The sequence below is a fragment of the Baaleninema simplex PCC 7105 genome (genome assembly GCF_000332355.1).
In the GTDB taxonomy this organism is placed as follows: domain Bacteria; phylum Cyanobacteriota; class Cyanobacteriia; order Cyanobacteriales; family Geitlerinemataceae; genus Baaleninema; species Baaleninema simplex.
In genome coordinates this window covers 289,260-346,930 of sequence record NZ_KB235959.1, presented here as the reverse complement: position 1 = coordinate 346,930, position 57,671 = coordinate 289,260, and the positions used below count along the sequence as shown (strand labels likewise).

General features: G+C 52.5%; 48 protein-coding genes, 1 tRNA gene and 1 other RNA gene (1 of these 50 only partly in view). 30 read left to right on the top strand and 20 right to left on the bottom strand.

The features are described 5' to 3' along the window. The 4 genes from gcvT to GEI7105_RS0121395 all read left to right on the top strand — a co-directional run. A protein-coding gene (gene gcvT / locus GEI7105_RS0121415; protein ID WP_017662462.1) for a glycine cleavage system aminomethyltransferase GcvT crosses the window boundary here: on the top strand, positions 1–711 show its 3' portion. It extends 429 nt beyond the left edge of the window; only the last 711 of its 1,140 coding nucleotides appear in the window; its start codon lies beyond the left edge, outside the window; the stop codon is at positions 709–711. A 159-nt stretch (positions 712–870) separates the two neighbouring features. Then, positions 871–2,490: an FAD-dependent oxidoreductase gene (locus tag GEI7105_RS0121410; RefSeq protein WP_144053975.1), complete on the top strand. Its 1,620-nt coding sequence runs from the start codon at positions 871–873 to the stop codon at positions 2,488–2,490. A gap of 252 nt (positions 2,491–2,742) precedes the next feature. Continuing rightward, positions 2,743–3,768 (top strand): ABC transporter ATP-binding protein, encoded by a 1,026-nt coding sequence (locus tag GEI7105_RS0121400; RefSeq protein WP_017662459.1) that lies wholly within the window; start codon positions 2,743–2,745, stop codon positions 3,766–3,768. Between the two features lie 547 nt (positions 3,769–4,315). After that, a complete protein-coding gene (locus GEI7105_RS0121395; protein WP_017662458.1) occupies positions 4,316–4,753 on the top strand; it encodes a hypothetical protein in 438 nt (145 codons plus the stop codon). Positions 4,754–4,821: 68 nt separating this feature from the next. On the opposite strand, the gene GEI7105_RS0121390 is transcribed toward GEI7105_RS0121395, so the two are convergent. Further along, positions 4,822–5,979: a slr1591 family oxidoreductase gene (locus tag GEI7105_RS0121390; RefSeq protein ID WP_017662457.1), complete on the bottom strand. Its 1,158-nt coding sequence runs from the start codon at positions 5,977–5,979 to the stop codon at positions 4,822–4,824. 121 nt (positions 5,980–6,100) lie between these two features. On the opposite strand from GEI7105_RS0121390, the gene GEI7105_RS33785 reads away from it, so the two are divergent. Continuing rightward, positions 6,101–7,606, top strand: coding sequence for a sensor histidine kinase (locus GEI7105_RS33785; protein WP_017662456.1), 1,506 nt, complete (start codon positions 6,101–6,103; stop codon positions 7,604–7,606). Positions 7,607–7,708: 102 nt separating this feature from the next. Here GEI7105_RS33785 and GEI7105_RS0121380 read toward each other — a convergent pair whose 3' ends face one another. The 6 genes from GEI7105_RS0121380 to GEI7105_RS0121355 all read right to left on the bottom strand — a co-directional run bounded on the left by GEI7105_RS0121380 (position 7,709) and on the right by GEI7105_RS0121355 (position 15,412). After that, positions 7,709–9,751, bottom strand: coding sequence for a prolyl oligopeptidase family serine peptidase (locus GEI7105_RS0121380; RefSeq protein ID WP_017662455.1), 2,043 nt, complete (start codon positions 9,749–9,751; stop codon positions 7,709–7,711). A gap of 378 nt (positions 9,752–10,129) precedes the next feature. Continuing rightward, positions 10,130–10,990, bottom strand: a complete 861-nt coding sequence (locus tag GEI7105_RS0121375) for an ABC transporter permease (protein ID WP_017662454.1) — start codon at positions 10,988–10,990, stop codon at positions 10,130–10,132. A gap of 84 nt (positions 10,991–11,074) precedes the next feature. Next, on the bottom strand, positions 11,075–11,476 hold the full coding sequence (gene minE / locus GEI7105_RS0121370; protein WP_245555473.1) for a cell division topological specificity factor MinE: 402 nt from the start codon (positions 11,474–11,476) through the stop codon (positions 11,075–11,077). 28 nt (positions 11,477–11,504) lie between these two features. Further along, positions 11,505–12,311 carry a septum site-determining protein MinD gene (gene minD / locus GEI7105_RS0121365; protein WP_017662452.1) on the bottom strand — a complete coding sequence of 269 codons (807 nt, stop codon included), beginning with the start codon at positions 12,309–12,311 and terminating at the stop codon, positions 11,505–11,507. A gap of 153 nt (positions 12,312–12,464) precedes the next feature. Beyond that, positions 12,465–13,292 (bottom strand): septum site-determining protein MinC, encoded by an 828-nt coding sequence (minC, locus tag GEI7105_RS0121360; protein ID WP_017662451.1) that lies wholly within the window; start codon positions 13,290–13,292, stop codon positions 12,465–12,467. Positions 13,293–13,363: 71 nt separating this feature from the next. After that, positions 13,364–15,412: a tetratricopeptide repeat protein gene (locus tag GEI7105_RS0121355; RefSeq protein ID WP_017662450.1), complete on the bottom strand. Its 2,049-nt coding sequence runs from the start codon at positions 15,410–15,412 to the stop codon at positions 13,364–13,366. Between the two features lie 170 nt (positions 15,413–15,582). On the opposite strand from GEI7105_RS0121355, the gene GEI7105_RS31770 reads away from it, so the two are divergent. Beyond that, a complete protein-coding gene (locus tag GEI7105_RS31770) occupies positions 15,583–17,403 on the top strand; it encodes a tetratricopeptide repeat protein (protein ID WP_017662449.1) in 1,821 nt (606 codons plus the stop codon). 84 nt (positions 17,404–17,487) lie between these two features. Continuing rightward, on the top strand, positions 17,488–18,135 hold the full coding sequence (locus tag GEI7105_RS0121345) for a GNAT family N-acetyltransferase (protein WP_158413243.1): 648 nt from the start codon (positions 17,488–17,490) through the stop codon (positions 18,133–18,135). A 34-nt stretch (positions 18,136–18,169) separates the two neighbouring features. Here the strand turns inward: GEI7105_RS0121345 and GEI7105_RS40820 are convergent, their stop codons facing one another. Together GEI7105_RS40820 and GEI7105_RS40815 are read right to left on the bottom strand one after the other, a co-directional pair. Beyond that, positions 18,170–18,622, bottom strand: coding sequence for an RNA-guided endonuclease InsQ/TnpB family protein (locus tag GEI7105_RS40820; protein WP_342662859.1), 453 nt, complete (start codon positions 18,620–18,622; stop codon positions 18,170–18,172). Continuing rightward, positions 18,622–19,443, bottom strand: coding sequence for an RNA-guided endonuclease TnpB family protein (locus GEI7105_RS40815; RefSeq protein WP_017662446.1), 822 nt, complete (start codon positions 19,441–19,443; stop codon positions 18,622–18,624). The genes GEI7105_RS40820 and GEI7105_RS40815 overlap by 1 nt, the downstream gene beginning before the upstream one ends. 129 nt (positions 19,444–19,572) lie before the next feature. Here GEI7105_RS40815 and GEI7105_RS33780 point away from each other — a divergent pair, with 129 nt between their 5' ends. Then, complete coding sequence (locus tag GEI7105_RS33780; protein WP_017662445.1) at positions 19,573–20,169, top strand: 2'-5' RNA ligase family protein; 597 nt, start codon at positions 19,573–19,575, stop codon at positions 20,167–20,169. Positions 20,170–20,264: 95 nt separating this feature from the next. Further along, complete coding sequence (locus GEI7105_RS0121330; RefSeq protein ID WP_017662444.1) at positions 20,265–20,900, top strand: hypothetical protein; 636 nt, start codon at positions 20,265–20,267, stop codon at positions 20,898–20,900. Positions 20,901–20,914: 14 nt separating this feature from the next. Here GEI7105_RS0121330 and GEI7105_RS0121325 read toward each other — a convergent pair whose 3' ends face one another. Together GEI7105_RS0121325 and ssrA are read right to left on the bottom strand one after the other, a co-directional pair. After that, positions 20,915–21,838, bottom strand: a complete 924-nt coding sequence (locus GEI7105_RS0121325) for a tRNA (5-methylaminomethyl-2-thiouridine)(34)-methyltransferase MnmD (protein WP_017662443.1) — start codon at positions 21,836–21,838, stop codon at positions 20,915–20,917. Between the two features lie 457 nt (positions 21,839–22,295). Further along, positions 22,296–22,682, bottom strand: a transfer-messenger RNA (tmRNA) gene (gene ssrA, locus GEI7105_RS35275). A 332-nt stretch (positions 22,683–23,014) separates the two neighbouring features. Here ssrA and ldpA point away from each other — a divergent pair. The 3 genes from ldpA to GEI7105_RS37715 are packed head-to-tail and all read left to right on the top strand — an operon-like array spanning position 23,015 to position 26,220. Next, positions 23,015–24,091 (top strand): circadian clock protein LdpA, encoded by a 1,077-nt coding sequence (gene ldpA, locus GEI7105_RS0121315; RefSeq protein ID WP_017662441.1) that lies wholly within the window; start codon positions 23,015–23,017, stop codon positions 24,089–24,091. 55 nt (positions 24,092–24,146) lie between these two features. Then, positions 24,147–26,000 (top strand): R3H domain-containing nucleic acid-binding protein, encoded by a 1,854-nt coding sequence (locus tag GEI7105_RS0121310; RefSeq protein ID WP_017662440.1) that lies wholly within the window; start codon positions 24,147–24,149, stop codon positions 25,998–26,000. Between the two features lie 31 nt (positions 26,001–26,031). Next, entirely contained in the window at positions 26,032–26,220 is a 189-nt protein-coding gene (locus GEI7105_RS37715; protein WP_144053974.1) for a hypothetical protein, read from the top strand. Here the strand turns inward: GEI7105_RS37715 and GEI7105_RS0121300 are convergent. After that, positions 26,205–27,623, bottom strand: a complete 1,419-nt coding sequence (locus GEI7105_RS0121300; RefSeq protein ID WP_017662438.1) for an S-layer homology domain-containing protein — start codon at positions 27,621–27,623, stop codon at positions 26,205–26,207. The two genes, GEI7105_RS37715 and GEI7105_RS0121300, sit on opposite strands and share 16 nt — an antisense overlap. Before the next feature lie 274 nt (positions 27,624–27,897). Here GEI7105_RS0121300 and GEI7105_RS0121290 point away from each other — a divergent pair, with 274 nt between their 5' ends. Together GEI7105_RS0121290 and GEI7105_RS0121285 are read left to right on the top strand one after the other, a co-directional pair. Continuing rightward, positions 27,898–28,398, top strand: a complete 501-nt coding sequence (locus tag GEI7105_RS0121290) for a DUF3172 domain-containing protein (protein WP_017662436.1) — start codon at positions 27,898–27,900, stop codon at positions 28,396–28,398. 152 nt (positions 28,399–28,550) lie between these two features. Further along, positions 28,551–28,642, top strand: a tRNA-Ser gene (locus GEI7105_RS0121285). A 445-nt stretch (positions 28,643–29,087) separates the two neighbouring features. Here the strand turns inward: GEI7105_RS0121285 and GEI7105_RS0121280 are convergent. Then, complete coding sequence (locus tag GEI7105_RS0121280) at positions 29,088–30,035, bottom strand: serine hydrolase (protein ID WP_017662435.1); 948 nt, start codon at positions 30,033–30,035, stop codon at positions 29,088–29,090. Positions 30,036–30,073: 38 nt separating this feature from the next. Between GEI7105_RS0121280 and GEI7105_RS0121275 the strand changes: the two genes are divergently transcribed. Beyond that, the gene (locus GEI7105_RS0121275; protein WP_017662434.1) at positions 30,074–30,799 is read left to right on the top strand and encodes a C40 family peptidase; all 726 of its coding nucleotides are present in this window, start codon (positions 30,074–30,076) and stop codon (positions 30,797–30,799) included. 299 nt (positions 30,800–31,098) lie between these two features. Here the strand turns inward: GEI7105_RS0121275 and GEI7105_RS31755 are convergent, their stop codons facing one another. Together GEI7105_RS31755 and GEI7105_RS40580 are read right to left on the bottom strand one after the other, a co-directional pair. After that, entirely contained in the window at positions 31,099–31,347 is a 249-nt protein-coding gene (locus GEI7105_RS31755; RefSeq protein WP_017662433.1) for an Hfq-related RNA-binding protein, read from the bottom strand. 47 nt (positions 31,348–31,394) lie between these two features. Beyond that, the gene (locus tag GEI7105_RS40580) at positions 31,395–31,517 is read right to left on the bottom strand and encodes a hypothetical protein (protein ID WP_281167021.1); all 123 of its coding nucleotides are present in this window, start codon (positions 31,515–31,517) and stop codon (positions 31,395–31,397) included. Positions 31,518–31,543: 26 nt separating this feature from the next. Here GEI7105_RS40580 and dapF point away from each other — a divergent pair, with 26 nt between their 5' ends. Next, complete coding sequence (dapF, locus tag GEI7105_RS0121265) at positions 31,544–32,383, top strand: diaminopimelate epimerase (protein WP_017662432.1); 840 nt, start codon at positions 31,544–31,546, stop codon at positions 32,381–32,383. 60 nt (positions 32,384–32,443) lie between these two features. Beyond that, on the top strand, positions 32,444–33,607 hold the full coding sequence (locus GEI7105_RS0121260) for a hypothetical protein (RefSeq protein ID WP_017662431.1): 1,164 nt from the start codon (positions 32,444–32,446) through the stop codon (positions 33,605–33,607). 160 nt (positions 33,608–33,767) lie between these two features. Here the strand turns inward: GEI7105_RS0121260 and GEI7105_RS0121255 are convergent, their stop codons facing one another. Beyond that, positions 33,768–34,970 (bottom strand): DUF1565 domain-containing protein, encoded by a 1,203-nt coding sequence (locus GEI7105_RS0121255; protein ID WP_218959084.1) that lies wholly within the window; start codon positions 34,968–34,970, stop codon positions 33,768–33,770. An 89-nt stretch (positions 34,971–35,059) separates the two neighbouring features. On the opposite strand from GEI7105_RS0121255, the gene GEI7105_RS0121250 reads away from it, so the two are divergent. The 3 genes from GEI7105_RS0121250 to psb34 all read left to right on the top strand — a co-directional run bounded on the left by GEI7105_RS0121250 (position 35,060) and on the right by psb34 (position 36,967). Next, complete coding sequence (locus GEI7105_RS0121250) at positions 35,060–36,181, top strand: thiamine phosphate synthase (protein ID WP_017662429.1); 1,122 nt, start codon at positions 35,060–35,062, stop codon at positions 36,179–36,181. Positions 36,182–36,363: 182 nt separating this feature from the next. Beyond that, complete coding sequence (thiS, locus tag GEI7105_RS0121245; RefSeq protein WP_017662428.1) at positions 36,364–36,576, top strand: sulfur carrier protein ThiS; 213 nt, start codon at positions 36,364–36,366, stop codon at positions 36,574–36,576. Positions 36,577–36,787: 211 nt separating this feature from the next. After that, on the top strand, positions 36,788–36,967 hold the full coding sequence (gene psb34 / locus GEI7105_RS31750; RefSeq protein WP_035493658.1) for a photosystem II assembly protein Psb34: 180 nt from the start codon (positions 36,788–36,790) through the stop codon (positions 36,965–36,967). A 455-nt stretch (positions 36,968–37,422) separates the two neighbouring features. On the opposite strand, the gene GEI7105_RS0121235 is transcribed toward psb34, so the two are convergent. Then, entirely contained in the window at positions 37,423–39,483 is a 2,061-nt protein-coding gene (locus GEI7105_RS0121235) for an amylo-alpha-1,6-glucosidase (RefSeq protein ID WP_017662426.1), read from the bottom strand. 348 nt (positions 39,484–39,831) lie between these two features. Further along, the gene (locus tag GEI7105_RS0121230) at positions 39,832–40,236 is read right to left on the bottom strand and encodes a VOC family protein (protein WP_017662425.1); all 405 of its coding nucleotides are present in this window, start codon (positions 40,234–40,236) and stop codon (positions 39,832–39,834) included. Between the two features lie 214 nt (positions 40,237–40,450). On the opposite strand from GEI7105_RS0121230, the gene GEI7105_RS31745 reads away from it, so the two are divergent. Both GEI7105_RS31745 and GEI7105_RS0121220 read left to right on the top strand, forming a co-directional pair. After that, positions 40,451–43,870, top strand: coding sequence for a sister chromatid cohesion protein PDS5 (locus GEI7105_RS31745; RefSeq protein ID WP_017662424.1), 3,420 nt, complete (start codon positions 40,451–40,453; stop codon positions 43,868–43,870). Between the two features lie 44 nt (positions 43,871–43,914). Next, positions 43,915–44,619, top strand: a complete 705-nt coding sequence (locus GEI7105_RS0121220; protein ID WP_017662423.1) for a Uma2 family endonuclease — start codon at positions 43,915–43,917, stop codon at positions 44,617–44,619. A 574-nt stretch (positions 44,620–45,193) separates the two neighbouring features. Here the strand turns inward: GEI7105_RS0121220 and GEI7105_RS0121215 are convergent. Beyond that, the gene (locus tag GEI7105_RS0121215; protein ID WP_017662422.1) at positions 45,194–46,177 is read right to left on the bottom strand and encodes a succinate dehydrogenase/fumarate reductase iron-sulfur subunit; all 984 of its coding nucleotides are present in this window, start codon (positions 46,175–46,177) and stop codon (positions 45,194–45,196) included. Positions 46,178–46,254: 77 nt separating this feature from the next. Between GEI7105_RS0121215 and GEI7105_RS0121210 the strand changes: the two genes are divergently transcribed. Together GEI7105_RS0121210 and GEI7105_RS0121205 are read left to right on the top strand one after the other, a co-directional pair. Beyond that, a complete protein-coding gene (locus tag GEI7105_RS0121210) occupies positions 46,255–47,142 on the top strand; it encodes a right-handed parallel beta-helix repeat-containing protein (protein ID WP_017662421.1) in 888 nt (295 codons plus the stop codon). 12 nt (positions 47,143–47,154) lie between these two features. Continuing rightward, complete coding sequence (locus GEI7105_RS0121205; RefSeq protein ID WP_017662420.1) at positions 47,155–47,862, top strand: hypothetical protein; 708 nt, start codon at positions 47,155–47,157, stop codon at positions 47,860–47,862. Positions 47,863–47,963: 101 nt separating this feature from the next. Here GEI7105_RS0121205 and GEI7105_RS31740 read toward each other — a convergent pair whose 3' ends face one another. Further along, entirely contained in the window at positions 47,964–50,249 is a 2,286-nt protein-coding gene (locus GEI7105_RS31740; RefSeq protein WP_017662419.1) for a cation:proton antiporter domain-containing protein, read from the bottom strand. Between the two features lie 80 nt (positions 50,250–50,329). Between GEI7105_RS31740 and GEI7105_RS0121195 the strand changes: the two genes are divergently transcribed. The 6 genes from GEI7105_RS0121195 to GEI7105_RS0121170 all read left to right on the top strand — a co-directional run bounded on the left by GEI7105_RS0121195 (position 50,330) and on the right by GEI7105_RS0121170 (position 57,409). Beyond that, positions 50,330–51,223, top strand: coding sequence for a M23 family metallopeptidase (locus GEI7105_RS0121195; protein WP_017662418.1), 894 nt, complete (start codon positions 50,330–50,332; stop codon positions 51,221–51,223). Between the two features lie 212 nt (positions 51,224–51,435). After that, on the top strand, positions 51,436–51,993 hold the full coding sequence (locus GEI7105_RS0121190) for a late competence development ComFB family protein (RefSeq protein ID WP_017662417.1): 558 nt from the start codon (positions 51,436–51,438) through the stop codon (positions 51,991–51,993). Positions 51,994–52,337: 344 nt separating this feature from the next. Beyond that, positions 52,338–53,822 (top strand): IS5 family transposase, encoded by a 1,485-nt coding sequence (locus GEI7105_RS0121185; protein ID WP_017661905.1) that lies wholly within the window; start codon positions 52,338–52,340, stop codon positions 53,820–53,822. 190 nt (positions 53,823–54,012) lie between these two features. Then, entirely contained in the window at positions 54,013–54,840 is an 828-nt protein-coding gene (gene dapB, locus GEI7105_RS0121180) for a 4-hydroxy-tetrahydrodipicolinate reductase (RefSeq protein WP_017662416.1), read from the top strand. A 250-nt stretch (positions 54,841–55,090) separates the two neighbouring features. Further along, a complete protein-coding gene (locus GEI7105_RS31735; protein WP_035493750.1) occupies positions 55,091–55,690 on the top strand; it encodes a DUF4126 domain-containing protein in 600 nt (199 codons plus the stop codon). A 132-nt stretch (positions 55,691–55,822) separates the two neighbouring features. After that, positions 55,823–57,409, top strand: coding sequence for a CapA family protein (locus GEI7105_RS0121170; RefSeq protein WP_017662414.1), 1,587 nt, complete (start codon positions 55,823–55,825; stop codon positions 57,407–57,409). Positions 57,410–57,671 lie beyond the last annotated feature (262 nt).

Sequence of the window (57,671 nt, the reverse complement as noted above, 5' to 3'; positions counted from 1 at the left end):
CTCTTACAACAGCTTGGTAACGATAAGGTCGATCTACAGGATCTGACTCAATCGAACGTTCTCGTCGCCGTTCAAGGGCCTCGAGCTGAGGGAGTTCTTCAAACGTTCGTCGATACTGATTTATCGCAAATCCCGTTTTTCGGTCACAGCGAACCGACGCTCTTCGGAACCTCCGCTTTCGTCGCTCGTACTGGCTACACCGGAGAAGACGGATTTGAGGTGATGGTAGACCCCGAAGCCGGACGGCGGTTGTGGCGAGAACTCCTCAAAGCCGGAGCGACACCCTGCGGTTTGGGGGCGCGAGACACCCTGCGTCTCGAAGCCTGTCTTTCCCTTTACGGCCAGGACATCGACACCCACACCACTCCTCTCGAAGCCGGGTTGAAATGGTTGGTGCATCTCGAGAGTCAAGGAGATTTTATCGGTCGTTCCGCTCTCGAACGCCAACGGGACGAAGGACTGACACAGCGACTCGTGGCGTTGAAAATGGAAGGACGACACATCGCCCGTCACGGCTATTCCGTCCACCACAATGGCGAGGTCGTCGGACGCGTTACCAGCGGCGCACCGTCTCCCACCCTAGGTTATCCCATCGCTTTAGCCTACGTGCGAGCAGAGTTGGCGAAAGTGGGACGAACCCTCGAAGTGGAAGTTCGAGGTAAGCTATATCCGGCGCAAGTGGTGAAAAAGCCGTTTTATCGGCGACGCTGAGCGGAGGGAAAGCCGGGGAGACAAGGAGTTGGCGGTGTACATTGGCGGTGCGTGACAAAGCGATCGGTCTCAGGATTTACACCCTATTTTTCAAGTCACGCACCCTACGGCTGTCTTCACTGGTGACTGGTGACTGGTGACTGTACAAGAGGTGAGGTGATGAGAAGAGAGACTGTTTTGGGATTGGGGGCGATCGCCGCTCTGGTCGCCGCCGGGTTTGGGGCGATCGCTCCGGAATTACCTTCGCCGAGTCAGTCGCAACTGGCTTCGGTGGAAACGCCGTCAGAGGTCGAACCTGCACCCACGCCGACACCGCCGGAATACTACACGTATGATGTGGTGGTGTACGGAGACGAGCTTCCTGGGGTCTGTGCGGCAATTTGGGCGAAAAAAAGTCTCGGCGAGGGGTCGAAGGTCGTTTTAGTGCGCTCTCAGCCCAGTGAAGCCCTTCTGGGAGGAATTTTGACGCGGGGTGGACTGGCGTATTTAGACTTCGATAAAACGCCGGGTTGGTACGCTCAGCCGTACAGCCAGTGTTTTGTGGAGTTTTTAGAAAAAGCTGAGGTCGTGGCGTCCTGTTTGGATGCCGAACGAGGCGATCGCGCCATGCGAGAAATGCTAGCGGAAGCGGGGGTGAGTTTGCTCTCAAACGCACCGTTAGAGCCAGTTGTAAGTGGCGATCGCATCGACTACGCCCAGATAACGGGATACAACAAGCGACTGCGAGCCGATTCGTTTATCGATGCCACGCAACAGGCCGAGTTGGCGATCGCGGCAGGAATGCCCTACGATCGCGGTTACGAATCCCAAAGTCCCGAACTGCAACAATCGACTCTCGCCACCTCCATCGTTCCGGTGGTGGAAGGGTTGAGTATCGAAGAATTGAGAACCCTCGAAGCGGGAATTCATAGCGACGGTCCTCGACTAGACGCGATCGTCGATAGTATCTACGCCGAAGAAGATCCCCGAACGGCGGGGTTTTGGCTGGCGGGGTTCGAGCGACCGCTCTATCAAGCCTATGTAGACGGATATTACTTTAAAAGTATTGCCATTGGCGCAGCATATCATCTCGATCGCGGTCAACGGTTTTCTCTCGACGGCTTTTTCTGGGACAAAGCCAACGTCTGCGAGTTAGACGAACAGCGGTTGTCGTGGAACGGCTTTCTCTTTAAATACACCACCGACAAAGTGCGGGCGATCGAAGCCAACGGCTTTCAACCCACGCCAGAAATGCTCGCAGAAATGCAGCACGTGGAATCCTGGCTGCAAGCTTACGCCGGAGACGACAGCCTGACACTGACATTTCCCCCAGAAGTGTACGTGCGTCACAGCGTCAGCGTTCGCGATGTGGTCGATCCCCTCTCGGGGCAAGAAATCCTTAAAGGCGGGACGTTACCCGAAAAAGCGATCGGCACGTTTTCCTACGACTTCGACTTCCGAGGCGGCGTAGACGGCTTGTCGATTCCCATTCCGCCGCTCCCGCAGTACAATTTTGGCATCGAACACGGCTTAGCCCAAAACATCGAAAACCTAGCCGTCACCGGACGTTCGGCGGGATACGAAGGAATCGCCGTCTCCGTCGGACGAATCAACACCGCCAACGTCTACCACGGACAAGGAGTTGGTGTCGCCGCCGCGATCGCCAAAGAAGCCGCCGTTCCCCTCAATTCCATCACCTCCGCCCAAGTTCGCCAAGAGTTAGAACGGCTTACAGGACGAGTTACCGAACTACAAGGTATCGATATTCGCGACGGCATCGACTACAGCCAAATTCGGTAAATTAAGAAGAAGTCGTAGGGTGCGTGACCTAAAGACCCGAGATTTCTCGCGCCCAACCGGCCAACTCGTCACGCACCTTTAGAGCGCGAACAGGGAACAGGGAACGGTTAATAGTTTCTCCCCCTCTCCCTCTCTCCCCCTCTCCCTCTCTCCCCCTCTCCCTCTCTCCCCCTCTTCTCCTCTCCCCCTCTCCCCCTCTCCCTTGCTTCCCCTCTCCCTTGCTATTAAAACTAAACACCGAACGGTTAAACTATGGCTCCTGCGGTTCTCATCGAAAATCTCAAAAAATCCTACGGTGATATCGAAGCGGTGAAGGACGTTTCGTTTGACATCGAACCCGGCGAAATTTTCGGCTTACTCGGACCCAACGGTGCCGGGAAAACCACCACGATTCGCTGTTTGTGTACCCTGACGAACCCGGATTCCGGACGCATCGAAGTTTCGGGAATTTCCGTGTTGGACAAGCCGAGAGTCGCCCGTCGTTTGCTGGGATACATCGCCCAAGAAGTCGCTCTCGATAAAGTGTTGACGGGGCGGGAACTGCTGCAACTGCAAGCGGCGTTGTACCATCTGCCGAAGCAAGAGATTCCCCAACGGATCGATCGCGTTATCGATCTTCTCGGATTGGGAGAATATGCCGATCGCAAAACGGGAACTTATTCCGGGGGACTTCGCAAACGCCTAGATTTAGCCTCGGGGCTGCTTCACGATCCCGATGTCTTGGTTCTCGACGAACCGACGGTGGGGTTAGACATCGAAAGCCGGGTGACGGTGTGGAACTTCCTGCGACAACTGCGGGAACGGGGAACCACGGTGTTGATTACTAGCCATTATCTCGAAGAGGTGGACGCCCTGGCCGATCGCGTGGCGATTATCGATCGCGGTGTCGTCATCGATACGGGTACGCCGTCGCAGTTAAAAGATAAGGTGGGGGGCGATCGTATTACTCTGCGAATTCGCGAATTTGCCCCCCTCGAGGAAGCGCAAAAAGCCAAAGACATTCTCGAAAAACTGCCCTTCGTCCGCGAAGCGATTATCAACGACGCCCAAGGAAACGCCCTCAACTTGGTGGTAACGCCCCAAAGCGACGCTCTGATGGGAGTTCAGCAGGCGTTGAAAGACGTGGGACTGCCGACGTTTGGCATCGCGCAATCTCGCCCCAGTCTCGACGACGTGTATTTGGCGGCGACGGGGCGAACCTTGATGGATGCGGAACTCGAAGCCGCCGGATCGCGGGATCTTAAGAAAGAGAAAAAACAGGAAATGGCGGGGAAATAACGCCCCAGCGAGGCGATTGCCGACCTGTTCTCGATTTTTGAAACCTCGAGGGCGGGTTTTCGGCTGAAATGGGGGTGTTACGTTGGGGTAAATCGTTTTGATGGAGTCTACCAAGATTCGTCGCAGCGCTCCAACCATAGCCAATAGGCTTGGTTGGTGGTGAAGCGGCGGTGAGTTGAGGTGCGTCCCCTGAACAATGCGATAGCGAGAGAAGGGGATAGCGCCGAAACGAGCAATCAAATATAATTGATAAGGCGGTAACACGCTGAAAACATACGGATGGCTCATCCAGTAGGCAGCCCAGGAGTAACGGTTAAGACACTGGCAACCTGTATAGAGCATAAAGCCCAAAACCAAAAATCAGATCCGTCCGGCTTGGGGGCACCAAGTGGACGTAAAACAAAAAGCCTGTGGAATCGTTCTGGCGGGGACTTGAAGTTATCTGAGTTCAAGTCTAGTCAAGAGGTTGAGAAGCAGGAAATCCTTGGTGTGAACCCGGGAATCTCCCTGCATACCCGATAGGGTTGCTGGGAGAGGATGTCAAGTCATGAGTGGCGATCGATCTCGATTTCCGATTTTCCCGACGTTAGCGGGAACGGGGGCAGCTTTAGCCCTGCTGTTAAGCGGTGGTGGCGTCGCCATCGCTGGCGTTTCTCCCAATACTTCTACTAACACCCACATCGCCCAATGGAACCTCTGCAACGATTACGGTTTGCGGGCGACTCGGGGGTTTGAAACCAACAACTTTTTCGTTTTTATCTGTTCGGCTTCGGATGGTTTGTATTACTTCAGTCGGGATAAAAACGACTACGGCGGCATGAGTAGTAACGGTTTAGATTGGCTGCCAGCGGTATCGGGACGAAATGAGATCTACTCGGCGAATAATGGCGCGTATTCCTACGTTTTAAGTCCCTATGACGGCACGTTTACCATTTACGAAGGAAACCGCGTGATTCAACAGGATAGCATTGTCGATAGTTGGTAAGCGCTCTCCAGGCGTTTGGCGGTTCGGCGAACGCTTATCACATTTAAGACGTTTTGTCAATACAAATTCTAAAACTGTTTCATAAACCGTCGATCGATCCAATCTTTCCACCACCACAACAGCCGCCAAGGTCCCAATCCCCAACTTCCCCGAGAAGCGATCGCCCGTCCGTCTCCGGTTCCAATCAACGCCAAAATCTGCTTTTGCGGAACGTAAGGACGCAGCGATTCCCCATTTCCCAACCGTTGCAAGTTCTCAAACAGCGGTTTTCCCTGGCGAACTGCAAACACTCCCGCTTTCGGACGAGGATGAGACTGCATCGTGGCGATGTCTCCAGCGGCGAAAATCTGGGAATGTGATAAAGATCGCAAGGTGTCGCCAACGAGAACGAAACCCGCCTCGTCTGTGGCTAAACCGGACTCTGCTAACCAGGATGGGGCGGAGGCTTGCGTCACCCAAAACAGGCGATCGCACCTTTCCTGTAACCCCGACTCGCAAATTACCTCAACCCCCGGTTTCACCGCCACCACGCTTTCGTTGAGATGTAGGCGAACCCCGTAGCTGAGGAGAAGTTCTTGCAGTCGGCGGCGGACAACGGGGGCGTGTCCCGACATCAACTCCGAACCGCGATCGAACAAATGTAATTGCAATTGGCGATCGATCGTCTCAGAAGACTGTCCCGCCTGCTGTAACATCCGATGCAACCGCGATCGCACGTTTAACGCCAGTTCGACGCCCCCCGCCCCACCGCCGACAATTCCCAAACTCAGCGGTTGCTGGGGATTGGCTTTCACAGTGTCCAGCAGGCGATACCAATGTTGCAAAAAGTGGGAAACGGGTTTGGCGGGAATGGCGTATTCCATCGCCCCCGGAACGCGGACGGTGGCGGGGGTACTCCCGATGTCGAGAGAAAGACTATCGAAAGGGATCGATCGCCCGTCTTCGCAGTGTACTGTATTGTGTTGTAAGTCTAGAGCGCTCGCTCGCCCCCGAACGAACCTCGCCCCGGCGAATTCCGCCAACGGTTTCAAATCGATATGACAGTCTTCAAAATCGTAAAATCCCGCCACGTGACCCGGTAACATCCCCGAATAGGGGGTTTTGTCCACGTCCGAAACCAAAGTCAACCGTAGATGGGGAGAAGGATGCAAGCCAAACTGTCGCAAGACGATCGCGTGGGTGTGACCCCCACCGACGAGAACCACTTCTCGGATAGCGTCCGACATCACCGATACATTCCCCGTTGTCTGTGATTTCGATCGTATCTTAAGAATTCTTTTCAGCCTATACTCAAATCCTGAGATCGTCTCACACCCGAGACTCACGCTGCAACCTCGGCAATTAGAAATGTCAGATCGCGATGTCGCTCCTCTCGATTCCATCCGTTTAGACGACGGTTCTCTTACCTGTACAGTCTTGTCACCTTCGATTTTGACAGATTCGCTCGTCGCGACAGCATCTGTCACCGGACAAGCGTACTATAAAGAATTAACGCGATATCTGACGCGATCGCTCGAGATTGGCGGTGCCATTGTCGGTGAAGTGGTTCAGTGGGACGAAACGCAACCCAAACGAGTTCGATCGCTATGTTTTTACAAAAACAGTGAAATCTGCGAGGCGATCGAATACGACGTTCTCTGTCTTCGGGGAAATCCTCCCCAACTCAGCTATACCGTCAGTCAAGACGACGAGTCGATCTATTGCATTCCCAATGCGGCGATCGCATCATACACGCAAGGCAACGAACGCAACGCACGCACCCCCGACTGTTACTTGGGTTTAGCCCTACGCGATCCTAAAACCCACCGTTTTGTCAGTCACATCTGCATTTTCGACGATCGCCCCCTGACTCCGACCAAACGCCAACACGCCGAAACCCTGATTCGCCTGTTTGCAGCCCGTACCACCGCCGAACTCAAACGCCAGCAAGCCGAAACCCGCGAACGGGAAAAAATTCGACAACTCGAACAGACCCTCGACGCACTGCAAAGAACCCAGTCCCAACTGGTACAAACCGAAAAAATTTCTAGCTTGGGACAACTCGTCGCGGGCGTTGCCCACGAAATCAATAACCCTCTCGGTTGTCTGTCGGGAAACCTCAAACACATCGAAGAGTACATTTGCGACCTCAGCGAACACCTCGAACTGTATCGCCAACACGTCCCCCAACCCGCCCCAGACATTGAAGAACACGCGGACGATATCGACCTAGAATTTATCGTTGAAGACTTACCGCCGATGCTGGGGTCGATGAAAGTCAGCTTAGAACGCATTCAAGAAATCGTGACGTCTTTACGTCAGTTTTCGCGATTGGACGCTGACAAAACCCTCTTTGACGTTCGCGAAGGACTCGACAGTACCCTCGTGGTTCTCAAACACCGCCTCAAAGCTAACGAAACCCGCCCCGAAATTAAAGTGGTTCGCGAATACAGCGATTTACCTCCGGTTCCCTGTCGTCCCGGTCAGTTAAATCAGGTGTTTATGAATTTGTTATCGAACGCGATCGATGCCATCGAAGAATCGAACCAAGGACGCAGTTTCCGCGATATTCAAGACGATCCCAACCTGATTTGCATTCGGACCGAACACATAACGGACGAACGGGGCGATCGCGTGGCGATTTGCATTGCAGACAACGGATGTGGCATTTCCGAAGCGGTCAAACCACACCTGTTCGAGACCTTCTTCACCACAAAACCTACGGGAAAAGGAACGGGTTTGGGATTGTCTCTCAGTTATAAAGTCATTACAGAAAATCACGGCGGAACCCTATCTTTTGAATCGACGAGCGATCGTGGTACGGAATTTATCATCGAACTTCCCATTGAAGATGATGGGGTAATAATGAGATGAGGGGATGAGGAAAATTGGTAGGGTGCGTCACGCGGCCAGAAAATAGGATGGAAATCCGGTCAATGTAATGTTACCGCGTGACGCACCGCCCCCTTCATCCCATCAAGCCATTTCCAAAACGCGAGTCAAAAACGCCCACTTGTCCGCAACTTCCTCAATTCGCTTCGTCGTGGGTTTTCCAGCCCCGTGACCGGCTTTCGTTTCAATCCGAATCAAAATCGGGTTGTCCCCCGCATCCGCCGCTTGCAACGCCGCTGCAAACTTGAAACTGTGGGCGGGAACCACGCGATCGTCGTGGTCTGCGGTGATTAACAACGTCGCCGGATACGCCGTTCCCGGTTTGACATTGTGCAACGGCGAGTAAGCGTACAACGCCTTAAACTCCTCCGGGTCGTCTGGCGAACCGTAATCGGAACACCACGCCCAACCGATCGTAAACTTGTGGAAACGCAACATATCCAACACCCCGACTTCGGGAATCGCCGCCGCAAACAAATCAGGGCGTTGCGTCATACAAGCCCCCACCAGCAAGCCGCCGTTACTTCCACCGCCGATCGCAAGCTTGTCCGAAGACGTATATCGCCGATCGATCAGCCACTCCGCCGCTGCGATAAAGTCATCGAAAACATTCTGTTTGTTCAGTTTGGTTCCCGCTTGATGCCAAGTTTCACCGTATTCGCCGCCACCTCGCAGGTTGGGAATCGCCAAGACGCCGCCGAGTTCCATCCACACTAGCAACCCGACAGAAAACATCGGCGTTAGGGAAATGTTGAAGCCGCCGTAACCGTAAAGATAGGTGGGATTGTTTCCGTTGCGATCGATCGCTTTCTTGTGAACGATAAACATCGGAACGCGGGTTCCGTCTTTGCTGTGGTAGAAAACCTGCTGGGTTTCGTACTCGTCGGGGTCGAAATCTACCGTCGGTTGGCGGAAAACGGTACTTTCCCCCGTCGTCATGTCGTAGCGGTAAATCGTCGTCGGCGTGGTAAATCCGGTAAAACTGTAAAAGGTTTCCGCATCTTCGGGTTTTCCACCAAATCCCCCCACGGAACCGATATCGGGAAGTTCGACTTCTCGAACCAAAGAACCGTCGAGGTCGAAAATCTGAATTTGACTGCACGCGTCTTTGAGATATTCCACCACAAACTGACGGTTGAGAACCGACACGAATTCCAGGGTGTTTTCTCCTTCGGGAAGAATTTCCCGCTGGTGTTTCGTCACCGTGTCGATCGCGATCAGGCGGTAGCGAGAGGCGTCGCAATCGGTTCGGAACCAGAAAATATGACCGTCATTTCCGACAAAATCGTATTGTGCCTCGAATTCGGGAATCAGTTCGACGATCGCCGATTCGGGATCTTGTAAATCTCGGTAGAAAATCAGGTTTTTCGGTTCGGTTCCCCGCCAAACGGCAATAATTAAATAGCGTCCGCAGTCGGTGACGAAGCCGCTAAAGCCCCATTCTTTCTGGTCGGGGCGATCGTACACCAACAAATCTTCTGATTGCGGCGTTCCGATGCGGTGATAGTAAAGTTTTTGATAGTAGTTAACGTCTTCGTACTGGGTCTCTTCGTTTGGGGGATCGTAGGCACTATAGAAAAAACCGTGGCTGTCGTGAGTCCAAGACGCACCAGAAAATTTACTCCACTTCACCAAATCTGGTAAATCTTTACCCGTTTCCACATCGCGAACGTGCCATTCTTGCCAGTCTGAACCGGAGGAAGACAGGGCGTAAGCCAACAAGTTTCCATCTTCACTAACGGTATAGTTGTTGAGGGCAACCGTTCCGTCTTCGGAGAGAGTATTGGGATCGAGAAGGACGCGAGGTTTACCGTCGAGGTCGTCGAGAACGTAAAGAACGCTTTGGTTTTGCAATCCGTCGTTTTTGAAATAAAAATAGCGGCGATCGCGTTTAAACGGTGTTCCGTATTTTTCGTAATTCCAAAGTTGAGTAACGCGCTCTTTGAGTTTTGAACGGTCTTCGATATTTTCGAGAAAACCAAAAGTCAGTTGATTTTGTGCCTCGATCCACGCCCGCGAATCGTCGGAATCGGGGTCTTCTAGCCAGCGGTAGGGGTCGCTAATGGCTGTACCGTGATAGGTATCGACTTGTTCGATGGTTTTCGTTTGCGGATATTCAAATGGCATAAGGTTCGATAGAAATTTCGGCTTGTTTCTACTATAGCAATTCTATTTTGAAAATGTATTTTATGAGTCTATTTTAGACGAAAAACAATTTAAAGCAAATTATTTAAAAGTGCCAAAAACTCCTATCATATCGTTTATTTAAACCGCCAGAGATTCTCAAACCTGGGTAAATTTCAAAAATCTAAATTAATCGAACGAGCGGCTGTTGGGTTCCACTTCGTTCCACCCAACCTACGCGAAGGTTATATTTTTTAAGGTGAAATGCACCCCAAAACTCTCTGTGTTCTCTGTGTCTCTGTGGTGAATTATCCAAACTATCGATTCTCAACGAATTCCGTAGTAGCCGCATTGTATACAACACGGCTACCAAATTTATGACTAATCTTGTTGCGTTGAAAATTGATAGGCTCCGATAAAAGATAAGACGATCGCCACCACCAATAACACCGGAAGACTAAACCAGGTAAAATTAGAAAGCGAGTCGTAAGCTGCCGATCGCAATCCCACGCTGGTATAAGTCAAAGGTAAACAAAACACCACCACTTTTAAAGCAGCAGGGAGCGTCGCGGGGTCGAAAAACGTTGCGCCTAAAAACGACATGGGGACGATCAGAAAATTATTGAGCAAACCGACGCTTTCGATGGACTTCACGTTTAAGCCAATGATGACGCCCAAACCAGAAAAGACAGCGCAGTTTAAAACTAAAACCAGCAAAAACAGCGGGTTGAAGAAACTCCAAATCACCGAAAAACCGCCCCCTGAAAAGCCGAGAAACAGCACAGAAACCACCATCACCGAAACTGAGGTCATCAGTCCCCGGACGATTCCAGCCATCATTTTGCCCAGGTGCAACGCCAGAGGATGAACCGGGAGCAGCAGGATTTCTTCAAAGGTTTTACTATAGAGGCGTTCGCCGCAAATAGAGAAAGTCGTCCCGCCGAAGCTAATGGCCATCGACGACAGCGCCACCATTCCCGGTAAAATAAACTGTAAGTAACTGCTGTAATCGCCACCGATCGCAGTGCCGGGACGAATGGAACTCCCCAATCCCAAGCCAAAAGCGACGATGTAAATCAGCGGCGAGACGAGGCCGGAAGCCGCTACTTGAGCGACGCGAACTCGTAAATCGAGCCAGTCTCCCCACAATACCGTCAAGCTGTCTTCCCAGAGGGTACTGAGAGAGTCGTCGTTTAACCACTGATGGAGATAACTGAGTTTGAAAGACTGTTGGAGGTTCACGGGTTTGTTGGTTGAGTGCGATCGAAATTTCGTAACACTACTTAATATACGAAAAATTCGATCGCCCTTGGAACGAAACCCCTCTCAATCTTGAGATTTTTCCGTCTCCTCCTCGTCTTCCTTCGGTTGAGTGTCCTCGGCGGCGGGTGAATCGGTCTGGCTCGTCAACTCGATTTCCAAAGATAGGTTTTCCGTCTCTTGCTTCTCGGGCTGCGAGTCGTCTGAGGAGGGCTTCACGCGACGAATGGGAAGGTTCGCCGTCAGCGACGTCATGCGTTTGTCGCTTTGAAGGGCGAAATTCAACCCTTCCGTATCGAGTTCGACGTAACGAGAGACGACATCGAGAATTTCTTTCTGCATCGCCTCGATCGTGGCAGCGTTCAAATCGACGCGATCGTGCGCGATTACGAGTTTGAGCCGTTGCTTGACATCGTTACGACTGTTTTTTTTGCGCGATCGCGGCCACAATCGGGCGAGCCATTCCATGAACATCAGCCAGTAATACGAGTAAAAACTAGAGAATTCGAGTGGTCAGTATCTTTCGCAGACGCGATAAAAATCCTTCTGGCGGCGTTGTCAGTTCCAAAAAGTCCACCGTTTCTCCTTCCAAACGACGGGCGATGTTATCGAAGGCTTGTCCGGCGAGAGACGGTTCTTCCGACAAGACTAAGGGTTCCCCTCGGTTCGTCGAGACGATCACCCGTTCGTCGTCAGGTACGATTCCCAACAACTCCACTGCCAACAATTCCCGAACGTCTTCGACAGACATCATGTCGTTGGCTTCCACCATCTCCGGGCGAATGCGGTTGACGATAAGGCGAATTTTGCGAATTCCGTTGGCTTCGAGCAATCCCACCACGCGATCGGCATCGCGAACGGCGGCGATTTCCGGTGTCGTCACCACGATCGCTTCTCGAGCGGCAGAAACCGCGTTTTGAAATCCCTGTTCGATTCCCGCTGGAGAATCGACGATGACGTAATCGAACTTTTTCGCCAACGCCATCACCAACTGTTTCATTTGAGCGGGACTGACAGCATCTTTCATGCGGTTTTGGGCCGCCGGAAGTAAGGCGAGTTGGCTGTGGCGTTTGTCTTTAACTAACGCTTGATCGAGCCGACATTCTCCGGCAATGGCTTCGACCGCCGTATACACGACGCGGTTTTCTAATCCTAACAGGAGGTCGAGGTTCCGCAACCCGAAATCGGCATCGACTAAAACGACTTTACGGTTTCGTTTTGCCAGTGCCATGCCGAGGTTAGCGGTGGTTGTGGTTTTTCCCACCCCGCCTTTGCCAGAGGTGATGACAATAATGCGACTCATTACGCGGTAACGATAAAAACTAAACGGTCAGGAGGAGAGAGTTGCCTCTAGGTCGATCCCGTCCACTGGCGTACAGGTCTCAATGTACCATCTGTGAGGGCGACATCGGGCAGTGACTTCGGGGTGCGACGAGCGATCGAAGGGGCGATCGCGTCAATTGTCTGGGGAAACGGCAGCCGTCGGGCGAACGAAATCCGCCGCTCGACTAATACGAATGCCGTGGGGAGTGATGTAAGCCACTTCAGGATAGTATTGACTGGGTTTATCGGATGGCGCACGGGCTACCGAATCTGCGATGCGAATCTGCGTCGGCTCCATTTGTAACGCCATGATGAGAGATTGGGGGTTTCCGGCGGCTCCAGCGTGAGCGACACCGCGCAACCGACCCCAAATGAGGATATCGCCTTCTGCAATCACCGCTCCGCCAGGGTTGACGTCACCGACGAGAACCACGTTACCGGGATGGCGGATTTCCGTTCCCGATCGCAGGGTGGTATGGAGATATAGCGGTTCGGCGAGAGCCGTTGCGGAAAGTTCGGAGGTTTGTTGCAGTAAGTCTTGAGCTAGGGGTTGTTCGACGGAATAGCCAGCAGTGGCGGCGGCGACAGCGGTTTGACGCCGACGGGTAAAGACCCGTTCGAGTTTGAGTTGTGCTTGGCTGAGGGCGTCGTCGAGTTCTTGCAGTTGGCGACTGTCGAGGAGGCGATCGCCAGCCACGACTCGAACGCGGGTGTTGGGTTGCCAAGAGCGATCGCTGGCTTGCAGGCGGTGTTTGAGTTGTTGCCATAACTCCTGCCACGTCAACTCTCCGGCGGTGTCGCTGTCGCTTTGAGGTGGAAGGTGAACGACGAGTTGGCCGCCGTCGCTTTTGAGGCGGATTTGTTGGTGCAGGTTGAGTCCTTCCGACTGAGTCGATTCGGCCGTGTCAGTCAGCTCGGAGGAGACGTCGCGATCGGTGGGAGTTGGAGAATCGGAAACCATACAAGGTTCAGTAGCGTTGTTAGGTTGAGGTATAACAGGATACGGCAGATAGTTCAATTTCGGATTCTATCTTAGCGCGAGCGGCGAGACGCAAGCGATCGATCGACTCCCACTTGCTTTAAAATGGCGTCTAACGCTTCGAGATTCACCACAATATCTTGACAGTGAGAACCGAAATATTGCGGCGGACGTTCCCCTCGCGAAAGGTAGTAAGCAGCGGGATCGTCAGCTAGAAGATAGGCGTAATCGAGTCCGACACGATCGGCGATCGCCCAATAGTAATCGACCACATAATCGGGGGCAAAAATTTCGACAACTGGCGTACCGGGAGCGCAATAAACTAAATTCGTATTTCCGGCTCCGTGAGGTGCAACAACGGCTTCAGCAGTCGCTAAGATTTGGACTTGTTCTCGAACGGAAAGTTTCTCCAATGAAACGGGTTTAAATCCGTATTCTCGGAGAAATTGGACGACTTCTTCTTCGTTGAGAACGCGGCGATATTTGGTATTTTGACGGCGTAGGTAAATGCGTTGAGACGGTTGGGGGTGAGGGTTCGGTAAAAACATCTCTCGCAAGAACTCGCACATCCATTTTGTCGGCGTACTCGTCACGTCTCCAATTAATGTGGGAACCAGCAGTTCGTCTGCTGTAAAGTTTAAGCCGTTGGCGTCGTAAATCTGGCTGCGATCGATATTTAAGGCGTCTAGGCTTTGTCGCTGAAAGGGAAATTGAATCGGGTTGACGACGATCGCATCGAGGGAATTCCACTCGAATCCTGCTTTACGGAGCAAATCGAGCCTCGGCAAAATATCAAACGTCCAGTGATAGTAATTTTCGCTGAGTCGCAACGGGATAAATGCCACTTTTCCGTTTAAGTATCGATTTGGCTTTTGATGTTCCGGGCGCAAAATATCTCGATTTGAGGAAACATCAGATACCAGTTGTTTTTCGGAGGTCGAAACGCTGGTATCGAAGTTATATAAAGCTTGTCCATTGGGGATTTTTAAGACGAAATTTTCGGGAAGATATCGCTTTTGCGATCGAAAGGTTGGGTGAAGGGTGCGATCGAGTGTTTTGGGAGGCGACATTTGGAACACTTCCGGTTCGTAAACGGAATAACGATCGTAGAACTTTGAAGACAGCTTCGACGATTCCCAACGATTGGCGTTAAAATGCTCGATTTTCGACTCGATTTGGGGTGGAAGTTTTCCTTGAAGGCACAGTTGAGCTGCTTGTTGGTGTCCTTGTTGCTGAAAAATTCGTGCGATCGCTTGATAGATTTTGTAATTGTCTTGACAAAAACCCAAATATTTCACATAATAATTTAATGCAGGCTCTAGTCTTCCGAGTCTTAATTCTATAACGCCACATCTTTCATATATTTCAATTCGACTGGGATAAAGCCTTAATGCTTGTTTGTAGCTCTCTAAAGCTTGTTGATTTTTTCGAGCTTCAGACAGAACATTACCCAAGCTAAAATGCGTCCAACTCGAATTGGGATCGAGTTTTAAAGATTGACGATAACATTCAATCGCTTTTTCTAAATCTCCTAATTTTCGATAAGCAATTCCAAGATTTGTATAGCTATTTGCATTGAGGGCGAGTTCTAGGCTCGACTGAAAACAACGAACGGCTTTTGAAAACTCGCTGATTTCTAAATAGTGCTTTCCGAGAAGTTGGTAGATTCCAGTATTAGCGCGATCGCGATCGACCTTTTTCAGTAAATCTTGAAATTCTAGCGATTTATCGTGATTTTTCAAGACAAAATACGAAGACGAAAGGTTTGCAATGGCCATCCAAAACTTAGGCGCGAACTGCAAACATCTCAAATAAAACGGTATGGCGTCGCGATATCGTTCTTGCTTTTGATATAAAAAACCAATCCGAAAAAGTGTATTTGCGTTATTTGTTCCCAATCTCACTGCTGTTTTATAAGATTTAATGGCAGCCGATTTTTTCTGTGACTTTTCCAATAAATCGCCGAGTTTTTCGTAAAGATTGTAAGATTCAGGAGCTTCTTGAATTTCCTGTTTTAACTGAGAAATTTCAGCTTGCAAAACTTGCGATCGTTTGGAGGGATTCCCAGATCGATCGATCTGACGAGCTGCCGAAAGATTCATGGATTCAATCAGATTAAAGAAAAGGGTTAAAACTGCGATCGATCTTTTTCGATCGGTTTCGATCGTACCAAAGTTAACGCACGAGCGATCGCCCTGTTTTCAGAATTGCTGACTCCTGCACGAAGCGCCTATAATAACACCATCAAACGCGGTTTACTCCAGACGCCCATATGACGAACCCATCCGGATTCGACCTTCAGGCGAACGCTTCATCGTCGCAACCGGACACCGACTCGATCCCTGAGACGGTGACGGGTTCCACTACCGAAGCGTCTTCTCCTCCCCCACAACCGCAAGCAGCCCCGCCTCAACCGCCCCTGGGACAGCGCGTCAAACAGTGGGTCGCGGGGATGTCCTCCCGTTGGTTGGGAATCTCCCCAGAATATAAAAAAGGAAATCGCTGGTATCAATCTCGCCAGTACGAAAACGCTGTGGTTTGCTACGATCGCGCCCTCCAACTCAACCCGCGATTTCGTCCGGCGTGGTTGCGGCGGGGTCAAGCCTTAGCCAAACTCAACCGCAACCGCGAAGCCCTCGCCGCCTACGATCGCGCCCTCCAACTCAACGCCAACGACGTTTGGGTATGGTTGCTGCGGGGTCGCCTGTTAGAACGAATGCAGCGGTACGAAGAATCGATCGCCTCCCTCGATCGCGCTACCCAAATCCAGGCGAACCGCTACGAACCTTGGTATTACCAAGCCCGAGGCTTCGCGGAACTGCGGCGATACAACGACGCCATCGACGCTTATCGCCAAACCTTACGCCTCAAGCCCAACCTCCTCCCCGCTTGGAATCACCTGGGGGATTTACTCGTCGAAACTCGTCAGTTGGCCGAAGCGGCGATCGCCTATCGCCACGCCACGCAACTGTCCCCCCAAGATTGGACGCTGTGGCTGAAATTGGCGCAGTGCGAGGAATACCTTCAAGAGTACGATCGCGCCCTCGTCGCCCTCGATCGCGTCTTACAACTCCAACCCGAACGAGTCGATTTGTGGCTGACGCGGGGACGCCTCCTCGAAGCCCTCCAACGCTACACGGAAGCGATCGCCACCTACGATCGCGCCATCGGACAGCAACCCAACGCCGTCGAACCCTGGATTCTCAAAGGGATGGCCATGCGCCACCAATGGGGAGAAGCGGCGGTGGCGTGTTTCGATCGCGCCTTGGAACTCCAGCCCGATTCCGCGCAAGCTTGGTACGGTAAAGGCGTCGCCCTCTACGACAGTCAAAAATACACGGAAGCCCTCGAAGCCTTCGACAAATCCACCCATCTCAACCCCGATTTCGCCCCCAGTTGGCTGGGACGGGGAAAAGTCCTCTACCTCCTCAACCGCGATCGCGACGCCATTATCGCCTTCGACAACGCCATTCAAATTCAAGCCGATTACGCCGAAGCCTGGTACTATCGCGGCGAAGTCTTGGCCGACTTGCAACGGTACGACAACGCCATCGCCGCTTACGATAAAGTGGTACAGGTGGCGTTACCCGTGGATATGTGGGCGTATCGGGCGCTGCTGGAACGAGGCGACTGTCTCGAAAAACTCCAACGCTACGACAAAGCGATCGCCACCTACGACAAAGCCCAAGAACTCCAACCGACTCAGATTTCCGTTCGCCTCAAACGAGGAACCCTCCTCGAACGGTTAGAACGCTACGAAGACGCCCTCAACACCTACGATCTCGCCTTGACACTGTGGCCCGATCACCTTCCGCTGTGGTTGAAACGCAGTGAAGTGCTGTTAAAACTGATGCGCTACCCAGAAGCCCTCGCCACGATCGATCGCGCGATTCAGCTACAACCGGGGAATTACGACGCCTGGGTGCGACGCTGCGACATCCTCGAACAACTCCATCGTCCCCTCGAGGCGATTCGTTCTTACGGTATTGCAGAAAAACTCAGCCCCAACGTCGCCGAAATCCAACAGCGACGAGACGCGATGGTGCAGAGTCTCCAACCCGAGGGAAATGCTGAAACCCTCGATGACTCGTGACGTTTCTCGAGTTTGAGAGACCGATCGTTTCCAGCGATCGCGTTTCTGCGCTAGTATAAATTGCTACATTCGTATTTATCGCTATTGACAGCTAAGGTGCGGGTTCCCGTGACTCAATTTACTCAAACAGACGATATTCGCAGCGACGACTGCGCTAGGGCGCTCGATATCTACGAAGCGGCGTTTCCCGCCCGAGAACGGGTCGGTCGAGACAAGGTTCTCGATCGCATCGCTCGGGGCGTTTACGAACTCTGGCTCGGAAAAGACGGCGATCGCGTCGTCTTCATGACCATTCTTTATACACTCAAAGACAGCGATCTCGTTCTCCTCGGTTACATCGCCACCGACGCCGCCTATCGCAATCGCGGTATCGGATCGGCGTTCTTAAAAGACGTGTTGAAACACTTGCGATCGCGCGATCGCTACCTCCTCATCGAAGCCGAACGCCCGAACGACGAAGATACATTTTCCACTCGACGGCTGGAGTTCTACCGTCGTCTGGGAGCGAAATTCCTCGAAAACGTACGTTACATTCTGCCACCGTTGGCTGGGGATACCCCCACAGAAATGTTGTTGGCGATCGCACCGGGATATCGCACTGAAACCCTCCCTCAAGACCGAGTACGACACCTGTTAACGCAACTCTACATCGAAGCCTACGACCGCTCTGCTGACGATCCGCTGCTACAGCTTTGTTTGGCGTCGGTTCCCGACATCGTGCGTCTCGTTTGACATCCTCACCGCCCTGGAAGGACGGTGATTCCTGCTAAGCAGTTACTGGTTCATCGACACCACTTACTGAATCAGGTTTCCCTTCATCAGCAGAGGTGGGAGTCTCCTCAGTCGTTCCCTCTTTCGAGGCAGTTCTCGGATGACCTCCGATACTGTTTGACCATTCCATTCCTAATGCTTCCATGCCACGCTTGAGAATGTTTAACGCTGCGTTCGTATCACGGCAGATCTCAATTCCACAGTTGGGACATTTATGTGTTCTGGTGCTAAGAGACTTTTTAACTCGATGCCCGCAGTTATGACAATCTTGACTGGTAAAAGCAGGGTTGATAGCGACTACCGCTTTTCCCAAAACCTTACCATAGTAGTCGAGGAAGCCTGTGAATTGACTCCAGGCAGCATCAGAAATGGATTTGGCGAGATTGTGATTTTTGACTAAGTTAGCAACTCTTAAATCTTCATACACCACGACATCATTAGATGCCACTAACGCATCCCCCCGTAGCCCCCCTTGCTAAGGGGGGTTGGGGGGATTGCCCAATCTCTACGCTGGCGGTGAACTTTAAGGTGCTGTTTCCCGAGTTGCCGACGTGCCTTGTGGTAGTTTGCCGACTGTTTCTTCCCTTGGCGATATCTTCGACTCAATTGACGTTGAAGCTTCTTGAGTCTTTGTTCAGACTGTCTAAGGAACTGAGGGCATAGGGTTGGGTTATCGTTTTGGTCTTTGATGAAATATTTTATCCCAAGGTCTATACCTACAACATCCCCTGTATATGTTCCTTGTTCCCGACGTTCAATATCTAGGCAGAATTGGGCGTAGAACCCATCGGCGCGACGAACAACCCTCACACGGTTAATTTTACTTCGTAGAATGTCTTCCCTAGCTTTACCATTACAGTAGAGAGAGAAGATTCCGGCTTTGAAACCATCGGTGAAAGTGAGGGTATATCCATCGTTCGACAGCTTCCATCCGCTGGTTTTGTATTCGACCGAGCGGTTGTGCTTTTTAAACTTTGGATAACCAGCGGGTTTAACTCCTTCCCGACAGTTCTTATAGAAGCGGTTAACCGCCTGCCAAGCACGGTCGGCGTGGGCTTGTCGAGCCATACTATTGAGCTTTTTAGCAAAAGGGAACTCGCTTGCCAAACTCTTGCACAGAGCTTGCATCTTAGCTCTAGTACACTTTTTGGTATCCATCCACAACCTCAAGCATTTATTCCTGACGAACTGTCCTGTACGGATGGCTTCATCAAGTGCTTGATATTGTTCTGGGGTTCCGTCTTTAAGTTTGGCTTCTCTGACTAACACAGCTCGACTTAATCAATAGCACCCATAGCGGATACATTTATTTTACCACGAAAATATCTAGGTAAAGTCGCCCTAGAAGGGCGAGGCTTTAAACCCAAAATTCTCGGTAAACGAGAAATCGGGGTTAGAGTGGAGTTTGGGTCGATCGCTGGAATTGCCATGTTTTCCCAGAAAACCTATTCCGTCGAACTGTATTTCGACGAAACTTCATCTGAGAGAATTCGACGCCTCTGGGCGCAAGTGCGATCGCTCGCCTCGGGAACGCCATCGCGATTTCACTCCCGTCCTCACGTGAGTCTCGCAGTTCTCGAAGCCGGAAACGTTTCCGAACTATCAACCTTGGTCTCGACGGTTGCAATGCGCGAAGCGAGTTTCGAGTTGCAATTTTCCGCTGTTGGGGTGTTTCCCACCAACGCAGGAGTCGTATTCCTCGCTCCCGTCGTCACCGAACCGTTGTTAAAATTGCATCGGCGATTTCACCAACAGTTAGAAAATGTGGGTGCGACCTCGATCGAATACTACAAACCCGATCGCTGGGTGCCTCACTGTACCATCGCGCAACATCTTAAACCCCACGAAATCGTTAATGCCATCGACATCGTGCGATCGAGCGATCTGTTCGATAAAGTGACCGTGTGCGAAGTCGGACTCGTCGAAGCCTCTCCCGTGCGATTGGTGTGTTCGTTACCGTTGAACCGTCAGATGTGCGATCTCCGAGAACCTTGAGTTAAGCAAGGCTCGATTTGCCCGAACCTCTCCCGCTCCGGCTATGCTGGCAGTGTCGCCCTCCTTCGCTCGCGCGTCAACTGTCCGAACTCGCTATGTCTCCTTCCCCCCCGTTCGACAAAACCCGCGATAACATCGCCGTCGTTCTCAAGCAATTCACCTTAAAAAAAGTGTCGGAAAACTTTTTCGATTCGGGAAAAGCCGAGCCTTACATCGTCTCGGTGGCGATCGATAGTAACAGTCTCACCGTACCGACGATCCATTTCAACGCGCTTCCGTTTCCCAACGTCCGCAAAGGCGACACGGTTAGCTTTGACGGACAGGGTCATTTAATTTACGGCCCCGCCCATCCGGGGGCTTTCGTCGCCTATTCTATCCTGTTTATGGAATCCGATAGCGACCTGCGAGAACTCGGTACGGTCGTCGAAGACGCGGTGCGATCGCACGCCTCGAACGCGGGACTGAAAGCGACCTTAGCCGCCGGGTTGTCCTCTGCACTCGCCGCCACCTTGGTGGGTAATCTCATCGGTGTCGTGGCGGGTGCGTTGAAGCATAACAAAGACGACGAGCTGTTTCGACGGAGCGGAACGCTGTTGCGAGACGTGACGCCAGCCTTCGATATTCTCAGAACTTATGAGAGCGGTAACGAGTATATCGACTGTCAGACGGCGATCGTACCGTTAAGGGTCTCGAACCACCTCGGAACGTCCGTGCGCTGCGTGACACTTTAGAGTCGCGATCGCTCCTAAGACTCGTTAAAAGACTTACGAACCGCCCAGCGTTTTTTCCACTGCGTTGTCGGTTCGCGATCGCTGGTTTCCTGTTCGGCTTGGCGGCGTTGTCGGATAGTTTCAGCGCAGTCAGACAACGTCAGATCGCGATAGGGAACGGCGGCGCGAGTTTGCAAGTGTTCCCGTTCCCGTTGCGACAGCGGCTGAAGGTGGCGATCGCTCCAACTGGCCACCGTTCCCGGTGTTTTCCGCCCTACTGGAACCGTCGAACCGACCTTCAACCCCACTTCGATTAACGCCGATCGCACGGACGCCGCACAGGAATACGTCGCGAGATACCCCGTCGGCTTCAAGCAGTCAGCGACGTACTGTAAAAACTCCACCGTCCACAGTTGCGGACAAGTCGGTGGCGAAAACGGATCGAGAAAAATCGCGTCAGCGCGAAATCCCGACTCGTACACCTCTACGATCGTCTCTCGGGCGTCCCCCAGCCACAGTTTCCCGCGAAATCGAACGTCTTCAAACTCCCGGTGTCGGGCGATTTCTGCCAAACGCCACTGAACGTCGTTCGACCAGGTGTCGAGAAGGTGGTGGGTGACAGCAGCCGGGGCAACAGTTGCGTCAGACTCCAACCCCATCCAAACGACTTGACAGTAGGGATTTTCTCGCCAAATGGTTTCGAGGGCAGCGGCGGTATTGTATCCCAAACCGTAGCAAATATCCAGAAGATAGACGACGGGTTTTCTGGCTCGATCGGGCAAAAATGTCGATCGAACGAACTTGGACTCGGCTTCTTGTTTGGCGCCGTGGTGCGAGTGAAAAAATTCACCAAATTCGTCGGAATAAAAGGTTCGAGATCCGTCTGCTGTCGAGTGAGGTGAAAACGGTCGTATTAGCGAAACCCGGTCAATTCCAGGTCGATCGATCGAGTCGGGCATTGGATACAGTTCAAAAGATGGCGAGATCGTCAAACAAACCGTATCTCATTTTCTGACGAGCTGTCACTTTTCGGGTGCAAATTTCACACAATTTTGCGAAATATTTTTTGTTTTAAATATTTTTAATGTTTTGTAAATAAATCGCACGCCAATCGAGAGGAGTTGTTTAGGCGATCGAGGCATAAAACCCATTCAAACTACAATTACAAGGGGTTTCAGACATCCAGGTTGCGAAGAAGCGATCGCGTGCGATCGCTTGGCAATTTCAGCCTATTTTAAAAAATATCGAACAAATTCCAACACGATCGAATAGAACACCCCTTCTCCCCCTCTCCCCCTCTCCCCTTCTCCCCCTCTCCCCTTCTCCCCCTCTCCCCCTCTCCCCTGTTAAAAAACGACCCGTTCTCAAAGGAAACCGGGTCGTTTGCCAAATTGGGGATTCAGTTGGCGTGAAGTGGAATGGAGCCTACGGGAATCGAACCCGTGTCCGCCTTGGGTATTGACCTCACGATCGTTCACAGGCTTAGCTCTTTTTACCCTCAGAGCGGGGACCATCCATTATCCCGGATGGCGGGATGCTCTGGTAGAGTCTTTGCTAGAGCGCCGACCAGAGACGACGAACTAGCGCATCCGTTGGGGTTTACCCATAGCCCTTAACGGAGTCAGACTATGAGTGCTCGAACCTTTAGAGGTTTTTAGGCAACAGCAGCTGCCTTACGAGCGAAAGGAACGATGTTGTTCGCAGTTACTTTTTGGTTTGAGCCTTGGATTTACGAGAGGAGACTCACTCTCGGCCTGAATCACGCTTCGGATTTCTCCAACACGTCGAAACCTTTAAGGCCCCGTGTTGAGGCGCGATGTCGTTCCTTGTTTTTCTTATTATAGTACAAATATTTTCAGTTGTCAGTGTTCGGCGATGAGAGGTGGGAAAATCCAAGGACGAGAGAACGTAGAGAGTTCAAGAGTTCCGAAACGGTTCCCCGACCATTATCTGGAGATCTTCGTCAATCTCCATCCAAAACTGGTATTTGTAGTATGTTTGTATTATAGTGTAGTGGCAAGGGCGATCGCACCCCATATCTAGAGAAGAGGCAAGGGCGATCGCGCCTCGGGTCAATGGGAAAGACGCTTTCCGGCGCTCTCCCCATTTTGAACCCCACACAGTAGCATATAAGAGTGAGTAAGCTGAAATGTCCCTTACAGTCCCTACAACAAGGAACCTGGTTCAAACTCATTTGCGGAGCCAGCTTCCAACATCTGCCGGCCGTCCGTAACTTAACCCTGGCGTACACCCTGGCCGGTGCTGATTGTATCGACGTGGCCGCAGATCCGGCAGTGGTCGAAGCGGCACGGGAAGGCATCGAGGCGGCCGGGCGGATCGCACAGACGGCATCTCCCCTACTCATGGCGAGCGTCAATGATGCCGAAGATCCCCATTTCCGCAAAGCAGAATTCGATCCCAATCGCTGTCCTCCCGACTGTTCCCGTCCTTGCGAGCGGGTTTGTCCGGCCGATGCCATCGACGTCCACGGCGTCGCCGATCGCCGCTGTTACGGGTGCGGTCGCTGCATCCCCATCTGTCCTTACGGCTTCATCGAAACGCGATCTTACGTCGCCACGCCTGCCAGCGTCGCACCTCTCGTCTTGTCGAGGGGAGTCGATGCCCTCGAAATTCACACCCAGCCGGGACAGTTTGAGGATTTCCAGCGGCTGTGGCGTGCCGTTCGTCCGTGGGTCGATCGCCTCAAAGCGATCGCCGTTAGCTGTCCCGATCGCGCCGATACCCTCGACTACCTGCGATCGCTCTACCGTTTGATGTCGCCCTTGCCGTACCCCGTCATCTGGCAAACCGACGGTCGCCCCATGAGTGGCGATATCGGAAAAGGAACGACTAAGGCCGCGATCGAATTCGGAAAAAAAGTTCTCGATTCCGGGCTTCCCGGCCACGTTCAACTAGCAGGAGGAACTAACCATCATACCGCCTCCAAACTCAAATCTTTAAACTTGTTTAATAACTCGTTAAATTTTGAAGAATTGGAGAAAAAACAATTTCCAAAATGCCCGTCAGCCGCTAAATATATAGCAGGTGTTGCCTATGGAAGTTATGCGAGATCGCTGCTCTCTCCAATTTTGGAGAAATTAGAGCATCGAAATGGTGACTCCACCCTGTATTTAGAAAACCATCCAGATTTGCTATGGTCTGCCGTCGAACTCGCGCGATCGCTCGTCTCTCAACACAAACCCTCCCGTTGAAACGTCGCGATCGCTAGCATTCCTTTTCGCCAGTCCTGTTGCCTTTAACATATTCATGGTCAACTCCAATCCGATTTATCCGTCTAACTCGTCCGACATTCTCAAAACCGATCGCCGAGACGCGTCGCCAGAATTCCGTCCCGCAGCGGGCGAGAACTCTCCAAACAGCACTCCTGTCGATGCGGCGACCCAACGCACTACCGACGATCTCGATCGCCTCATCGAAATACTACCCGAGGACATCCAAGAACGGCTCGACGGCCACCCTCAGCGCGATCGGCTCATCGAAATCGTCATGGACTTAGGACGGCTTCCCGAAGCGCGATTTCCCGGTGCGGCAGAGTACCTGTCCGAAACCCCCGTCACCCAAGCCGAACTCGACCTGTGCATCGAGCGCGTGGGACGGTTTGGCGGCGACAACCGGGCGGGAATCGAACAAACCCTGCACCGCATCAGTGCCATCCGCAACCGCAACGGCGACATCATCGGCTTAACCTGTCGCGTCGGACGAGCCGTTTTCGGAACCATCGGGTTAATTCACGACCTCGTCGAACGGGGGCAGTCCATTCTAATGCTGGGACGACCCGGCGTCGGGAAAACCACCGCTCTACGGGAAATCGCCCGCGTTCTGGCCGACGACCTCGACAAGCGCGTCGTCATCATCGACACCTCCAACGAAATCGCCGGAGACGGAGACATCCCGCACCCGGCCATCGGTCGCGCCCGGCGCATGCAAGTCGCTCGTCCGGAACTGCAACATCAGGTGATGATCGAGGCGGTGGAAAACCATATGCCCGAAGTCATCGTCATCGACGAAATCGGCACGGAACTCGAAGCCCTGGCCGCCCGAACCATCGCCGAACGGGGCGTGCAACTGGTGGGAACCGCTCACGGCAACCGCATCGAGAACCTGATTAAAAACCCCACCTTGGCGGATTTGATCGGGGGCATTCAATCGGTGACGCTCGGCGACGAAGAAGCCCGACGGCGGGGAACTCAAAAAACCGTCCTCGAACGGAAAGCCCCTCCCACGTTCGACATCGCTGTAGAAATGCTGGAACGGTATCGCTGGGTAGTTCACGAAAGCGTTGCCGATACCGTCGATACGCTATTGCGGGGACGCAATCCCAACCCGCAAGTGCGGACGATGAAGGAAAACGGTCAAGTCGCGATCACCCACGAACTGCCGGACAGTCTGTCGGCGGTTCCCCCGAATCCTCCGGCTGGGGCGCGAGGTTGGCGGGCGTCGGGGCGGATGCAACCGCTGCCGAAACCGGGGTCTAAATCGCGATCGACTCCCACGTCCACTTCGCCCCAGAAGCATTTCGAGCAGTTGTTGGACGCGTCCTTAGCGGGGTCTTCGACGCAGTTCGATCGCTTCGGAAACGAAATTTCCGATGAGGAGGAACTGTTCTATTTGTATCCTTACGGTGTCAGTCGCCAGCAACTCGAACAAACGATCGATGTGTTGGAATTGCCCGTGGCGATTACGAAGGATTTGGACGGTGCCGATGCGGTGTTGGCGTTGCGATCGAATCTGAAGAACCATTCTAAGCTGCGCCACGTGGCGAAAGCCCGACAAATTCCCATCCATCTCATCAAATCGAGTACGGTTCCGCAAATTACGCGAGCATTGCGCCGTTTGTTGAAGATGGAAGATCCCGGCGTTCCCGATGTTGCCGATTTGCGCCTGTTTACTCAAAACGGCAGCGACGACGAAATCGAAGCCCTCGAAGAAGCGCGATTGGCGGTCGAACAAATCGTTCTTCCGAAGGGACAACCGGTTGAGTTGTTACCGCGATCGCCGAAAGTGCGGAAAATGCAACACGAACTCGTCGAACACTACCGGTTGAAATCCGATAGTTTCGGCGACGAACCGAACCGCCGACTTCGGATTTATCCGGCGTAGGCGCGTCGATGGCGAACCCCCCAACATCGAAGTGTTGGGGGGTTCGTTAGTGGGGGTTACGAACTGTCTGTTTCTAGAACTCTATTTCGAGCGATCGCATTTCTCGATCGTCTCGAAAACCGCAGAAAAGTCGAAAGTCTCATCGTCGGTAACGGGAACTGCGATCGCCGCCACCAAACCTTCATCGAGAGTTGGCGAAACCCCTTACCGGACGCCGTAGTAATCCAAAGTGTACTGAATCGCAGCCAAACGTCGCGCTTGGTCGTAGCGCAACCACGCCCAGTTATTGCGGAAACCGGAGGCTTCCAAACGTCCCGTTGCGGGATTGATGTAACTGTACGCCCGCGCCTCTAGAATGGCGTCCATTCCCGTAAACCCGCGAGCTTTTAGCTGTTGCAAGTTGGCTAAGTAATGTTGCGCTGCGAGGGGGGCTTGGTTGGCTAAGTCGATTCCGGCGATTAACTCGATCGCCGACAAATTCATGCCGTTATCTTGGGCGTAATTCTGTAAGGCGGCAGTGAATTGATAGAGTCGTTGCAGTTGTAGGAAATCGGCTTCTTCGGGCGTTCGCGCCCCATGTTGGAAACTGAAGGTTCCCATGTTGCGCTTGCCGTTTCCGGGGTCGGTGTGACCCCAGTAAGCGGAGGTTTTGCCGCCGTCAACCGTGCGGGTTCCCTCTGCCATCCCCAGAGCGATGGTTCCGGGGGTGTTGGAGTTGGCGAACAGTTGCGCGATTAAATCGGGGGTGGCGACGGGGGAGTTCAGCGGTTGCGCGTTGGGATCGCGATCGATCTCGGCGTTGGCGATCGAACCCTTAGAATCGATGGCGATCGGTGCCAGTCCGCCCCCTTTCACCATCGTTTTGTACAGCAACACTGCCACGTCCGCCCGAGTTGCGGCAAAGTTGGGATAGAGTGCTGGATTTTCGGGATCGGGGACGATGATTTCATGTGCGATCGCCGCTAAAACCCGCTCTCGAGCATCGTCGGGGACGCGATCGAGATCTCGCAGTTCCAACTTGCTCTTTTCTTTCTGTTCTGGCGTCAGCGACAGTCCCAAGTTATCCGCCAACGCCACCACGACTTCTAAACGCGAGGCGACAGCTTCGGGTTTGTCTGCCTCCTCGTTCACTTTCCCCAACAAAGTTTTGCCGAACTGCGCCAAACGAACTGATGGCTTTTCCTCTTTGGCTTCGTCCGTCTCCTCTACCGCGTTCCCGTTCATTTCATTACGGGCTTCCACACTTTTTTCGAGCCACTTATGAAACTCGGCTTCTGTCAAGGGTGAATCTGGATTAAATTTCCCATCTTCAGCAGCGGGAATAATGCCTTGTCTGGCTAAGGCTTCGATATAGGGACGTTCCCAGCGATCGCCCAAATCCGCAAACTCCACCGCTTCCTGAAGTTCGGGAATTTCGATATTGTTCCCCAAAACCGGCGCCGGACCGTCAGCCGACTCGGGCGCACAGACGAAAATACTATCGGCTCGTCCGGTTTGCGCTGGCGTTAACTCGACGATCTGGCAGTTATCGGGCAGTTGAATGGCAACTTCCGGTCTTTCGGGTGCTGTCGCGCTGGGAGAAGCCGCCGCAAAAGCCAAGAGTGCAAGGGGGGAAAGATTCATATCCTACAAGTATCCTGTTCTTGGATATCGGTTCATTGTATCACTCTTCAGTAATATAGATGCTCTATCGGGAAAGATGCCCCGCGATCGCATCTTGGAAGAGTTCGGTCGAGCGTTCGGTCGCATTCCTCGATCGACAATTAAACTAGAAGTATCCGACCGCTTGCAACCCAATGACGGTTCCCGAGTTCGCACGTTAAATTATTAACATCAATTTACAGTTTACGGTAAACTCACCCAACACTACTGCTTTGGAGGCGACGCCAAACTCACGATGAAACGCAAATCCACATCTGCATTTAACTACACTCTACTCGCCCTGATCGGCGGCGTGTTCGTTCTCGGCGTAGGGGTCGGGATTGCGTTTAGTTCCACCACCAACGTTAACGCCCAGAACGTCGCCTCGCGCGAGTTTCTCGATCGCAGCGCCCCCAACCCGGAAGTCTGCGTCCAGTACGGCGCCAGCGCGATGGTCGTCGAAAGCCGCGCCTACGTCACCCTCAACCCCTTCAACGTCTACATGGCGCAGCCGAGTATGGAACCTGGATGTGTCGTCCGCAGTAACAACTGGTCAGTTCTCGAACGCATGAAAGCTGTAACCTCTGAAGAGGTGCGCGACTGTAAAAACCGCCTGAACACCTTTGGCTTTACCGGAGATCTCAACAACAATCCCAGAGTGCAGTGTATCTATCAAAACAACAGCGACGACAACCGCTTCCTCGTCGAACCCGGTGCTGGCGTCAACAACCCAGCCCCCGAATCCGAACGGTTCTAGCCGCTTAAACTCGAGGCGTTGGGGAACTTTCGCAACGGCTTCAACGCCTCACCCCCCGAACTGACCGGGGATTTTTCCCCGTTGCCCAAAAAAAGTTCGTCAGGGGGTGTACGAGAAAAAATTCTGTGCTACAATAGTTATCCTGAAAGCCTGGAGAGGTGGCTGAGTGGTTGAAAGCGGCAGATTGCTAATCTGTTGTACGGATCGTAAGGCCGTACCGAGGGTTCGAATCCCTCTCTCTCCGTTTTAAAACGAAGCCCCGGTTTCCTCAAGAAGCTGGGGCTTTTTACAGCGAACAGTCGTAGGGTGCGTGACTTGAAAAATCCGGTGTAAATCCTGAGACCGAGCGCTCGTCACGCACCGCCAATGTACACCGCCAACATACAAGGGAGCGTAACTCGAACAATAGGGTGTCGATCGTGAGACCGATCGTTCTGTCACGCACCGCCCCAACTAGGTTTCAAGAAGTCTTCACCACATCCCCCCTTAGCCCCCATCCCCCCTTAGCCCCCCTTTGAAAGGGGGGTTGGGGGGAGGTGGTTGGGGGGATGGTTGGGGGGATGGTTGGGGGGATAGAGAGGGGCTTGTCAGGTTGGACAAAACCAGTGTTTGAGTCCTCGACTCCGCTCGGACTCAACGCTGAGCGGAGTCGAAGCGTTGAAATTCGGATTCCGTATCATCCCCTCACCTCAACTTTCTTGGCTCAATTCCCGCATGGCTTGGGCGACTTGTTGGGACACGAACGGTAACAGCTTCTCGTTGCGACTTTGTTCGGGACCTTCGGTAAACACTACCAATACGTAAGGTCGGGCGTCCGACAACTCGATATACGCCGCATCGTGACGAACGCGACTCATCAACCCTGCTTTCGACCAAACCCCCGTATCCAAGGATAATCCGTTCCCGAGAAAGCCCGTAACTTGGTTCTCCGGGTCGGCGGCTAAGTCCGTCGGGTCGAGGCTGCGTTTCATTAACGCCATCATCTGCTGCGACGCTTGGGAAGAAACTGCAACACCGCCAATAATACTGTGTAGCAGTCGAGCGGTGGCGTTCGTCGTCAGCATATTGCGATTTTCCATCATCGTGCCGAGAAACGCCCGTTCTCGACCGTAAGCTCCGTCACACCAGGTTTTCTGGTTGACGTTAATCGTTTCGAGTTCCGGCCATCCTAACGCGTGAAAATAGCGGTTGACGAGGTTCCGCTGCATTTTCCAGGTTTCAAAGGGCCCGGCGGGAAGTTCCGGCCCGCTGGTGGTTCCGGTGAGAACGTCAACGACTAAACTGGTGGCGTCGTTACTCGAATCGACGATCGCGTCGCGAACGGCGCGATCGAGTTCGGGAGAGGGTTGAAGCATCCCTTTTTCTAACCATTCGTAGACCGCCACTAGATAGAATAGTTTGACGACGCTTGCCGGATAGATGCGTTCGACTCCGCGATAATGAAAGCCTCGGGGTTGGTACTTCCAAAATTCGGTTGCGCTGAGGGCGCCTCCCGTGTTGACGGCGATTGGAGGGTCGTAGGGAATCCAGGTTAAGGCGATCTGATTTTCCGATAGCTCCGGAAAGGTATCCCAGGTCGCTTGTAAAATGCGATCGCCGTACTCTTGAAGTCGGTCGTCTTTTCTAAAAAACGTCATCGTCAAATGTCCAGTCAGTATTGAAAGTCACTATCGAAATGGTCGAATTGAATCGAGTCGCTGAATATTGCAGCCTAGCAGCGATCGACCTCTACGATTCCCCCCGCTGTGAAGCGTTGGCCACTCAAGCGGCGACAGGGCGACACCTGCGAATTGTATCACTGCCGTCTGAGAAGACTCCTTCTGCGTTCGTGCGCCTGTGCGAAGACGATTACCCAGGATGGATAAAGCTGGAGGCGGTACGCCACCTCGAACCTGTGGAAACCTCTTATTCTCCCCTCGATCTCAGTCAAGCGGAAATTCGAGCGGCGATTCCCCAAGTTATCGAGTTTACACATCGCGCGATGGCGGAACACGAGTTTTATTTGTGGGGAGGAACGGTCGGTCCGAATTACGATTGTTCGGGGTTGATACAGGCGGCATTTGCTTCGGTGGGGATTTGGTTGCCTCGGGATGCTTATTTACAGGAAGCTTTTGCCGAAGCGATTTCGATCGAGGCGTTGCAAGCTGGGGATTTGGTGTTTTTCGGAACGCCTCAGAAAACGAACCACGTGGGGCTGTATTTGGGAAAAAATCGATATATTCACAGTTCTGGACGGGAATTCGGACGTAACGGGATCGGTATCGACGAGTTATCACCCCACGGTGGCGAGGTCGCCCGCAATTATTTTCGGATTTTACGGGGAGCCGGACGGATTACCCACAGCTACCAACCGGGAGAGTTACTGACATTGCAGCCAAATTTTAAATTGCGATCGCGTTAGGCTTTTTATTGCGATCGCAACTGCATTTTTTAAGATTGCAATATTCGATGTTTTTGTGAAGGATTGCAAGTATATTAAGACGAGCGATCTTGCTAAAATCTACCTAAAATTTACCTAAAATTTACAAATTTACACTGTGTAGTCTCGAAATTTTAGGTAATTCATCGAGTATTTGTTTTCGGGCAATGCAGTTTCAAAACCAGGAAAACATGAAGCGATCGTAAGAAAAACAACTTCATGCAAAAAACGAGCTGATATTTATTTTTTCTAAAAATACAGGGCAGCCATGAAATACAGAATTACTCGTCCGAGTCTTCAGATTCGGAATTCTGTATCTCAGTTGGCTTGATATAAACCACTAACTCGCGATTCACAAAATACTGATGTCCTTCCTCGTCCTGAAAACAAAAATAAATTGGATCTTGCCACATTAAATTTCCAACGAGTCGCTCGCCGAGAGTCGTTTGCAACTCCAAACGAGTTTTGTTTTTAACGTACTCTTGAAAAAAGCGAATGCTCGGAAGGCTCGTATCGAGATCGATCGCCATGATTTACACTCCTGTAACATAATAGACACCAGAGACCCTAACGTATTCTACGATGGTGCGGACAGACGCGATCGCGGCAACCGGCCGGACAACACTTTGTGAGACTGCGCGATCGCGCCGACTTCATCAAGATTCGGAAAATCAGCGATCGCGTCCGTCCCTATCCCCATACCGTCAGCAACACCTCTGACTCACGATGGCTATCGAATTTACCAAATATCACGGTTTAGGCAACGATTTCATTCTCATCGACAACCGCCACCAATCGGGCCCCGTTTTGACCCCCCAAGACGCCGAGCGGCTGTGTCACCGCAATTTCGGTATCGGTGCTGACGGTGTAATTTTCGTACTTCCCGGCGTGGGGGATACCGACTACGCCATGCGGATTTTCAATTCTGACGGTTCCGAACCGGAAATGTGCGGGAACGGAATTCGCTGCTTCATGCAGTTCGTCGCCGAACTCGACGGCGATCGCGCCAAAGACATCTACCGCATCCATACCCTAGCAGGGGTCATCGCCCCCCAACGACAGACGGACGGACGGGTTAAAGTGGATATGGGTCTGCCGCGACTGCTCGCCGGGGAAATTCCCACGACCCTGGCCGCCGAGACTGACAAAGTCATCGATCGCCCTCTCGAAGTCGGCGATCGGACGTGGTCGGTTACGTGCGTGAGCATGGGCAACCCCCACTGTGTCGCATTTGTCGAAGACGCAGATGCCATCGATCTGGCGCGAATCGGACCGCAATTCGAGCGCCATCCGGAATTTCCCCAGCGAATTAATACGGAGTTTATCGAGGTTAAAGCGCCGAATACCGTAAAAATGCGGGTGTGGGAACGGGGGGCAGGTGCTACGCTGGCCTGTGGAACGGGTGCTTGTGCGTCCGTCGTGGCAGGGGTTCTCACCCAACGTTGCGATCGCAAAACCACAGTCGAACTTCCAGGCGGACCGCTAGAAATTGAGTGGTCGCAAGATAACGGGCGCGTTTACATGACAGGCGCTGCCGAGCGCGTGTTCTCCGGTTGCCTCGGGTAATTCAATCCCGTCGCAGACAGATGTTTAGCAATCTTTACAGCAACGCACAGAGGACAATCGATGGGTGGAGGCATTTATCTGATTCAGGACGACGAGCAGTTGGTCGAGATGTCAGAACAATCTTACGAATCCGAAGAACAACTGCAAGAACTTCTCGAAACCTATCCCAACCTACTGGCTGGGGATCAAATCGATACGGCTCTCCCCCGTCATTGGTTGCTGGTAAAGCGAGAAACCCCGATTCCCTCTGAAGAAGACGGAACCGCCCGTTGGTCGCTCGATCGCCTGTTTATCGATCAAAACGCGATTCCGACGCTGGTGGAAGTGCGACGGGTCGAAAACAGCCGCGTGCGCCAGGAAATTATCGGTCAAATGCTCGACTACGCCGCCAACGCCAGCATTTACTGGCCGGTGGATACTATCGTGTCGCAGTTTGAAACCAACTGTCGCGAACTCGGCCGCGATCCGGAACAGGTGTTTGAAGAATTTTTGGGAACGGAAGCCGACGAGGAACGGTTTTGGCAAAAGGTGAAAACTCACCTACAAGCTGGCAAACTACGCTTGGTCTTCGTTGCCGATGTCATCCCCTCGGAATTGCGGCGGGTCGTGGAATTCCTCAACGAACAAGTCGATCCGGCGGAAGTGCTGGCGATCGAACTCAAGCAATACACCGATCGCGAACCGGACAACCTGCGGATGCTCGTTCCCCGAGTTCTCGGACAAACAGCGGAAGCCCGCTTGAAAAAGTCCAGTGCGACGCGGGAACGGCGGCGTTGGGACGAAACTTCGTTTTTCCAAGAATTCGAGGCGCGTCGAGGGCGGGAAGAAGCTAAAATCGCCGGAAAAATCTACGAGTGGGCGAAAAATAAGACCCCACAGGTGGAGGTGCAATGGGGCAAAGGTGACAATTACGGTGGCTTCGTGGTGTCGTTGCCCAGTCGCCAGGGTCAGCCGGGACGAGATTTGTTTAACGTGGGGATTTGGGGCGGTTTGGAAATTTCCTCCCAAAGCTACGGTTCGCGATCGCCCTTCGACGACCCGGAAAAGTGGAACGAACTGCGATCGAAATTCAGTTCGATCGGGATGGCACTGCCGACGAATCCCACGGAAACCCGCTTTCCCAACCTCCGCTTATCGGCGATGCAAGACGAGTTGACGTTACAACAAGTCTTACAAACCTTCGCGTGGGTCGTTGAAGAAGTCTCGAAAACCCATAACAGTTAAAAACAGTCACCAGTGAAGACAGGGAACAGGGAACGGGGAACGGGGAACAGTTCATAGTTTCTCCCTTTCTCCCCCTCTCCCCCTCTCCCCCTCTCCCCTTCTCCCTTTCTCCCCCTCTCCCCTTCTCCCTTTCTCCCCCTCTCCCCCTCTCCCCCTCTCCCTAGGGCAATTCCTCTAAACGGGCGTTCAAGCCGTTTTCGTGCAGTTGCTGTAATACTCGTTCGGCGCGATCGCGATTGCGAAAGGCTCCGGCTTGCGTGAAACTACCGTCAGAGTGGCGCACGGTGAAGGCGTCGGGAACCACCAGGCGAACTAAACTGGCCTCGGTGCTGTTGCGCGGGACGACGAGAATGCGGTAGCGCAATCGGGCGGTGACTAAGTCGTCCGTGTATGCAGGCGGTGGTGGAGGTGCGCCGGGAACCCAGGAAATGACTTCGGTTGAGGGTAAGGGTAAATCCCCGCGATCGCCCAAAGGAGGACTCGAGTTCGGAACCGGAAGCGGCGGCAGCGTGCCGAGGGTTGCTTGGGGGATCGAGAAGGGGCGATCGACTCCCCGATAGGCAATTTGCGGTTTGTTGTTGAGGCGAGGGCGACTGCCAGCATCCAAGCGAAACGCCTGACGGCTGCCCCAGGTGACGACGGCAACGCCATCGGAGTTTTCCGTAGAACGCTGGGCGATCGTGGCGCGTTCGACTCGATTCTCCATCGCGTTCGAATCGTTCTGCATTACATTGTTCTGTAACACGGGTCGGCCGTTGGCCGTCACGGCAATGTCTCGTCCGCTGTTGCCCGAAAAGCGACTGTTGACGACCCAAGGGCTGCCAGATTCGACCCAAACGCCGTGACCTTCAGGATTGCTAACCGTGACGCCGTTGAGTCCCGCACCGTCGATCCCGACGATCGCCACTCGCTGCGTTCCCGAAGCGGTCGAGACTGTACCGCCGCCGAAGATGACGACTTGGCGTCCTCGTTCCTCGGGATTGCCGTACAGCGTCACCCCCGATTTCAGACGGATCGGAAAGATTTCGCCGGTTTGGGTGCTGTACGTGCCTCGGCTGAGTATAATTACGGTATTTGGCTGCGCGACGGCGAGGGCGCGGGTAATCGTGCCGAAAGGGGCTTCAGCACTGCCGGACTCGGTGCGATCGCTCCCCCGAACCGGATCGACATAAAGCAGTCGCGTTTGGGAAGGCTCGGTGGCGATCGCACCTCGGCGATCGAAGGGCGTTTCGAGCGACTGAGCGAGGGTCGAGGGGGCGAACGTCAACTCGCAAAGCAGAACCACCCCAACGGCGACACCCGTTCCGAGACGGTCGAACCGACCGATCGCTCGCAGGAGCGACAGGAGAAACCTAAACTGCATGGGCGAACTCCAAAATGTGAGGAAACCAACGTCGAACTCGCGACGTGCAGATGCTCCCGTTACGGCAGAACCCATCACCATCAATTTCTATGAACGTTCGCGAAATTCAAGATCCAAACGTTATCGAGGGAGAAGTGTTCGTGGAAGAACGAAACAACGCTAAACCCTTCGTTCCACCGGCCGTTTGCCGCATTTTAGACGCCAACCTCGATCGCGCGCGGGAAGGATTGAGAATTATCGAGGAATGGTGTCGCTTCGGTTTGAACGACGTTCGCTTGACGGAGACGTGCAAAGGGTTGCGCCAAGAACTGGCACGTTGGCACGATCCGACTCTCCGAGCGGCACGGAATACCCCAGACGACCCCGGAACGGAGCTGACCCATCCCCAGGAATCTCAACGCGCCAGTGTCGAACAGGTGTTGCAGGCGAACCTCTGTCGGGTTGAAGAGGCGCTGCGCGTCCTCGAGGAGTACGGAAAGCTTTATCGCCCGGACTTGGGGGCGGCGTGCAAACAAATGCGCTACCAAGTTTATACCCTAGAAAGTCGCTTTTTGGCGTACCGACGCCAGCAAGCACTCGAACAGTCTCGGTTATACTTCGTTACGACACCGTCTGGCAATTTGTTCGAGGTGGTCGAAGCAGCATTGCAAGGGGGGTTGTCTCTGGTGCAATATCGCGATAAAAACGCCGACGACGTAACCCGCTTGCAAAGGGCCCAGAAACTCAAGCAACTTTGCCATCGCTACGGGGCGTTGTTTTTAATGAACGATCGCGTGGATTTGGCGCTAGCCGTCGATGCGGACGGGGTACACTTGGGACAGAAAGACGTTCCGGTGGCTTTGGCGCGGCAGTTGTTGGGATCTCACCGCATTGTGGGGCGATCGACCACGAACCCGGAGGAAATGCGCCGCGCCCTCGATGAAGGGGTAGACTATATCGGCGTCGGCCCAGTATACGCGACGCCAGTGAAGCAGGGAAAAAAACCGACAGGTTTGGAATACGTGCGCTACGCTGCCGAACACTGTCCGATTCCCTGGTTCGCCATTGGCGGCATCGATATGAACAATATCGGGGATATCTTCACGGCTGGGGGCGATCGCGTGGCGATGGTGCGAGCGATCGCTGAGGCGGAACAACCTACCCTCGTTACGCAGTACTTTCTCTCTCAACTGGCTTGGGTCGAACGGATGCGAGAGATGAACGACGAGTAATTTTGTCGCTTTCAATGCAAGCTTGTTTTGTTTTCTTTAACTGTTTGAAGATCGAAAAAAACAGGATCGATATTCAAGAAGAAAATTTATTTCTTTAAAATAATTTTCCTTGAAATTAACGTCGATTCATTGTAAAATTTTAAATTTCAAAAGCTTTATCAAGAAAACGTTCTGGCTTTTTTATGACTATCAATCTCAAAGTCAACGGCGAATTAAAAACCTGTTCTGAAGGGCGATCGCTTCCCGATTTTTTAATACAAATTGGCTTGAACCCTCGCTTGATTGCAGTGGAATACAACGGCGAAATTCTACACCGTCAATATTGGGACTCAACACAACTCCAAGAAGGCGATCGCCTCGAAATCGTCACCATCGTTGGCGGTGGGGTGTCGTGACGCGGGCGAGAAAATAGCATCGACCATCGTTCCGATGGTCGTCTGGTGTCGCGCACCAAACTCAAACGCAGCAAGGGTTATAAGCTCGGGATTCCTCCCGACTCACTTGTAAAGCGTTAAGAAATGCAAAGACAATATTAAGAAATGCAACAAAAGTGACGTTTAGTTGTGATAGGATGATCCGCAGACACGTAGCGTAGAGGACTACTTCATGCCTTACACCGAAGAAGATGGCGGTCGTTTGAATAATTTCGCGGTAGAACCCAAGATGTACACCGCAGAGCCGCCAACCCAGAAAGAAAAACGGAATTACATTGTTTTTGGCGCTTTAGCTGCTGTACTCGTTGCAGGTGTCGTAGCGGTTGCGTTTGCCGCCTCTAACGTCAGCTAGGTTGTTTCAACAACTTTTTCACAACTAAATCGTTGCAAACTCTTTGCAAACTTTGAACAATAATAGCGACGCATTCCTCCACCTCGCATCAGCAGGTGGGGGTTAGGGCGGCGAATTGCCAACGAACCTATGTTAGAATTGCCCTATCCTGAGCGGTACGGCAAAGGGCGCAATGAGATTGCGAACCACCTGGAGGCACGACCTCTCAGCGAAAGGGAAACCCAACCTATAAGTCCTCTGAGTCGGTTCGTACACGTCGGACTCTAGGCGAAAGAAACTAACCAAAAGCCCCATAGTGGAAACAACTTGGGGGTGTTGCTGGGTAAAAGTTCCCAGAACACAGCGAGAATGCCGCCTGTCGCAAGGGCTAACGCCTTGTAATAAGACACCTCCGCCTCGCGAGACGCAGGTGGGGGAGCATTCATTCGGGCGAAACCCCTCGACTGGCGATCGGTTTAGGTTGGCAGGTGTGTTTCGTCCGGTTTCGGCTGTTGTGGCGCCGTGTATTTTGCGATCGCCAGCCACGCCCGTAACAGTTCGGCAACGCTACCCGCATAAGCAATACAGCCTCGGGGCGTCATGGGAGCGTCGCCGTCGAAGATTTCGCTGACATAGCCGACACCCGCAGTTTGGAGGTGGTGGGCGAAAGGAGACAAGAACGCCATCGCCTCGTTGACATCACCGTTCGCGCGCAGGTGGGCGATCGCGAAGGCTCCCATCCACCACGCCCAAACCGTACCTTGATGGTAGGCGAGATCTCGTTGGGCGGCGTCTCCACCGTATCGATTGCGGTAGTTCGGATCGTCTGGCGAAAGCGATCGCAAGCCGTGAGAAGTGAGTAACAGATGGCTGCAAGCTTCGACGAGGGCTTTTTGGCGATCGCCCGTCAGCGGACTCACCGGAAGTGACACCGCCAACAGTTGATTGGGGCGTAACGTCGCGTCGTCGCCATCGGGAGTATCGAGAACGTCGTAACAGTAACCGGTACTCGGATTCCAAAACCGTTGAAATCCCCAGTACGCCTGTTGTGCCAACTGTTCGTATTCAGATGTCGGCTTACCCAAGGCGGCGGCGAACTGTCCCATACTCAGCAGGGCATTATACCACAGAGCGTTCACTTCGATCGGTTTGCCCGCTCGAGGCGTCACCACCCATTCCCCAATTTTGGCATCCATCCAAGTCAGTTGGCTCTCGGGCGTGCCTTCAGCGATCAGTCCGTCAGTACGGTCGAGTTGAATGCCGTAGTCCGTTCCCCGACAATAGCAGGCGATCGCTTCTGCCAGAAGAGGAAAAATTTGCGCGAGAAAGTCGCGATCGCCCGTGGCTGCCAAATACAAGCGAACGGCCTCCACGTACCACAGCGTCGCGTCTACCGTATTGTACGCGGGGGAATACGGCGAATCGGACAGAGCGCGATCGCCCGAATAACGGCCTTCGTCGGGAAAGAAATTCGGCAACAACCCATTTTGGAAAAAGCGGGCGTAAGTTAACAAAATCGATTTCGCCGCATCCGGGCGTCCCGTCGCCAGAGTCAACCCCGGCAAACTCATCAGCGTCCAGCGTCCCCAATCCCCAAACCAAGGATATCCTGCCAAAACCGTCGTACCCAAGCTGCCGTCTTCGAGGGGACGACGTACGAGAAAGGCATCGGCAGAAAGGACGAGTTGTTGAATCCAGCCGGGGGAACCGTCGGTTTTCAAACCCGGCGTATCGTGCCAGGCTTGGAGTAACTGACGTTCGTAGCGGTAGCGTCGGGTGAGGGCAGCTTTCCCGTCGAGGCTGGGGTTCGCTTCGGTACTGACGACGACGGTGAGGGATTCGCCGAGTTCGAGGGCGACTTTGAGGGTGGCGGCGTGTAGGTGATCTTCGTAATCTCCGGTACGGCGGTATTGTTCGAGAGCGAGATCGAAGCCAGCATACCAGTTGTAGCGTTCGGTCATCGTCCCGCGATCGCACAGGAGATAGAAGGGTTGCGCGTCTTCTGAGGCGATGAGTTTGAGTCCGCGATCGCAAGGTTCGATTTGCCAGTCTTCCCCCACGACGCTGCCGTGGTGACTGCGGTAGTTGACGAGGGCTTTGACGGACAAATCGAGCGATCGACTGGCGCGATGGAGGGTATAGCAAACGTAAGTGGTATTTTCGCCCCGTTCCATCCAAATACGTTTTTCGAGTAGGGCTTCCCCACAAGCGAACGTCCAAACCGGCGTCGTCCCTTCGAGTCGAAAGCTTTCGATGTTGCGGTAGCCGTGGGGGGCAATAGTTCCGTCCGCCCAGCGGTTGGTGTAGAGGGAGTAAGATTTACCGTTGTACTGGGCGGTTTCGTCGAGTTTGGCCACCATCAACCGACGTTGGGCCGGAGGTGCGATCGCCGCGATGAGGATACCGTGGTAGTGTCGGGTGAGCAATCCGGCGACGGTTCCCGAAGCATAGCCGCCGATGCCGTTCGTGACGAGCCATTCTCGCTGTTGAACGGTGTCGAGTTCGCCGCAGATTTCCCGCCCGAAGTGAATGACCATGCCGATTGCGCTGAGGTTAGGTGTCTTTTGATTGTGACATGGTGAGGGGAATCCTTAGTGGTGCAGAAAAGTCTTGAAACCCTTGTTAGAAAAGATATCGCCGTATTTAAGGGTTGGTCGCAAAATCCCAGATCGGCATCTTGGTGCCGGAGATCCCCGGCATCTTGGAGATGCCGGGGATCTGGCTTGAGTCTCAACAGATTTTATGTATTTTGTCAATCCCCGATCTCGAAAAGTTTTCTGCATTACTGAGGTGGAGGAATCACAGGGAAGAGAGAAGCGTCAAGCGTGAAGGGCGATCGCGTTCTCCTTCGAGTTGGGGGAATGTTCGTTTTTCGCTTGAATCTGTCAACTATCTTCTGAAAGATAGGGATCCCAGGCAACTTCCCAGTAAAAGCCATCGGGATCGGCAAAGTAACCAGAATAGCCGCCCCAAAAGACGTTTTGACCGGGTTTGATTAATGTAGCTCCCGCTTCGACAGCTTCATTTAACGTTGCGTCAACGGCTTCTGGAGAACTGACATTATGGGCTAAGGTAAATCCACTAAATCCCGAGCCAGTGTCTTCAATGGTGATATCTTCAGCGAGTTTATCTCTAGGATAAAGTGCGAGGGTCGTACCTTGTGCTTGGAAGAAAGCAATATTTTCGTTTGAGTTTTCTTGGAGAGGAAATCCCAAGCCATTTTGATAAAATGCGATCGCGCGATCGAGATCGGAGACGCCCAGTGTAATAATTGTAATGTTCGGTTTCATCTATAATCTCAATCTTCAAATACTGATTTGATTTTACATCAGCGAGCTGGGAGTTGGGAGGCTGTGGCGCGATCGAGGTTGCCAAACGTCTCACCGCACAACGACGAGCAGCAGGCGTCGAATCATGACGAAACCCGATAACGCGATCTCGCAGGGGTTGCATCAACTTCTGAAATGAGGGGATAATAGTCGATATCTCTTGAAGGTTGACGATATGGTCGTAGAATTTCTCGGTGGCAAACTGGCAGGTTTCGCCTTCAGCAAAATCAGCGAGCCGCTTTGGAAGCGATTAGGGGAAACCGTTCGCAAGCAAGTCAAGCCGAACGATTTCGATAGGGCTTTAAAATCTGGCGTAGAAACGGCTGAAAAATGGGATGGGGATCGCCCTCTGCAAAGTCATTTGTTTTACCACTGCGATGGAGGAAAAGCAAAAGCTTGTTTTTCTAAATTTTTAGAGAACTCTGTCACGGCTGAAGAACTCACGAAGCCACTTCAAAATAACGGTCAACCCAACTTAGACTTGTTAGAAGAGGTTTTACGAAACTCCGCAGAAGATATAAAAATAAAGCTTGTTAACGAGACGGTAAGAGGATGGCTCGAACAATTTAGCCAAGGATATTTTGAAAGCACACAGGCAGCTTTGCACTTTCAGGTTTATAAAACGAAGTATATCCAACAATTTATTTGCCACTTTGACGATGTTAAGTTTGCTGGAATGGAAATTGAAAAATCAGCGAGACTCGAAAAGATTTTTGTCATGCCAGACGTTCGAGAGGAAGTCTCGAATCGTCCTGATGCAACAGATTTAGATTTTTTAAAAGTTAGTGAAATTGAAAATCGTCAATTCTCACTGTTGCAAGAACAGCGTCAACTAGCACGACGCGATCGCAGTGGAAAAACGTTTTCTGCAAAACATATTTTTCAACCAAGCAAAGCCACGCGCGTTGTAGTACTGGGCGATCCAGGTTCGGGAAAAACCACATTATTGAGTTATTTTGGTGTTGCTGTTTCTGAAGAAACAATTGACGATCGCGAAGCAGGCGGACTCGATAACAAAACTGATTGGTTACCGATTTTAATTCGGATTCGAGATTGGGCGCGAAATTTAGAAAATAGCCCGATCGATTACGCGAAAAAGTTTACAGAAAAAACCTTACACGCAGGCGAAGTTCCGACGGGATTTTTTGAGTATTGGCTAGAAACGGGACGAGCGTTAATTTTACTCGACGGCTTAGATGAAGTGGCGAACGAAGCCAAGCGATATGAGGTGGTACAACGAATCGAGAACTTTCTCGAAAAGTACCATAAAAACCCTGCGATCGTTACATCTCGCCCCGCAGGTTACAAACGAGACTTTTTACGAACTGAAACCTTTCCTCATTATTGGCTGCAACCATTTAACGACGAACAGCTAGAAGAATTCATTAACAAGTGGTACGACAGTCGAGTTAGCGATTCTGATGACAGAGAACGACGTAAAGAGAGTTTGCGAGAAGCACTTAACGAAAACGATCGAATAAAGTCCTTGGCTCGAAACCCGCTGCTTTTGACAATTATTGCACTGATTCATCGGCATGAAGCCCATTTACCGAAACAGCGACACAAACTTTACGATCTCGCTGTCAAAACGTTACTGAAATCGTGGGATTCTAACAAATCGCTCAAACAAGAGGGTTTCAAATATCTCGATAGCGACGACTGGCGGCGGTTGATGGAAGTCATCGCGCATTGGGTACATACTCAAGGAAATACGGGTGACGATGACGGAGGAACGTTGATCGATCGAGATACGCTCATCGAGAAATTAGCACGAGAAATTAAGCAGATGAAGCAAATCGAGCTTTATCAAGCTCAGCAAGAAGCAGAGCGGTTTCTGAGCTACATTCGCGAGCGAACGGGATTGTTAAACGAACAGGGTCAGGATTGTTTTGCCTTCGTTCATAAAACGTTTCAAGAATATTTAACAGCCGAAGATATTAACTATCGGGCAGACAATGAAGAAAAGTTTGATATTGTCCTCAATGCTATACGAAATCATCTTCACGATTCACACTGGCGAGAAGTTTTGTTGCTACTCATCGCACAGCAAAAGCAAAAAAAGGCAGCGAAGGCAATTGAAGCAGTATTGGACTGCAACAGTGAGTATGAGGAATGGCTGCATCGGGATTTATTATTTGCTGGGAGTTGTTTGGTGGAAGATCCGAAAGACTTGCAATCGGAAAATCCAAAACTCTGTCAAGACATTTTAGAAAGGATTGTCGAATTAGAAGTTAGCGACCGAGTTGGAGGAAATGTTAGCCACGCTGTTTATAAAATCCTACGAAGTTTAAACGAAACAGCCTTCGAGCAATTGGCATTGACGTTGCTAAAAGATAAAGGCGATGCAATTGGCGAAGATCGACTCCTTCGCTATCGCGCTAGGTTAGGCGAACGAGATGCGGTGATGTCGGCGTTAGTCGAGTGCCTAAAGGACGAGGATTCGCGGGTTCGTTCCAAGGCCACCTCGGCGTTGGTTCGGTTGGGAGAAGCCAGCGAGACTGCGATTTCAGCTTTAGTCGAGTGCCTAAAGGATGAGGATTCACGGGTTCGTTCCGAGGTCGCCTGGGCGTTGGGTGAGTTGGGAGAAGCCAGCGAGACTGCGATTTCAGCTTTAGTCGAGTGCCTAAAGGACGAGGATTCAGAGGTTCGTTTCCAGGCCACCTTGGCGTTGGGTGAGTTGGGAGGAGCCAGCCAGACCGCGATTTCAGCGTTAGTCGAGTGCCTAAAAGACGAGGATTCAGGGGTTCGTTCCGAGGTCGCCTGGGCGTTGGGTGAGTTGGGAGGAGCTAGCGAGACCGCGATTTCAGCGTTAGTCGAGCGCCTAAAAGACGAGGATTCAGAGGTTCGTTCCGAGGTCGCCTGGGCGTTGGGTGAGTTGGGAGGAGCTAGCGAGACTGCGATTTCAGCGTTAGTCGAGCGCCTAAAGGATGAGGATTCAGAGGTTCGTTCCTCGGCTGCCTGGGCGTTGGGTGAGTTGGGAGAAGCCAGCGAGACTGCGATTTCGGCGTTAGTCGAACGTCTAAAGGACGAGGATTCACGGGTTCGTTCCTTGGCAGCCTGGGCGTTGGGTCGGTTGGGAGGAGCCAGCGAGACTGGGGTTTTGGCGTTAGTCGAGCGCCTAAAGGACGAGGCTTCAGAGGTTCGTTCCTCGGCCGCCTGGGCGTTGGGTCGGTTGGGAGGAGCCAGCGAGACTGGGGTTTTGGCGTTAGTCGAGCGCCTAAAGGACGAGGCTTCAGAGGTTCGTTCCTCGGCCGCCTCGGCGTTGGGTGAGTTGGGAGAAGCCAGCGAGACTGCGATTTCGGCGTTAGTCGAGCGCCTAAAGGACGAGGCTTCAGAAGTTCGGTCCTCAGCCGCCTGGGCGTTAGGTGAGTTAAGAGGAGCCAGCGAGACCGCGATTTCCATGTTAGTCGAGCGTCTAAAGGACGAGGATTCACCATGGGTTCGTTCCTTGGCCGCCTCGGCGTTGGGTAAACTGGGACAAAATTCAGATAACGTTTTACCTCGAGTTGTCGAATGGCTCGATCGCCATCGAGAAGATCCCCATGTTGGAGCGGGTATCGATGCTCTGTGGGGGCTAGTCGTCGAGTCCAGTTGAGTTTGATACCGTAGAACACAGAACCCCAAACCTCCCAAAACCCTATGGTTGCCACCGCCGAACTCCAAATCACCTGGGAACCCCTCCCCGACGACTACGATCTCCCCGACGATCCCGTGGACAACATTAACCAACCCGCCCTCGCCGCCGCCCTCACCGACAGCCTACAAGTGGCGGGACGACTCAGCGAAACCACCCTCACCCCAAGCAACTACGGCATCTGCGCCACCGTCAACGGAAAACTCGTCATCAAAGCCCCCGATTGGGCGTTCGTCCCCAACATCCGCGTTCCCCGTTCCGACATCGCCCGCAGCTACACGCCGCAACTCCAAGGAGACATCCCCGTTATCGTGGTGGAATTCCTCTCCGACACCGACGGAAAGGAATATTCCAGCAAACCCACCTATCCCCCCGGAAAGTGGTTTTTCTACGAACAAGTTCTGAAAGTTCCCAACTACGCCATCTTCAACCCCGAAACAGGAAACTTAGAACTTTATCGCCTCGACGCAGCGGGAAACTACCAACTTCAACCCGCCAACGACGCCGAACGCCACTGGATTGAAGAAATGGGATTGAGCCTCGGCGTGTGGGAAGGAACCCGAGAAAGTCGCAGCGGTTTTTGGTTGCGCTGGTGGAACGAGGAAGATAACTTGTTGCTGTGGTCGATCGAACTGGCTCAACGCGAACGCGATCGCGCCGAACGTCTCGCCGCACAACTCCGCGCCGCAGGAATCGAACCGGAAGTTTAGTCCTGACAAGGTGACGTTCTTCGCGTCTACCAAGATTCGTCGCAGTGCTCCAACCATAGCCAATAGGCTTGGTTGGTGGTGAAGCGGCGGGGAGGTTCGGGGCATCCCCGAACAATGCGATAGCGAGAGAAGGGGATAGCGCCGAAACGAACAAACTGGTAAAATTGCCTTACCGGAAACGGTCTTTAAGATCCTAAGGGTATGGTTCGGAACACCCGAAAAACCCGTGGTGGAGGTAAACCACAAAATCGCCAGTTGGTGTTGCCAAGAGAATTTGATTCTCGCTTATGTCTGCGGTGGGGCGCATCGTGGACGTTAAACAAACAGCCTGTGAAGGCGTTCTGACCGGGGGTATTCGGGCTTGCTCGTTTATCTAGGCATGAGCCAGTGAAACAGGAATCTCCGACCATACCCGCTAGGGTTGGGGAGAGAGCGTCAATGGATCGGTTTTTGGAGGGGGAGAGGGGGAGAGGGGGAGAGGGGGAGAAACTATTAACCGTTCCCCGTTCCCTGTTCCCTGTTCCCTGTCTTCACTGGTGACTGGCGACTGGTGACTGGTGACTGTTCCCTGTCTTCATCCCCGAATCTCCTCGCGGACGCGATCGACGATACCGCGAACTTCCTCGGTTCCCTCCGACGCCTCGAATCCTAGGGGAAGTTTACCGGAGACGAGCAGTCGCAACCCCAACGGTGCAATACTCAACAAGCCTTTGATGTCGCGGAAGTAGTTCCCCACCACTTGCACGCCGAATTTGCGTTCGTCAATCCAACCCCCCTCGCGCACTAACTCGATCAGAACTTTACGGTGGCGCACGGCGGTACTGGCTTGAGAATCGCTCTTTTCGAGAATTTTACTCTTGACTTCACCGATGCGATCGAGGGGCGCGACTTCCATCGGACAAACTGAATTACAGTAGTAACAGCGGGTACAGCCCCACACGCCGGAACTCGTGTTGTTGTAACTCTCCAACCGTTCCTCGGTGCGATCGTCGCGGGAGTCGAACAGCATCCGCTGGGCTTTGGCTAAGGCGTGAGGGCCGACGAATTCCTCGTTCACTTCCAAGGCGTTACATTCGGAATAACAAGCCCCGCAAAGGATACAGTTGCCGCTACTGTCGAACTTTTCCCGTTCTTCGGGAGATTGCAGAAACTCCCGTTCGGGGATGTTTCGTGCGTTGCTGCTCACGTAGGGATCGATCGCGTCGAGATCGTCCCAAAATCGCTTCATATCCACCACGAGATCTTTAATCACGGGCATATTTCCCATCGGCGCGATCGCGATCGCCGGAGAATTCCCGTTCGTCGTTTCCACCCGTTTGAGTTCGTTGGCGACGTTTTCTTTACAGGCGAGGGCGGAACGTCCGTTAATTCGCATCGAACAACTGCCACAGATGGTATTGCGGCAGTTTTTACGAAAAGCGAGGCTTCCGTCTTGTTCCCACTTGATGCGATTGAGACAGGTTAGAATCGTGTCGCTCGGTTCCACGTCCAGGGTGTAGCGTTGGATGCGAGGGGCGCGATCGCGTGTTTGTCGGACGATGTGAAATTCAACTTGCATGGGGCGCAGTTTCTGGAATGGGTTCGATCGGGTTTGGTAACTATTTTAGGCAGCCATTGCCGGGTGAGGAGACACAGATGAGACAAATTCAGCGCTTGACGAGTCGGCGGAGGTTTTTAGGCTGGAGTGCGGCGGCGGTAGGTTCGCTGGCGTTGGCGACGCAACGGCGCAGTATCGCGGCGGACGATTCCCCTGAGATTTACGTGAGTACCGCCGAAGCCTTCATCGAAGCGATCGGGTCTAACCGCACGATTTTCGTCAATCCCGGCAGTTACGATTTAACCACCGTCGATCGCAGCTACGCCAGCGATGCCGTCAATTTCGAGCCAGTTCACGACGGCGAACAATTCCATATTTACGGGGTTGAAAACTTAAAAATCGTCGGATTGGGAGAGCGATCGCCCCGGTTGCTGGTGCGTCCTCGTTACGCCACCGTCCTCAGCTTGATTAACGCCCAAAACGTCGTTTTAGATAACTTAGAACTCGGACATTTTCCCGATTCGGGATATTGTAGCGGCGGTGTTTTGGGTTTAGCCGGTTGCAACACTGTTGAAATTAAAAACAGCAACTTGTTCGGTAGCGGTTCCTACGGTTTTATGTGCCGAAACACACAAAACTTCATCGCCCGAAACACGAGCGTCCGTCATTGCACCTATGGTATCGCCTCGTTAATCTCCGTTACTAACAGTCAATTTATCGATTGCGAGTTTTCCTACAACCAAAAATTTACTCTGATTTACGTTCCCGATTCTTCCGGAATTGAATTTAACGGATGTGAGTTTAACGATAATACCGTCTCCGATGAGTATTCAGCGATGTTCGATGCCAACTTGGAAAACGCCATCGCCATTGAAAGCTGCAAGTTCGAGAACAACTCCGTCAGCCAATTCGCGTTAAATCCCGATGCGATCGCTCGAATTGACAATACCGAATTCGTCAACAACAGCTTTGTCGATATGCCCTAACTGAGGTCAAACATGACGATTCAAAAACACCAGTCCGTTGAAGGCTACTTCTCCGTACTCATGAGCCTCCTGCGCGATCGCGTAGGGTTCATGGCAGAAATCGCCCAAGGCAAACAAGTCAAATATAAAATTACGGCGTTACTCTTTTCCAGTTCGATTTTTTTTGCGGTTTATGGAGCGATTATCGGCTCTTTTAGCACCTGGATGCAAACCATTTCGTCAGCCGTAAAAGTTCCGATATTATACCTGATGACGGCGATCGTTTGTTTTCCCACACTTTACTTTTTTAACGTGCTTTTTGGCTCCCGAAAAAGTATTACCCAACACCTCGCCGTCCTCAGCGCCGCCATTGCCTCCATCAGTATTTTACTCTTTAGTTTTGCCCCAGTCACCCTGTTTTTTCTCATCACCGCTCCCGACTATAGTTTCTTCATTCTGTTGAACGTTGCCATCTTCGGCTTGACGGGATTTGTCGGCGTTTTCTTCCTCTACCAAGGGATGCAAATGATGTCCCATCAAGACGACGTAGACGGTCATAAAAACCGCAAGAATCTCTTGCAAGCCTGGTTGTTTTTGTTTGCCTTTGTCGGCAGCCAACTCGGTTGGACGTTGCGTCCGTTTTTCGGCGCTCCTGGGGAACCGTTTCAACTGTTTCGACAACTTGAAGGAAACTTTTACCAAAGCGTACTGCACGCGATCGGTAACTTACTCGGACTGTAAAATTGCCGATTTTCAAAGATTGTCAACTTTCAACGTTCGACTCGCACCCGATCCGCCAGATCCCCGGAATCTTCAAGATTCCGGGGATCTTTATAGACATCTCAACTTTCCGAAACGATTTCTTCCTCTACCGACTCGGCGGACATCGTCCACTCACGCAGGCGATCGATCTGCTCTTTTTTTCCACACAACAACAGGCGATCGCCCGATCGCACGTGCGTTTCCCCGTGAGGAAACCGAACGAACCGCCCTTCTCGTCGAATCGATCGCACCTGTACCCGAAACCGACGACGCCAATCCAACTCCGCCAACGTGCGATCGACCGCAAGACTATGTTCGGGGACTTCCAACCACAAACAGGCGGGGCGGTTGTCGGGAACCGCCACCTCACCCGTCGCCAACTGCTGAAACGCCGCCAACTCCCCATCGTCTCCCACCACCAACAAACGATCCTTGGGCAACAACGCCATCGTCGCGTCGGGATAGTCGATTTCCTCCCCATCTTGCCGCTGAATCGCCATCAGCGTGACCCCTGTAAGCTGTCGCAGGTTTGTCTGTTCCAGCGTCATTCCCGCCAGCGGCGATCCCGTCGGTAACGACAACCAGCGACTGTTCAACTCCTGCGCCGCCACCTGCAACTCCCGCGCCACGCGATCGGGTTCCCGTTGCGGACGCAATTCCAAATAGTGACTGTTGCGAATCTGTTCGACTTCCCGTTGAATGCGAAACGGCGAGAGTCCCAACGCCGCCAGCAGGTGCGATAACAGTTCCAAACTGCCCTCGAACTCCGGCTGTACCACCTCTTTCGCCCCCAGTTGATACAGCAGTTCGATATCTCGTACCTGGTTCGCCTGCACCACAATATCGAGGTCTGGGGCGAGTTCCAACGCCCGCTTCAAACACAGCCGCGTACTCATGGCATCGGGAAGCGCGATCGCCATCGTCCGGGCGCGATCGAGTTCCGCCGCGTCCAACACCCGCAAACTCGACGCGTTTCCATATAAATAGGCGATTCCGTCAGTTCTAGCTTGCGCGATCGCCGCTTCCGAGCGATCGATCGCCAAAACCGGACAGTTGGGAGTTTCTCGCAATCGCCCCACCAAATTTCGCCCCACGTTACCGTATCCACACACCACCACGTGACCCTCGAGAACGCTATCTTCCGGTTCGATATGCGGCGTTGACGTTCCCTCAAAATAGGGCTGAAGAGCCGGTTGCGATTCCATCCAGTTCAACAGCAGCGGAACGCCCTGCAAAATAAACGGCGTCAGCACCAGCGTCAGAGCAGTCGTTCCCGCAATGGACAAGTACACCGACTCGGACACCAACCCCATCGTTTGCCCCTTACTGGCCAAAACGAACGAAAACTCTCCGATCTGCGCCAAGCCCAACCCCACCAAAATCGAGGTTTTCAGGTCGTAACCGAACAGACGCACCACCGGAATCACAATGAGGGATTTTCCCAGTACCGCCAAGGCCACGAAGCCCAAAATCGAATCGAGATGTTCCCAAAGAAACAGCGGGTCGATGAGGGTTCCCACCGCCACGAAAAATAGAGCCGCAAACACATCTCGCAGCGGTTCGACGTAGGTTAAGGTTTGGTCGGCGTATTCGACTTCAGAAATGGTCAATCCCGCTACGAACGCCCCCATTTCGATGGAAAATCCCAGGCGATCGGTCAAAATAGCGATGCCCAAACACAACGCGACGACTCCTAACAAAAACAGTTCGTCGCTCTCTCGCCGCGCCAAAAACCGCAACAGCGGCGGAATCGCCCATCGCGCCGCCGCCACCGCCGCCAGACCGAACGCGAGAATTTTCAGCAACGCCCAACCGACCGTCAGTCCCAACTCTTCGGGGGACGCGTTCAACGCCGGAAGTACCGCCAGCATCAGCCCTAGGGCTAAATCTTGCACGACGAGAATTCCCAACATCACTTGACCGTGGGGAGTTTCGGCTTGGTTGCGCTCCATCAGGGTTTTGAGGACGACCGCTGTAGAAGATAAGGAGAGGGTCGCCCCTAAAAAGATGCCTTGGACGGGATCGTCCGCCCAACCGACGAGGGGAAGGATCGCCGTCGCGACGGCGATGGTTAGGAAAATTTGCAACGCACCGCCACCGAGGGCGATACCTCGGACTTTTTGCAGTTCGGTCAGGGAAAATTCTACGCCCAAGGCAAACAGCAAAAACGCCACGCCAAACTGGGCGAGGGTTTCGACCTGGACGAGTTCTTTAATCCAACCCAAGCCAGCCGGACCGATGGCGACACCGCCGAGGAGATATCCCAACAGAACCGGTTGGCGCAACAGGGACGCCAGCAAACCGCCAGCGGCGGCCGCAGCTAGGACGGTAACTAAATCTAAAATCAGGCGGAAGTCTTCTTGCACGGGCGAAAGGAGAAAAAGGAAAAGTGTTAAGCTTTCAGAATCAGGATAGCTAGTTTTGGCGGTAGGCGAAGACGTTAATCATGACCTGCGATCGAACCTTCAGTTTTTACCCTCCCTGCGGATTTTTCGCTTCGGTAGTGACAGGGGCGACGGTAGCGCTAGCTTCGCTGACCTCTCCTGCGGCAGCGTTGGAGGTGCGCGTCGTTCCCGACAATCCCCGCTTGGGCGATACGTTGTCAGTGTTGGTGGAAACCGACGGTTCCGACGGGACTGCACCGACAGTTACGACGGGCGGACGGCGGTACGAAACCTTTGCGGTGGGAACGAACCGCTATCGGGCGTTTTTACCGACGACACCGTTGGAACGTCCGGGGATGCGTCGGTTGCAAGTCAGCGGCGACGGAACGGTGGAAACGGTGTCGGTGAACGTGGGCGATCGCGATTTTCCGATTCAAGAAATTTGGCTTTCTGCCGAAACTAACGCGATTGTAGGAACGGATTACGAGTTCGATCGCGTCGATGCGTTCAAACAACTCGTCACGCCCGATCGCTTTTGGACCGGGCCGTTTCTGCATCCGAGCGACGGGCCGGTGACGACGGTGTACGGCGTGCGCCGCTACTACAACGGAGAGTGGGCGGGGGATTACTACCATCGCGGTATCGATTACGCCGCCGCCACGGGAGCGCCAGTCAGAGCCGCAGCCAGCGGACGAGTCGCCCTCGTCGGCCGCGTCGAGCAAGGATTCGAGTTACACGGAAACACCGTGGGCATCGATCACGGTCAGGGGGTTACGACAATTTATCTGCACTTGAGTCGAATTGACGTTCGAGAAGGACAAATGGTAGAAGCCGGCCAGACCATCGGGGGAGTGGGTTCGACGGGGATTTCGACCGGGCCGCACTTGCATTGGGGGCTTTACGTTCGCGGCGAATCGGTCGATCCTTATCCTTGGCAACGGTTGGGGCTGAAGTAGTCGCTCGAGGGAAATCGAAACCTGAAGTTGCGCTCGGAAGTCAAAACCTCACCGTTATACGACGAAACGCCGTTTCGATCGCGCTGACGAACGCAGTATAATTTCAGAGTTTCTCACCCACCCGGAATGTCTTTTTGCGATCTCCCGCGTCGCACCCATCTACCGACTGAGCCGGAGACGTCAACATCGATGTAATCCACAACGAACAGGCTATGAGTATTGTCAAAATTGTCGAACAGGCGCTGGCAGATGGTTATCTCACGCCCGTCATGGAAGCGGAGGTGGGACGAATCTGTAACACGGCCTCCGAACTGTCGATCGAGGAGTACATGGCGCTCGATCGCTTGATGGGAGCCTTGTTAACCGGGGACGTGGTGGTACTGCCTCGCAAGCAGTTTATCAACGTGATGGAAGAGTTGGTTCTCTCGGAAACGATCGCCAAGGTGGCCGAAATCGAAGCCACGACAGATAGGACGCTCGATGTGGGAGATATCGCCGCCTACGCCCTCAACCGACTCCCGCCTCTTTACGCTACGACGGAGGAAGGGGCGAATTTCCAACGGGCCCGCGCTAGAGAACAACTGTTAGATTTAATTGCCAAACAAGTCAGCGACGCGATTCAGCAAAACTTGGCGCATCCAGACTTCTTCCCAGAGCGACAACTCCTCGGCAAAACCGATCCTAGAGAGGTTCTCTCGCAAGTGAGTACGTTGTTAGAAGCTTACGCTCAAAATATCGAGGCAGCCGAAGATAAAGCGAACGAATCTTAGTATTCTCTGCATTTTTCTCCGATTCCTAGTTATCGATCGTGCAGATGAGTGGGCGATCGCCCCACGATTGCCCTACACAAGACCCCCGGTATTTTAAGAATGCTGGGGGTCTTGTCGATGGGAATTCGTTCGTTTTAAGTTTGACGGTAGAGACGAAAAGTAATGCGACTTAGATTCTTGAATCCTTACCATGGAAGGATTTTGACTGACCAGCATCATTAGAGTAGGGCTTGCTGAAAAGAAGTGAAAAGCTTACGACGTAAGGCTTAGAGGAGTCTTGACGTGGCTTCGAGAACCCGAAAAAGAGGTAAAATTGGAAATTCCCGTGCATCCGGCAAGAAAAAATGTATCGAAAATCACAAAATCCTGACGCGCCCGAAGAAGCCTTTGAACTTCCTTTTGAAGGCAAGTTGTGTGAAGAAAATCGTTGGGTAATTTTGGCGAACCTCATTCCCTGGGCAGAATTTGAGGAAGAATATGCCCAGAATTTTTCTGAGGAAATGGGAGCGCCAGCGAAACCGTTTCGGATGGCACTGGGAGCCTTAATTATTAAAGAAAAATTGGGAATAAGCGACCGAGAAACTGTCGAACAAATTAAAGAAAACCCTTACCTACAGTATTTTATCGGGGAAAAGAGTTATCGAAACGAAGCGCCTTTCGATCCTTCAATGATGGTTCATTTTCGGCAAAGGATTGGTCGCTCTCTACTTCAAAAAATAAATCGAAGAATTGTCCGACAAGCTCGAGGATTTCAACGGGAGGAATCTAGCACAAAAAAGTCAGAAGGAGTCGAAAGAAGAAAAGAAAATAGAGGGAAACTCTTAATCGATGCGACCGTCGCACCTGCCGATATCAAATACCCCACCGATGTCGAACTGTTAAATCAAGCGAGGAAAACCACCGAACTCATCCTAGACATTTTATATAAATCCCTGAAGGGCCAACTGTCTAAAAAACCTAGAACCCACCGAAAACTCGCCCGAAAAGAGTATCTCAAATTTGCCAAAAAGAGGAGACCCTCTCGCAAAGAAAGAAGAAATGCTGTCAAAAAACAACTCCAATATCTTCAACGAAACTTCCGAAACATTGAGAAATTAATTGAGAAAGGAGCGAGCCTAGAATGCTTAAGCCGAAGGCAATACAGGAATTTATTAGTCTCCAGTGAAATTACCCGTCAACAGCAGTGGATGTGGTCAAATCATAAAAATAAAATCGAAAATCGCATCGTCAGTTTAACACAACCTCATCTCCGTCCAATCGTCAGAGGCAAGGCAGCAAGTCCTACGGAATTCGGGGCTAAGTTATCAGTCAGTTGTGTAGAAGGATATGTATTTCTCGAAAAAATTAGTTGGGATAATTATAATGAAAGTGGAGATTTAATCTCGCAAGTCGAAGCTTACAAAGACTATACGGGAGTTTACCCCTCATCGGTTCACGCCGATCGAATTTATCGAACCCGAGCTAATCGAGCTTGGTGTAAAGAAAGAGGAATTCGTCTCAGCGGACCGCCTTTAGGAAGACCTCCTAAAAACCTCAGCCGAGAAGCCAAAAAACAAGCCCAGGAAGATGAGCGCATTCGTAATGCAATCGAGGGGAAATTTGGACAAGCCAAAAGAAGATTCAGCTTAAGTCGTGTTATGGCTAAACTGCCTAATACTTCGGAAACCTCCATCGCTCTGACCTTTTTAGTGATGAACCTGGTGAAGCTGAGCCGGCAGTTTTACTGTCTTTTTTTGTGTCAATTTTTCCCAAACTTCATAATTTTGTCGAGAAATATTATTGTAACTTATAAAGTGGACGAGTTAAGTCAATTCAGATTTATACCTTGAGCAAGACGGCTTCTTGTTCATTTTCCACCCCCAGCTTTTGATAACTTTTTCAGCAAACCCTAGAGTACAGCACTACTGGGTTTTATGGTCACGTCCGCGATCGGAACTCCGACAGCGATCGACCGCGAGATTTTCCATCGAAATGCCTGGTATTCTAGAAACTTGTATAAACTGCGATCGAGCTGAGGTTATGGCCAGTCAATCTCCCATCCCTGTCGTGATTAACGGTGCTGCCGGAAAAATGGGGCGCGAAGTCGTGAAAGCCGTGGCACAAGCCGACGATATGATGCTTCTCGGGGCGATCGATACCAACCCCGAAGTCGCCGGTCGGGATATCGGAGAAGTGGCCGGATGCGGACCTCTCGAAGTCCCCGTTTTAACTGACTTGCAAAGTACCCTCGTCATGGCCACCCAAGAGCAGCAACAGGGCGTCATGGTCGATTTTACCCACCCTTCGGGCGTCTACGATAACGTCAGAGCGGCGATCGCCTACGGCGTGCGTCCCGTCGTCGGCACCACGGGATTGAGTCCCGAACAACTGCAAGATCTCACGGAATTCGCCGAAAAAGCCAGTACGGGATGTCTCGTCGTCCCCAACTTCTCCATCGGCGTCGTCCTCATGCAGCAAGCGGCGATTCAAGCCTCGAAATACTTCGATCACGTCGAAATTATCGAACTGCACCACAACCAAAAAGCTGACGCACCCAGCGGAACCGCCATCAAAACCGCCCAAATGCTCGGCGAACTCGGCAAAACCTACAATCAACCGATCGTTAACGAGGAAGAAAAACTCGCCGGAGCGCGAGGTAGCACTGGCTCAGAAAACATCCGCATCCACAGCGTACGCCTGCCGGGTCTCATCGCTCACCAAGAAATTATTTTCGGCGCACCGGGACAAATCTATACCCTGCGTCACGATACCACCGATCGCGCGTGCTATATGCCTGGCGTTTTGCTCGCCATCCGTAAAGTCACCGAACTGAAATCTCTCGTTTACGGCTTGGAGAAGATTTTATAGAACGTCGAGGGCGATCGAACGCCACGGGTTCGCCTCAGTCGCGACCCGTACCTCAACGAGAGTTGTCAGTCGCAGATATTCCCTCTGCGACTATTTGCGATCGAGATTCGTACACTAGATAGAGAAGTCAGTCTTTTTGGCTGTTCGTGCTTCGAGCGATATTCGCGAGACTTTAGCGAATATCGGGATTTTTCCGTTGACTCTCGGAAGAATAAAAATATCGAAGCGATCGCCCGCAGATGTTACCGACATGATTGAAATTCTCGCAGCCTTGTCTGCATCCGCTGCCGCCGGTCTCCGTATCGGCCTTCCCTTGCTGTTGATCGGTTTGATCAAAACGAATCTGTGGGCGGACGTGCCGATTTTATCGAAATTTTCCCCGCAAGTCGTCGTCGGCGTTCTCGTCAGTTGGTCGTTGTTCGAGCTGTTCGCCTCGAAAAAGCTACTCGGACAGCGGATTTTACAGATCGTGCAGCTCGTCTTCAGTCCCGTCGCCGGTGCGATCGTCGGTATGGCCGTGGCACAACTGGCGGAGGTTGAAGCGTTACTGGTGGGATTGATCGGTATTGTTGGAGGATTGCTGGCTCTGGTGTTGCAACTCGTCCAAGTCGGTTGGTTTTTCCGCCTGCGAGGACTCCCCATGTGGGCGATTTTATTACAAGACGCGCTGTGTGGGATTCTCGTGTTGCTCGCCTTCGACGCACCGAAACAAGGGGGACTCATCGCTCTGTTGTTGCTGTGGCTGGCAATTCGCAGCTCCTCAACGTGGTACGTTTCCTATCACGGCGATCGACGCCAACGCCGCCGCAAAGCCCTCGAACGGTGGACAGACAACGAAACTCTCGGTTAACTGAAATTTCTCGCCCTAGGGAACTCCTCTGAATTCCCGAGTGCAATGGTAAGGTGATGGGATAAAACGGCGGTCGAGGGCGATCGACATTCTCGAACTTTATCGAAATTGTGGTGTGAGGGGTCAACACTCGTGGGAGTTCAACCGTTACTGACTTTAGCGCGACGAGGCGATTCTCAGGAGATCGCCGCTCTCGTCGGCCGCGTTCTCCAAGCGCAACATCTCAACGTCCGCGTTCGTACTCAGCAAGGATGGTTGCAAGTTCTCCTCGAATCGAACTCCATCCCAGACGCGAAAGCTTGCGTTCCCTTACTCAAACGAGAATTGCGTCGTGTTGAGATTTCCGGCGTCCGTGCGGCGATCGTGTACGGTCGTAAAACCGGCGAAACAACGCCGACTTGGGTGCAGAAATTCGGACTCGTCGCAACGGGTACGGCGGCTTCGTCCCAGCCTGTTGGCGTTTCTCCATCGAAAGCGACTTCGCGTCGCAGTCTACCTCATCAAACTCCCCGCTCTCGAGGGCGATCGCCTCGGTTAGTGTTAGCGTTAGGGATGTTTGGTTTCAGTCTCGGCGGAGCTTGGGGACTGCTCGAACGCAACCTGTTACCCACGAGTCTACAACAGCCGTTCGCCCAAGCCAGCCAAGGTTTCGATCGCACCGTTGGCGAACTGACGACACCTCGATCGCTCGATCGCCTCGCCGAAACTAACCTCGCCGACTCGCTTCCGCCACCCGTTGAAATCCCCGATCCCTACCCCGCCACAATTACGATAAAAGCCGTCGGCGATATTGTCCCCGGAACGAACTTTCCGTATCACAAACTTCCCGCCAATCCCGATATTTTCTTTAGCAACGTCGCCGCTTATCTCGCAAGTGCCGATCTCACCTTTGGCAATTTCGAGAGTGTCCTCACCGACTATCCCTACAGTGCCAAAGATATCAGTCGCGGCGCAGTTTTTGCCTTTCGCGCACCGCCGAGTTACGCGTCCTTATTTCAACAGGTCGGATTCGACGTTCTCAACGTCGCCAACAACCACTCGATGGACTTTGGCGAACCGGGGTTAGCCGACACGATTCGACATTTTAATAACGTCGGGATTCAAACGGTCGGCGAAAAAGATCGAATTCTCTACACCCAAGCGAACACCATCCCCATCGCTTTTATCGGCTTCAGTACCTACGACTATCACAACTCCATTCTCGACTACGACGGTGCGAAACAACTGGTCGCCGAAGCAAGTCAAAATGCCGAGATCGTCGTGGTTTCCATCCACGCGGGAGCCGAAGGAACCGGAGCGATGCACGTCAGCGATCGCCAGGAATCGTTTTTTGGTGAAAATCGCGGCAATATCGTCCGATTTTCGAGAACAGTTATCGATGCGGGAGCCGATCTCGTTCTCGGTCACGGCCCTCACGTTCCCCGAGCGATCGAACTTTATCAAAACAAGCTCATCGCCTATTCTCTCGGAAATTTCGTTGGCTACGAAACGCTTTCGACGGACGCGCAGTTAGCGTATTCGTTAATTTTAGAAGTGAAAGTCAACCTCGATGGGGATTTAGTTTCTGGGAAAATTATCCCCGTTCATTTAGGCAGCGATGGCATTCCTCGAATCGACAATTATTTTCGCTCCGTCGGTTTAATTCGAGATTTGACGCGATCGGACTTTCCCAATACACCTATTACAATTAGCGAAAGTGGAGAAATTTTAATTCAGTGATTTTAGTGAGTTGAGATTTTGCGTTGATTTTTTATTGGCTCAATGTAAAGCGATCGAGGAATTGAATGACGATCTAAAATCTTTTTTCTTCAAAATCGCACCATTCAATGAGAATTATCTACCCTGGAGATTACTTTAATACTAAAAAAGTCGATGAGATGTATTCAGAGGCTGAGAGGGTGACAAGGTAGACGGAAGCCAGACGGGACAATTGTTTGAGAGAATAGAGGAGTCCCAAAAAAGAGGGTGGCGTTTGCGGCCA

What these genes read in the sequence shown, in the direction of transcription:
- GEI7105_RS0121195 (WP_017662418.1), top strand. Translation starts at nt 50,330, where the DNA reads ATGACCTGCGATCGAACCTTCAGTTTTTACCCTCCCTGCGGATTTTTC.
- GEI7105_RS0121210 (WP_017662421.1), top strand. Translation starts at nt 46,255, where the DNA reads ATGAGACAAATTCAGCGCTTGACGAGTCGGCGGAGGTTTTTAGGCTGG.
- GEI7105_RS31755 (WP_017662433.1), bottom strand. Translation starts at nt 31,347, where the DNA reads ATGGCGATCGATCTCGATACGAGCCTTCCGAGCATTCGCTTTTTTCAA.
- GEI7105_RS31735 (WP_035493750.1), top strand. Translation starts at nt 55,091, where the DNA reads ATGATTGAAATTCTCGCAGCCTTGTCTGCATCCGCTGCCGCCGGTCTC.
- GEI7105_RS0121280 (WP_017662435.1), bottom strand. Translation starts at nt 30,035, where the DNA reads ATGACGTTTTTTAGAAAAGACGACCGACTTCAAGAGTACGGCGATCGC.
- GEI7105_RS0121355 (WP_017662450.1), bottom strand. Translation starts at nt 15,412, where the DNA reads ATGAATCTTTCGGCAGCTCGTCAGATCGATCGATCTGGGAATCCCTCC.
- GEI7105_RS0121250 (WP_017662429.1), top strand. Translation starts at nt 35,060, where the DNA reads ATGAACGTTCGCGAAATTCAAGATCCAAACGTTATCGAGGGAGAAGTG.
- GEI7105_RS0121260 (WP_017662431.1), top strand. Translation starts at nt 32,444, where the DNA reads ATGGGTGGAGGCATTTATCTGATTCAGGACGACGAGCAGTTGGTCGAG.
- dapB (WP_017662416.1), top strand. Translation starts at nt 54,013, where the DNA reads ATGGCCAGTCAATCTCCCATCCCTGTCGTGATTAACGGTGCTGCCGGA.
- GEI7105_RS31745 (WP_017662424.1), top strand. Translation starts at nt 40,451, where the DNA reads ATGGTCGTAGAATTTCTCGGTGGCAAACTGGCAGGTTTCGCCTTCAGC.
- GEI7105_RS0121190 (WP_017662417.1), top strand. Translation starts at nt 51,436, where the DNA reads ATGAGTATTGTCAAAATTGTCGAACAGGCGCTGGCAGATGGTTATCTC.
- GEI7105_RS0121390 (WP_017662457.1), bottom strand. Translation starts at nt 5,979, where the DNA reads ATGTCGGACGCTATCCGAGAAGTGGTTCTCGTCGGTGGGGGTCACACC.
- GEI7105_RS0121220 (WP_017662423.1), top strand. Translation starts at nt 43,915, where the DNA reads ATGGTTGCCACCGCCGAACTCCAAATCACCTGGGAACCCCTCCCCGAC.
- GEI7105_RS0121205 (WP_017662420.1), top strand. Translation starts at nt 47,155, where the DNA reads ATGACGATTCAAAAACACCAGTCCGTTGAAGGCTACTTCTCCGTACTC.
- thiS (WP_017662428.1), top strand. Translation starts at nt 36,364, where the DNA reads ATGACTATCAATCTCAAAGTCAACGGCGAATTAAAAACCTGTTCTGAA.
- GEI7105_RS0121395 (WP_017662458.1), top strand. Translation starts at nt 4,316, where the DNA reads ATGAGTGGCGATCGATCTCGATTTCCGATTTTCCCGACGTTAGCGGGA.
- GEI7105_RS0121290 (WP_017662436.1), top strand. Translation starts at nt 27,898, where the DNA reads ATGAAACGCAAATCCACATCTGCATTTAACTACACTCTACTCGCCCTG.
- GEI7105_RS0121185 (WP_017661905.1), top strand. Translation starts at nt 52,338, where the DNA reads ATGTATCGAAAATCACAAAATCCTGACGCGCCCGAAGAAGCCTTTGAA.
- GEI7105_RS0121275 (WP_017662434.1), top strand. Translation starts at nt 30,074, where the DNA reads ATGGTCGAATTGAATCGAGTCGCTGAATATTGCAGCCTAGCAGCGATC.
- dapF (WP_017662432.1), top strand. Translation starts at nt 31,544, where the DNA reads ATGGCTATCGAATTTACCAAATATCACGGTTTAGGCAACGATTTCATT.
- psb34 (WP_035493658.1), top strand. Translation starts at nt 36,788, where the DNA reads ATGCCTTACACCGAAGAAGATGGCGGTCGTTTGAATAATTTCGCGGTA.
- GEI7105_RS0121230 (WP_017662425.1), bottom strand. Translation starts at nt 40,236, where the DNA reads ATGAAACCGAACATTACAATTATTACACTGGGCGTCTCCGATCTCGAT.
- GEI7105_RS31770 (WP_017662449.1), top strand. Translation starts at nt 15,583, where the DNA reads ATGACGAACCCATCCGGATTCGACCTTCAGGCGAACGCTTCATCGTCG.
- GEI7105_RS0121330 (WP_017662444.1), top strand. Translation starts at nt 20,265, where the DNA reads ATGTCTCCTTCCCCCCCGTTCGACAAAACCCGCGATAACATCGCCGTC.
- GEI7105_RS33785 (WP_017662456.1), top strand. Translation starts at nt 6,101, where the DNA reads ATGTCAGATCGCGATGTCGCTCCTCTCGATTCCATCCGTTTAGACGAC.
- minE (WP_245555473.1), bottom strand. Translation starts at nt 11,476, where the DNA reads ATGGAATGGCTCGCCCGATTGTGGCCGCGATCGCGCAAAAAAAACAGT.
- GEI7105_RS0121400 (WP_017662459.1), top strand. Translation starts at nt 2,743, where the DNA reads ATGGCTCCTGCGGTTCTCATCGAAAATCTCAAAAAATCCTACGGTGAT.
- GEI7105_RS0121300 (WP_017662438.1), bottom strand. Translation starts at nt 27,623, where the DNA reads ATGAATCTTTCCCCCCTTGCACTCTTGGCTTTTGCGGCGGCTTCTCCC.
- GEI7105_RS0121310 (WP_017662440.1), top strand. Translation starts at nt 24,147, where the DNA reads ATGGTCAACTCCAATCCGATTTATCCGTCTAACTCGTCCGACATTCTC.
- GEI7105_RS40580 (WP_281167021.1), bottom strand. Translation starts at nt 31,517, where the DNA reads ATGGGGATAGGGACGGACGCGATCGCTGATTTTCCGAATCTTGATGAA.
- GEI7105_RS0121215 (WP_017662422.1), bottom strand. Translation starts at nt 46,177, where the DNA reads ATGCAAGTTGAATTTCACATCGTCCGACAAACACGCGATCGCGCCCCT.
- GEI7105_RS0121235 (WP_017662426.1), bottom strand. Translation starts at nt 39,483, where the DNA reads ATGGTCATTCACTTCGGGCGGGAAATCTGCGGCGAACTCGACACCGTT.
- GEI7105_RS0121325 (WP_017662443.1), bottom strand. Translation starts at nt 21,838, where the DNA reads ATGCCCGACTCGATCGATCGACCTGGAATTGACCGGGTTTCGCTAATA.
- GEI7105_RS0121255 (WP_218959084.1), bottom strand. Translation starts at nt 34,970, where the DNA reads ATGCAGTTTAGGTTTCTCCTGTCGCTCCTGCGAGCGATCGGTCGGTTC.
- GEI7105_RS0121410 (WP_144053975.1), top strand. Translation starts at nt 871, where the DNA reads ATGAGAAGAGAGACTGTTTTGGGATTGGGGGCGATCGCCGCTCTGGTC.
- GEI7105_RS0121380 (WP_017662455.1), bottom strand. Translation starts at nt 9,751, where the DNA reads ATGCCATTTGAATATCCGCAAACGAAAACCATCGAACAAGTCGATACC.
- minD (WP_017662452.1), bottom strand. Translation starts at nt 12,311, where the DNA reads ATGAGTCGCATTATTGTCATCACCTCTGGCAAAGGCGGGGTGGGAAAA.
- minC (WP_017662451.1), bottom strand. Translation starts at nt 13,292, where the DNA reads ATGGTTTCCGATTCTCCAACTCCCACCGATCGCGACGTCTCCTCCGAG.